Source organism: Devosia lucknowensis (assembly GCF_900177655.1).
GTDB classification, from domain to species: Bacteria; Pseudomonadota; Alphaproteobacteria; order Rhizobiales; family Devosiaceae; genus Devosia; species Devosia lucknowensis.
On sequence record NZ_FXWK01000002.1, the window covers coordinates 1,079,902 to 1,132,836 of the forward strand.

The window sequence follows — 52,935 nt, forward strand, 5'->3', positions numbered from 1 at the left end:
GGGTCGAGAACATGCGCGTCTCGATCGATGCGGTCGCGGCGGAAGGCAAAGTGGCCGAAGGCGCCATTTGCTATACCGGCGACCTCTTCGATCCCGATCGCTCCAAATACGATCTCAAGTATTATGTGGGTTTGGCCAAGGAGCTGGAGGCTGCCGGCGTTCATGTCCTCGGCATCAAGGACATGGCCGGGCTCCTCAAGCCCGCCGCAGCCAGGAAACTGGTCGAGGTGCTCAAGCAGGAAGTGAGCCTGCCCATTCACCTCCACACCCACGACACGTCGGGCGCGTCGGCGGCTACGGTGCTTGCTGCGGTGGCTGCCGGTGTCGATGCGGTCGATGCGGCAATGGATGCGCTGAGCTCTACCACCTCACAGCCGACGCTCGGATCGCTGGTCGCGGCCCTCGAGGGCGATGCCCGAGACCCCGCGCTCGATGCCGCGGCCATCCGGCAGATCTCGTTCTACTGGGAGGCCGTGCGCAACCAGTATGCTGCCTTCGAGAGCAATCTCAAGGGTGGCGCTTCGGAAGTTTATCTGCACGAAATGCCCGGTGGCCAGTTCACCAATCTCAAGGAACAGGCGCGTTCGCTTGGCCTCGAGACACGCTGGCACGAAGTCGCTCAGACCTATGCCGACGTCAACCAGATGTTCGGCGACATCGTCAAGGTGACCCCGTCTTCCAAGGTTGTGGGCGACATGGCGCTGGCCATGGTTTCTGCCGGCATCACCCGTTCGGACGTCGAAAATCCGGACAAGGACATCGCCTTCCCGGACAGCGTCGTCGGCTTCTTCGCCGGCGATCTGGGCCAGCCGCCGGGCGGCTTCCCCGAAAAGCTGCAGAAAAAGGTGCTCAAGGGCCGCACGCCGCTCACCGAGCGTCCTGGCTCCTACCTCAAGCCGACCGACATCGAGGCCGAACGCAAGAAGGTGTCCGATGAGGTCGGCATGGCGATCGACGACTATCGCCTCGCCTCCTATCTCATGTACCCCAAGGTCTATTCCGACTTCGAAAAGACCCAGGACCGATATGGCCCGACCGAAGTGCTGCCAACGCCGGTCTACTTCTATGGTCTCGAGGAAGGCGACGAACTGCTGGTCGATATCGAAAAGGGCAAGACCCTTGTCGTGACCTATCAGGGACGCGCCGAAACCAACGAAAAGGGCGAGGTTCGCGTCTTCTTCGATCTCAACGGCCAGCCACGCACCATCACCGTGCCCGATCGCCTCAAGGCCGGCGAAGTCAAGGTTCGCGCCAAGGCCGCAGCAGGTGATCCAAAGCAGGTGGGTGCCCCGATGCCGGGCGTCATCTCGACCCTTGCCGTCAAGGAAGGCCAGAAGGTCACCGCGGGCGACGTGCTCTGCTCGATCGAAGCGATGAAGATGGAAACCGCCATCCATGCCGAAATCGACGGCACGGTGGCCGAGCTCCTGATCAAGCCGGGCGACCAGATCGACGCCAAGGACCTGCTGGTGAGGCTCGACTGAAAGACCAAGGCCCGGAGCAATCCGGGCCTTTTTGCATGTATCGCGCTACATGCGCCGCGCACGACCATCGACGGTCTTGCCGGACCTGCCCGCATAGGCCGGTTGCGGCACGGGCAGGCGGCTCACGATCCAGCTGACCATCAGCGGCACCAGCACGAGATCGTCGGCCCAGCCCAGGATCGGGATGACATCGGGGATGATGTCGATGGGATTGACCAGATAGAAGGCAGCAAACAGCGTGGCCGCCTTCAGATAGAGCGGGGTGTGCGGCGACCAGAATGCCTTCCAGAGCTGCACAGCTTCCTTGCGGAACAGAACGATGCGGGGGAGGAGCTTGTTGATCATGGATGATAAATGGCCCCGCTCGTCCCCGGTTCAAGGCGGCTCCGATCACGTTTTGGCGCATTGCGTCACGTCATTGTCTGGTTGCCAGCGTTAGTGGGACGTCCTATCTCCTGAAGGCAGCGAATGATCGAGGTTTGAAGATGGCCGGACCGGCAGCACGCAGGCAGTCTGTGGGTGTCAACGTGGGCGGGGTCATGGTGGGCGGCGGCGCTCCCGTGGTCGTCCAGTCCATGACCAATACCGACACGGCCGACATCGACGCGACGGTGAAGCAGGTGATGCAGCTGGCGCGCGCCGGCTCGGAGATCGTGCGTATCACTGTCGACCGCGACGAGAGCGCCGCGGCCGTTCCCATCATCCGCGATCGCCTCGCCTTCATGGGCTATGACGTGCCCTTGGTCGGCGACTTCCACTATATCGGCCACAAGCTTCTCACCGACCATCCCGCCTGCGCCGAGGCGCTCGCCAAGTATCGGATCAATCCGGGCAATGTGGGGTTCAAGGCCAAGCGCGATACCCAGTTCGCGACCCTGATCGAGATTGCAAACCGCTACGACAAGCCGGTGCGGATCGGGGTCAATTGGGGTTCGCTCGACGAGGAACTGCTCACCCGGCTGATGGACGAGAACGCTGGCTCCGCCACCCCAATTTCGGCGGCCGCGGTGCAGCGTGAGGCCATCATCCAGTCGGCGCTGCTGTCCGCTGCCCGCGCCGAGGAACTGGGCATGCGCCGCAACCAGATTTTGCTTTCGACCAAGGTGTCGGATGTTCAGCATCTTATCGCGGTCTATCAGGACCTGGCCGCGCGTTGCGATTATGCGCTGCATCTCGGTTTGACCGAAGCCGGCATGGGCTCAAAGGGCATTGTCGCGTCCTCGGCGGCTTTGGGCATTCTGTTGCAGCAGGGTATTGGCGACACGATCCGCATTTCGCTGACGCCTGAGCCGGGCGGCGATCGGACAACGGAAGTGAAAGTCGCGCAGGAATTGCTGCAGACCATGGGCTTCCGCCAGTTCCTGCCGGTCGTGGCCGCCTGTCCGGGGTGTGGACGCACCACGTCCACCACCTTTCAGACACTGGCCAAGGATATCCAGGATCACCTCAATACCTCGATGCCGGAATGGCGCGAGCGCTATCCCGGGGTCGAAACGCTGTCGGTGGCGGTGATGGGTTGCATCGTCAACGGTCCGGGCGAAAGCAAGCACGCCAATATCGGCATTTCGCTTCCGGGCACGGGGGAAACCCCCGCTGCGCCCGTCTTCGTCGATGGTGAAAAGGTCGCGACGCTGCGTGGCGCCGACGTCGCCGACCAGTTCAAGGTGATGGTGGCCGACTATATCGAGCGCAAGTTCGGCAGCGGCCGGCAGAACGCTGCCGAATGAACGAGCGCAACACGCGACGCCTGTTCTGGCTGGCCATGCTGATCATCGTGCTCGGCGGTCTGAAGCTTATGGGCCAGATTTAGCCCTGTTGCGCCGCGACTGGCGTTACCGTCACCTCGAGCTCGCCGCCGATCTCCACGGCCTTGGTCTTCTTGTCGAAGACGCAGACAATGCTCGCCGTTTCACCCGACACGATGGCAAGGCCGTAGTTTTCGCTGCCGAACGGGTCCACGGTGACGGTGGCATCGGGCAGCATCTCGGCGGTTGCCGCACGGCAGCCTTCTTCCACCTCGGCTGCAAATTCTGCCCAGGCATCGTCGGACGACGCCGTGGCGGCAGAGATGGCGGAGAGGGTGATGACGAGAGCGGCGATGGGCTTGAGCATGGTCTATCCTTTTGGTCTTACCTTTCGATAAGCGCGCAATCAGGCATTTTGTTGCCACTCGGGCAGCGGGAAAACCCGATCATAGGCCCAGTTAAAGACCAGCGCGTAGATCATGTAGAAGAGCGCGAAGGCCAGATCCATGACGAAGGCCTGCCAGAGCGTGATGCCCAGATAAAGGGCGATCAGCGGCATCAGCATCATCAGCAGCCCAAGCTCGAACAGCACGGCATGAAGGATACGGATGGGGCCGGACTTGAGGGTCGTGCCTTTCAGCCGGTTCATCGCCTTGTCGAAGCCGAGGTTATAGACGTAGTTCCAGAGCATCGCGACGGTGGCGCTGCCCACGACGATGACGGCGCTGTCGCCGGCATGCATGTGGAAGGCGAAGGCCGCCAGCGGCGTGGCGATCAGGATGCCGATGAACTCGAAGGAAATGGCGTGGCGGATGCGGTCGGCAGTGGTGCGCATGGAATTCTCCTATGAATTCCGGGCCGTCCCGAACGTTTGCCCAAAGTGGGGGAGGCCGTCCTCGCAGCCAGTCATATAGGTCGGGAGCGATTTCCCGGCAAGGGTCCCGAGACATTGCCGCCATGCCCCGGCCGCAAGGCAAAAACGCCCGCCTTGACGGGCTCTCTGCCGCCCATGTCGGGCACGGCATAGTCGGCGATGGGTTGGAGGTGCTCCCGCGGCAGGTCTCGGCGGTACGGGTCACCCACAAGAACCGGCGTTCCAGCGTCTGCGGTGCGCCGAAGCAGCGGCAGGGTCTGCGCCACGACGTCTGCCGTGTAGAAGACGTCTCCGGCGAGGACGAGGTCGACATCGGGCCAGACCGGCGCATGCCAGAGCGTCACATCGACATGGTTGGCTGCGGCATTGAGGCCGATGGCTACCTGTGCGATCGGGTCGGGCTCGACCGCATAAACCCGTGCCGCGCCTGCCTTGAGTGCGGCGATGGCGACGAGGCCCGAGCCGGCGCCGAAGTCGAGCACGGTCTTGCCTGCCACCGCTTCACGGTGGTCGCGCAGATAAATGGCCAGCGCTGCCCCGCCGCCCCAGGCATAGGCCCAATAGGGCGGCGCGGCATCGAGACCCTCCGCCACCAGCCAGCTGTTGAGCCCGGTCTGCGGGGTGGGTGTGTAGAGCCTGATTTCAGGGCAAAAGGGGAGCGTGCGCAGTTCCATGCGCTCACGGATGAAAGGCGCTGCGCTCTTCAGTCCGGGAGCTGGCACGCATCTACCCAGGTGTTGCCGCAGAGTTCGGCGAGGCGGTCGACGCTCAGTTTCACCGAGGCATGGGTGTCGCCGCCGGCGGGAATGACGAAGTCATAAATCTTCAGCGAGGTGTCGAGATAGATCGGCAGCGGTGCGGGCAGGCCGAAGGGGCAGACGCCGCCCACCTGATGGCTCGTGAGGCGCAGCACATCCTCGGCGCCCAGCATGCGTGGGCGTCCACCGAATGCGCTCTTGGATTTGGCATTGTCCAGCCGCGCATCGCCGCGCGTCACGAGCAGGACTTCCTCGTCGCGCACCCGTATGCAGAGCGTCTTGGCAATCTGGCCGGGCTCAACCCCGTGCACGGCGGCAGCCAGCTGCACAGTGGCGGTGGAGTCATCCGTCACGATGACAGCAAGGTCGGGGGCGCGGGCGTCGAGGTCGGCTTGGACGGAGGCAAGGCTCATGAAGTGGTCCTGGAACGGTCTTTCTCAATATGCACGGTGGCGCCCTCGAGCTCGACCCGAGGGCACCCGCCACCAGCGCATTCCTTGCAGCTGGCCCTCGGATCAAGTCCGAGGGCGGAACTGTGGTTGGGGTCAGTGCGATCACCCCTCAAAACAGATCCGCCAGTCTGGTCTCATATTTGAACCGCGTCTTTTCGCGGATCGGTGTGGTCAGCGCCCGGCGCATGAAGTCGAGCGGGATGTCCTTGGTGACATCGAATGCCATGAGGTCGGATACGGTTATGCGCTCACCCGGATAGGGCGTGACGGCGACCGCATCGCCCGCCGTCACGGCGCCGGGCTGCAGTACGCGGCAATAGGCGCCGGGGCGGTTGGCCTTGTGGAAGCGCTTGACCCAGAACTTGTCGCCCATCTTGGCCGAAAAGGTCATGCAGGGCGTCCGATGATAGGTGACTTCGAGCACTGCATCGCCGATGGAGAACCGATCGCCGATCGCCGTCGAGGCGCTGGCTGCCCCTGAGATCACGAGGTTTTCCCCGAATAGCCCCGGTGCTGGCGTGATGCCTTGGGTGGTCCACCAGTCGTAGTCGTCCTGGAAGTAGACATAGATGGCCTGGTCGCGCCCGCCATGGTGCTTGCGATCGAGGATGGCGTCATTCTCGATGCCCATCGCTCCGATCATCACCGGGCCAGCGACAGGCCGCTTGTTGATCCCGGTCAGCGGCCTGAAGTTGGGCAGGTGTTCGGCCTTGCCCACGCACACGGCGATCAGTTCGCCATTGCTCATTTCTGCCTCGTCGCGAAGTAGCGGGCGGTGGCGCGCAGACCGTCGGCTTTCGGGCCGAAGGTGCGCAGGGCAATCAGAGCTTCGTTGACGATGCCATCGAGCATCTTTCGTGCGCCGTCCACGCCCAGGCGGCTGACGACGGTCTGCTTGCCCAGCGCCGCATCCTTTCCGGTCGCCTTGCCCATGGCTTCGGGCGTGGCCGTCACGTCCAGGATATCGTCGGCCAGCTGGAAGGCGCGACCTGCCGCTTCCGCATAGGCGGTCAGCGCGGACAGCGCCCGCGGCTCGGCTCCGCCCAGAATGGCGCCCATGCGGACGGAGGCGCGAATGAGGGCGCCGGTCTTCATCGCCTGCATCACGGCGATGTCACCCTCGGAAAAGCCCCCCTTTTCGCCTTCGATGTCGCGCATCTGCCCGCCGACCATGCCGCCTGCGCCACTGCCCGCGGCCAGTTCGGCGACGAGACGGATACGCGTCTCTGCCGCGGGGTGGCAGGCGGGGTCGGCCAGCACGGCGAAGGCATGAGTGAGAAGGGCATCGCCGGCGAGGATTGCCGTGGCCTCGTCATAGGCCTTGTGCACGGTGGGGCGGCCGCGCCGCAGATCGTCGTCGTCCATGGCGGGCAGGTCGTCGTGGATCAGCGAGTAGCAATGCACCATTTCCACTGCCAAGCCGGGCTGCAGGCTCGCTTCGCGCGGGACCGAAAAGATGGCTGCCGCCTGCCGCACCAGCAAGGGGCGGAGCCGCTTGCCGCCTTCGAGCGCTCCATGCCGCATGGCCGCAATCACGCGGTCCGCGGCAGGGCCAGGCCCCGATAGCCGGGCGCCGGTCAGATAGTCGGAAAGCCCGGCCTCGACGGATCGGGCACAATCGGCACTGTCGGCGGAAAAATCATACATGGCAATGTTGCTAGCCGGTCGTCCCAACCGGGGCAATACCCCTCACCCGTCTTGGCCTTGGGCCAAGCCATCCTCTCCCACAAAGGACGAGGGGAGGGCCGATGCGTGGTCAGGCACAGAGCCACCTCTTCTCCCCTCGTGGGAGAAGGTGCCCTCAGGGCGGATGAGGGGGTTGCCACGCCGGCCACCGCCCGTCATGAAGTCTCAATGGCGCGACGCAAAACCATCTGGCGATTTTTACGCCTTCCCCTCACCGTGCTGGCCATTCTTGTCGCCATTCCGCTCGTCTTGACGCCGGTTTATCTGGTGGTGCAGCCCGTCTCGGTCCCCATGCTCACCCGCATGCTCACCGGACAGCCCGTGACCCGGACCTGGCGTGACATCGACGCGGTTTCCGATCGCCTGAAGGCTGCGGTCATTCTTTCCGAGGATGGTCAATTCTGCCGCCACTGGGGGATCGACGTTGCCGCGCTGAGGCAGGAGGTCGACAATTACCTTTCCGGACGCGAGGCCAGGGGCGCGTCGACGCTCACCATGCAGGTCGCGCGAAATCTCTTTCTCTGGAATGGCCAGAGCCCGGTGCGCAAGGCACTCGAAGTGCCGCTCGCGGCCTATATCGATCTTGTCATGCCCAAGAAGCGGATCATGGAAATCTACCTCAATATCGCCGAGTGGGGGCCGGACGGGGAGTTCGGCATCGCCGCGGGCAGCGCCCGCGCCTTCGGGCGCGAGCCGCAGAACCTCGATTGGCCGACGGCGAGCCTTCTTGCCGTCACCCTGCCCAATCCCATCGTTCGCAATCCGGCGCGGCCCAATGCCGGGCTGTTGCGCGTTGCCGGCATTGTCGCGGACCGCGCCCGGCAGTACGGTGACCGCGCAGCCTGTGTGGGCAGGGACGGCCGGCTGGCGCTGTAGCGGGGAAACCCGTGCAAAAACCCCTAGCCAAGGCCGTCGTTCTCCTCTATAGACCCCACCAATCCTGACAGAGACATGTCTCTGGCCGCTCCTGGCGGCGCAACGATTTTGATTTTCGGAGTACCGACCATGGCAGTGCCAAAACGCAAGACCTCGCCGATGAAGCGCGGTTTCCGTCGCTCGGCCGACGCGATTGCCAACCCCACCTATGTCGAAGACAAGGATTCGGGTGAGCTGCGTCGTCCGCATCACGTCGATCTCAAGACCGGCATGTATCGCGGTCGCCAGATCCTCGCGGCAAAGAACTAAGCCGAAAGGCTGTTTGGCGCAGATGCGCTTTATCTGATATTCGACGGCCGGCCCCCAAAAGGGTCGGCCGTTTTGTTTTTTCCGCCGCCATGAGAAGCGGCCAAACCGGAGCCAAGGGCATATGAGCACGCGCGTCGAATCGGACACCATGGGGCAGATCGAGGTTCCGAACGATAAGTATTACGGCGCGCAGACCGCCCGCTCCTTGATGAATTTCGATATCGGCGGGGAGAAGATGCCCACCGAGATCATCAGGGCCTTCGGCATTCTCAAGAAGGCCGCGGCGCTGGCCAACCACAAGCTCGGCCTCATGGACGAAGCCACCCGCGACCTCGTGGTATCAGCCGCCGATGAGGTGATCGAAGGCAAGCTCGCCGATCACTTCCCGCTCGTCGTCTGGCAGACCGGCTCGGGCACGCAGTCCAACATGAATGTCAACGAGGTCATTTCCAACCGCGCCATCGAAATGGCCGGCGGCACCATGGGCTCGAAAAAGCCCGTGCATCCCAATGACCACGTCAACATGAGCCAGTCGTCCAACGACACCTATCCCACGGCCATGCACATCGCCGCGGTCGAGGCCGTCGAAGGCTATCTCTACGAACGCGTCGAATTGCTGCGCAACACGCTCCACGCCAAGTCGGAAGAGTACATGGACGTGGTCAAGATCGGCCGTACGCACCTGCAGGACGCGACGCCGCTGACGCTGGGTCAGGAGATCTCGGGCTGGGTGGCGCAGATCGACTATGCGCTCGACGCCATCAAGAAGACCATGCCGCAATTGAAGGAACTGGCGCTGGGCGGTACTGCCGTGGGCACTGGCCTCAATGCGCACCCCGACTATGCCGTGGCCGTGGCCAAGGAAATCGCTGACCTCACCGGTCGCGATTTCGTCACCGGGCCGAACAAGTTCGCGCTGCTGGCAGGGCACGATGCCTTTGTCGGCACTTCGGGCGCGCTGAAACAGCTCGCCGTCGCCTTCATGAAGATCGCCAACGACGTGCGCTGGCTCGCCTCGGGTCCACGCTCGGGCCTGGGTGAAATCACCATTCCGGAGAACGAGCCGGGCTCGTCGATCATGCCGGGCAAGGTCAATCCGACCCAGTCCGAAGCCATGACCATGGTTGTCGCCCAGGTCATGGGCAACGACGCCGCCATCGGCTTTGCCGCATCGCAGGGCAATTTCGAGCTCAACGTCTTCAAGCCCGTCATCGCCTACAATTTCCTGCAAACCGTGCGCCTCCTCGCCGATGCAGCCAAGTCGTTCAACGACAATTGCGCCATTGGCATCGAGCCCGATCGCAAGCGCATCAAGCAGCTGGTCGATCAGTCGCTGATGCTGGTGACCGCGCTCAATCGCAAGATCGGCTACGACAACGCCGCCAAGATCGCCAAGACCGCGCACAAGAACGGCTCGACGCTCAAGGAAACCGCCATCGAGCTCGGTCTTCTCACCGCCGAGGAATTCGATGCCGAAGTGAAGCCCGAGCAGATGGTTGGACCGCTCAAGCTCAAGAAGTGAGAAGCGTCACTCTCCTCCCCCTTCTTCAGGGGGAGGCCAGGTAGGGGTGCCTCTGGCTACCGGCGCCCTTAATCGGCACCCTCGCCACTCGAGCGCAGCTCTCACTTGAACCTCGCCACTGGCGAGGTTCACCCTGCGGGACGCTCAGGAGCCGCGTACCGCCGCTTCGATCTTGGCGACGTCGATCTTTTTCATGCTCATCATGGCTTCGAAGGCGCGCTTGGCCGGCTCGCCGCCCTTCTGCATGGCTTCGCCCAGAACGCGGGGGGTGATCTGCCAGGAAATGCCCCATTTGTCCTTGCACCATCCGCACATGCTTTCCTCGCCGCCATTGCCGACGATGGCGTTCCAGTAGCGGTCGGTTTCTTCCTGGTCTTCGGTGGCGATCTGCATTGAGAAGGCTTCCGAGTGCTTGAACGTCGGGCCGCCATTTAGGCCGATGCAGGGGATGCCCATGACGGTGAATTCCACGGTCAGAACCGCGCCGGCACTGGTCGAGGGATTGTCGCTGGGCGCGCGATAGACGCCGGTCACTTCCGTATCGGGGAAGGTCCGGGCGTAGAAATTGGCCGCTTCCTCCGCTTGCGTGTCATACCAGATGCAGATGGTGTTCTTGGCGAGAGCCATGTTGTGTCTCCTCTGATGTCGCCGTCCTGTTGAACGGTTTCCATCTTTCCGACGTTCGACCCTTCGCCATTTAAACAGCACCCGACATCAATTTCACGCCCTTCCGCATCACGATGGCCTCTGGCATGGTGCGCACACAAACCGGAGACCGGACGACATGACCGAAACCGTTGTGATCCCGACGACCCACGCGACACGCCGGCGCGACAATGGCTTCATCGTCCCGCTGCTGGTCGTGCCGCTGGTGCTCTACAACCTCGTGGTCTTCCTGTTTTTCGGCGGCAATCCGGTCAACTGGGGCGCCGGGCTGTTTTCCATTCCCATGCCATCGGGCATGCCCTGGGCGGTGACGGCAGGCGACCTGCTTCTGGTGCTGGGCATCGTCATGCTCTTCATCGAAGTCCTGAAATCCACAGGTACGGCGCGCAATTCCATCATCGAGCACATGCTCTCCATGGTGGTCTTCGTGGTCTTCCTAGTCGAATTCCTGCTGGTGGGCGCAGCCTCCAGCTCGGTCTTCTTCCTGCTGATGGTGATGAGCCTGATCGATGTGGTCGCCGGCTTCACGGTGTCGATCACCAGCGCCAGTCGCGACGTCTCAATGAACTGAGGTCGCTCAGGCGACCACGGTCTTGCGATAACCCTGCGGCATGCGTTTTTCGCTGAGGCGCGCCGTCTGGCCATAGGCGCCGACGGCGCCTTCCGCCGTGCCGATGCGACGGGCGCGTTGCGTCGGCATCTGCGCCCTTGCGGCAATAAGCTGGCTGACAAAGGCGGCGGTGGGGGCGCTGAAGGCCAGTGACGGACGCGGGGTCGCCGGCTCCTGCCGCACGGGCAGGTCGATCGAAGGTGTTCCGCTTTGCTCCAGATCCGACATCGTGTGTACCATTTCGGGCCGCGCTGTGCCGGAATGGCACAGGATGCGCAGGCTGATACCTCCATAGAGGCAATCGCCATGCCAGACGGTAACACTTTATTAACGAAGTTCGATCCGCAATCGTGATCGGTTCACAGCGTAAGCTGCATCACATGGCGTCGCGTGCCCTCGCGGCCGGCTTCGGAAAACCCGGCTTTGGCGAAGGCGGGCACAAAGCCCATATGCCGATAGGAGGGAGATTGCGGGTCCACCGGATAGGCCTCGAGGAGGCGCGCCTTGCGCTTGCGCGCATAGGCGATGGCGCCTTCGATCAAACGATGGGCCATGCCCTGGCCGCGCCGGGCGCGGGGAACGAACAGGCAGGTTATCGACCAGACGCCGTCCGTCTCCGCGGTCCCTCCGAGCTTGCCGAACGCCGTCTTGGGGGCCATCGATACCCAACCCACCGGCTCTCCTGCCGCATAGGCCAGGATGCCGATGGGAACCTTGCGCGCGACGCGTCCCAGGATTTGCTTCCTGCGCTCGGGGCTCTTGCTGTTGCGGATTTCCTCGGCTGTTGCCCGGAACGCCATGCACCAGCACCAGTTCGGGCCGCCTTTCGCCCCAAACAGTTTTTCGAAATCACCGACATTGCTCGCCGTTACCGGCTTGAATGTCAGTGGGTCGGACATCAGAAGGTGTCCTTGCCCTTGCGGATGGCGGCAAAGACGTCGGCAGGATCGGCGCCCTCCAGCCCGAAGTGACGGGCCAGCTCCGGCGCATCGGCGCGCATGAAGGGATTGGCACGCTTGTCCTCGCCCAGCTCGAACGGAATGGTCGGCCGGCCACCGTTGCGCAGCGCGTCAACGACATCGGCGCGTTGACGCAGGGCCTTGTTGTCGGGATCGATGGAAAGGGCAAAGCGTGCATTGCTTTGCGTATATTCGTGCCCGCAATAGACCAGCGTGTCGTCGGGCAGCGCGCGCAGGCGCTTGATGCCATCCCACATGGGGCCGGGTGTGCCCTCGAACATGCGGCCCACACCCAGCGAAAACAGCGCATCTGCGGAGAACAGGTGCCGCCCGATCGGGTCGTGGTAGACGATGTGACCCAGCGTGTGGCCGGGGGTCGCGATCACGTCGAAGCGGGTTTCGCCCACTTCCACCTGGTCGCCATCGCCCACGAGCACGTCGAGCCCCTCGATCTTGTCGGCTTCGGCGCGCGGGCCGGTCACTCTGACGCCGAACGCGGCCTTGAGTTCGGCGATGGCTTCCACATGGTCGACGTGATGATGGGTGATCAGGATGTCGCTCAGCGTCCAGCCCCGCGCCTCGAGCGCCCTGCGGATCGGTGCTGCCTCAGGCGCATCGATCGCCGCGGTGCGTCCGGTCGCCTCGTCATGGGCGAGATATCCGTAATTGTCGCTGCGGGCGGGAAAGACGTCCACGATCAGGCCCATCTTCGGGTCTCCTTCTAAACACGTGGCTGCAAGCTAGGGAGTGAGGCCAGCAATGACAATGCCGGATTGGACAAGTTCACGAGGCTTTGGCAAGCTTGCCGCATGACCAGCGATGTCGCCCGCCTGATCGAATTCTACAAGTCTCCCCTGGGGCGATTGTCGCGCGCGCTGGTGCGCGAGCAGGTTGTCGACCTGGCCGGCGACGTCAAAGGCCGCCGCGTTCTGGGGCTAGGCTTTGCCACGCCCTATCTGCGGTTCGCGCTGGAGCCGGCCGAACGGGTCCTCGCCTTCATGCCGGAGCGTCAGGGCGCATCGTCATGGCCGCGCGAAGGCCCGTCGCGCACCGTGCTCTGCGACCCCATGGAGATGCCGCTCACCGATGCGGCCATCGATCTGACCATCGCCATCCATGCGCTCGAGCATATCGCCGATGCCGAGGAGCTGATGCGCGAGCTGTGGCGCATCACCGCGCCCAATGGCCATCTTCTGCTGGTCGTGCCGCGGCGGCGAGGCATCTGGGCGCAGCGCGACAACACGCCGTTCGGCCAGGGCAATCCCTATTCCGGCGGGCAGCTCGACAAGCTCCTGCGCGATCATTCCTTCGTGCCCGAAGCCTGGCGCGATGCGCTGTTCCTGCCGCCGTTCCAGACGCGGCTGGTCCTCAGGTATCCGCGCTTTTTCGAGCGTTTCGGTCGCCTGTTCGGTCCGGCGATGAGCGGCGTCATCTGCATCCGTGCCCGCAAGGAAGCGTTTCCGGCCGTTCCCCGCCGCAAGCGCGAGGCGCGCTATGTCCGGGTGCCGGGCATGAGCACGGCTACGGCACGATCCGGCTAATCCAGCGAGAGAGCCTTTGCCTTTGCGGCGCGCTTTGCCTATGGTCCGGCCGGCTTTTCCTGCCTGTCACGAAGTGCGTCATGACTGCTCCCAATCGTCCGCAGCCGCAACCCGGCATCCTCGATATCGCGCCTTACCTCCCCGGAAAGTCCGGCAAGCCGGGCAGCAAGGCAATCAAGCTTTCGGCTAACGAATCTCCCCTGGGCGCAAGCCCCAAGGCTCTGGCGGCCATGGTCGAGGCGGCGTCGCATCTGGAAATCTATCCGGAAGGATCGTCGCGCGTGCTGCGCGAAGCGCTCGGCGAGGTTCACGGTGTCGATCCCGCCCGCATCGTTTGCGGCAATGGCTCGGACGATCTTCTGCACCTTCTGGCACAGACATATCTGGGCGAGGGCGACGAAGCGGTCATGAACCGCTATGGCTTCTCGGTCTATCCGATCATTACCAAGGCGGCCGGCGCCAGCATCGTGATGGTCGATGAGGACGATTACCGCGCCGACGTGGATGCGCTGCTCGGCGCCGTCACCCCGCGCACCAAGGTGGTTTGGCTGGCCAACCCCAATAATCCCACCGGTACCTATCTCACGAGCGCCGAGGTGGCGCGGCTCCATGCCGGGCTGCGGCCCGACATCCTGCTCGTCATCGACAGCGCCTATGCCGAATATGTCACCGCCGCCGACTACTCGGTCGGGCTCGACCTCGTCGGCGCACACGACAATGTCGTCATGGTCCGCACCTTTTCGAAGATGGGCCTTGCGGCGGCGCGCATCGGCTGGATGGTGGGCCCCGATCACGTGGTCGATGCCATCAATCGCATCCGGGGGCCGTTCAACGTCAACCTGCCGGCGCAGATGGCCGGCGCCGCTGCGGCCCGCGACGTGGCTTTCACCGCCGAACTCAGGCGGCACAATGCGCACTGGCGCGAGTGGCTGACGACCGCGCTGTCGGGAAACCGCATGCGGGTCATCCCCAGCCAGGCCAATTTCGTCATGGTGCTGTTCGACAGCCCCGAAACGGCAGCGCGCGCTTTCGAAACCCTGGCGGATGCGGGTTATATTGTGCGCGAAATCGGCCCGTCTTACGGAATTCCTCAGGCATTGCGGATTTCGATCGGCTCGGAAGCGGCCATGCGGGCCGTTGCCGACGTGCTTGGCTCCATGGATCTCGGCAAATGACCGTACACTTCAAGAAGCTCGCCCTTATCGGCATCGGTCTCATCGGCTCTTCCATCGCGCTCGCCGCGCGCCGCCAGGGTTTGGTGGAGGTCATCTCCATCGCCACGCGCCGGCAGGAAACCCTGGATGAAGCCCGCGAATTGGGGCTGGGAGACATTTACACGCTCGACGCCGCCGAAGCGGTGCGCGGCGCAGATCTCGTCATTCTCTGCGCGCCCGTGGGTGCCTATGCCGCGCTGGCGGCATCAATCGCACCGGCGCTGGAGCCCGGCGCGATCCTGTCCGATGTCGGCTCGGTCAAGGAACACGTCGTCAAGGTGGTCGGGACCTATGTCCCGGCTGGCGTCAGCTTCATTCCCGGCCACCCCATTGCCGGCACAGAACATTCCGGTCCGTCCGCCGGGTTCGCCGAGCTCTTTGCCGGCCGCTGGTGCGTGCTGACTCCGGTCGCCGGGGTGCCGCAGTCCGATACCGACAAGCTTGCCGCCTTCTGGCAGGCCATGGGCTCGATGGTGGAATGCATGGATGCAGCCCATCACGACATGGTCCTGGCCATCACCAGCCACATCCCGCATCTGATCGCCTACAATATCGTGGGCACCGTGGCCGACCTCGAAACCGCAACGCAGTCGGAAGTCATCAAGTTTTCCGCCTCGGGCTTCCGCGATTTCACCCGTATTGCCGCCTCCGATCCGGTGATGTGGCGCGACGTCTTTCTCACCAACAAGGAGGCCGTGCTCGAAATGCTCGGCCGCTTCAACGAGGATCTCTCGATGCTGCAGCGCGCCGTGCGCAATGGCGACGGCGCGGCGCTCGAGGCCATGTTCACCCGCACCCGCGCAATCCGCCGCTCGATCATCAATGCTGGTCAGGAAACGGCGGCGCCCGATTTCGGCCGCCCGCACGAAGCGCCCCCGGTGCCGGATGCGGCACCCGTGAGGGATCATGGTGGCGGCGACGATGCCTGAGGGCAAACGTCCCCTCATCCGGCCCTGCGGACCACCTTTCCCCGATGGGGAGAAGAATCAGAACAGCGGCGCCAGCTGGGCGATCGGCACCAGCCCTGACGACAGGGCGCCATTGGCGAAATTGATCTGGTTCTTGTGCCGCCCGTCTTCGCCGGGAACGCCCAGCACCAGAGTGCGCCACGGCTCTTCGATGAACGGGCCGATGCGCTCGGCCACGCCGATGGAATCGATGGCGATGCTGCCCACCGGATAGCCTTGCGGATCGAGAGCCAGGTCTCCGGTCGCCGTCAGGTCGGCGGTGCCGTCGCTGGCGCGAATACCGACGACGCGCAGCGTGCCGCCAGCCTGTTGCCAATCCTGCAGGAAGGGCACGGCGCCCCAGTTCCTGATGTCGTCGGGCAGGGCGCTGATCTCCAGCTCTACCTCGGCATTGGTCGCGGCGACCGCCATGCCGGGGGCCTCGACATCCTGGGCCCGCAGATAGCCGGCAAGCGCCGCACGGCCGGTTTCGGCATTGTGCTGTTCGGGTATGTCGAGCAGGTGCATTTCGATGGCTGGCGATTTTGCGATCAGCGTCTCGCCGAACAGGCGATCGTTCCAGGCAAGGTCGGTGCCCGATACCGAGAGGCGGGCGATGCGCCAGTTGTCGAGCCGCACGCTCGCGTCGAGCAGCGACCAGCTGATTTCCTGCTGCAGGCCGGTAAAGGCGTCGGAAAGGGTGGCGGGGCCGCGCGCCGAGGCCACGACATGGGTCGGGCGCCAGACCATGACGCTGGCCCTGAGGCCGGGCACCTGCACCATCAGGTCGGCCGATACGACAGTGGCGTTCACGCAGTCGATGTCGAAGCGGAACGGAAAGCCCACGACGTTGAGCGTTTCGCACGTGACCTGCGGCGTGGTTTCGCCATCGGCCAGCGCCAGCATTTCGACCTGGCTGCGGACCTGGCCGGCAATGAAGTACCAGCCGGCCGTCCAGGCCAGCACCACAAACAGGACGAGCGTCCCTAGAATGATGATTCGCTTTTTCATGATCCCTTCTTACCCGCGCGAGCGCTTTGCCAGAAGCGGTTTGCAAGGTCGAAGCGCATGCCGCATGCTTGCCGCTGGCGCCCGACGCGGCTACCTTTGTGCATAACGTGTTGTGCTATGGCGAAGGCAAATGGATGTCGCTGCTGCCGATGGCAGGCATTGGGTATTCGGCTACGGTTCGCTGATCTGGAACCCGGGCTTCTCGTTTCTCAGCGCGCAGCTCGGGCTGTTGCGCGGTGCGCACCGCTCGCTTTCCATCATTTCGCATCACCATCGCGGGACGCGCGATACGCCGGGCCTGGTCTTCGGCCTGACGCGAGGCGGCTCGTGCCGCGGCATGGTGTTCGAAGTCGGCCCCGCGGCCTGGGCCGAAACGCGGGCCTATCTCGACGCGCGCGAGCTGGTGACGTCGGTTTATCGCGATGTGTGGCGGCCGGTCACCCTGTCGGACGGCAGGCGGGTGATGGCGCTGACCTACGTGGTGGATGAAAGCCACGAGCAGTTCGCAGGCCAATTGAGCGTGGAGCAGCAGCTGGCCATGATCCGCGCCGGCGTCGGCATTTCCGGGCGCAATGTCGATTACGTGCTCAACACGGCCCGGCATCTGGTGCAGCTGGGCATCCGCGACAAGGCGCTGATGGCCTTGGCGCATCAGCTCGATGCCGAGGGTCAGGCGGCCTGAGCCACGACGACCGGCGCCGGCACGGCCTGTTCGAGATCCCAGATCGTCGCCAGGCGATCCTCGGGTGCATCGAGCCGAAATACCCCGTTCGCACAATCGAGCGCCAGACGGAAACGGCTGCGGCTGATGGGATCGGCCACGAGATCGGCGGTCGAGCCGACCCACAGAACCTGTCGCCCCTTGGCGATGACGTAGAGATCGGCTTCGGTCATGGCGAAGGTGTCGAGCGGTTCGCTGCGCAGCGCATAGTCGCGACCGGACTGGCCCAGCCAGTGCGTGGTCACCATGTGCCGCGTCATCGCCCGCGAAAGAAGTTCCTGATGCGCCATGGTCCCGTTCCCCTGCGTCCCCAGAAGAAGAACAAAAATAGAACAAATTGGTTGTATCGTCAACCTCCTTTTGCAGGAGGTGCTATACCTATGGGTCTGTTCGGGTCTGGCGTCAATATCTAGTGGTTTGCTGTGTTCCGCGCGGCATCGGCACGCGCCCTCAGGGCATCGTCCAGCGGCCGACCGATGCCCTGGTCGATGGCTTCCAGCGTCAGCCGCGTCGATTCGGGTTCGATGGCGTCCTTGAGCCGCTGCATGAAGGTCTCGGCGTCGAGTCCCGGCTCGATTGCGGGCAGAAAACGGCCGCGCGCCGTGCCGGGCCAGATGACGAGGCTGTTGCGGCCCCAGAAGAGCCCCGAATTCAACGCCACCGGCACCACGGGCACGTTGAGCTCGGTATAGAGCCGCACGATGCCCTGCCGGTAATCGGGTGCCCCGAGGACCGGCTTTCGCGTGCCTTCGGGATAGATGACGATGCGGCAGCCGCGATCGATGGCATCGCGGGCCTGCGCGATCATGTTGGGAATGGCCTGCGCGCCCTTGCGCCGGTCGATTTCTATGCAATCGAGCGAATGGGCCGCCCAGCCGAAGAAGGGGATGCGCATCAGCTCCTTCTTGGCGATATAGGCCGGCCGACCGGTATGGGGGAAAATCGCGAAAATGTCCCAGTCCGACTGGTGTTTGGAGGCGATGATGCAGCCGCCGGGCGGGATATGTTCGGCGCCGTCGACCGCGGTGCCCATGCCCGCGATGATCCGCAGATACTGTATGTTTGACCAGCACCAGAAGCGGGCGATGGCCCAGCCGAAGGGTGTGCGCCCTGCGATGACGCCGACAGTACCCGCCAGAATGGCGAGGATCACGGTTTGGCCCAGGAAGACCACGTAGAACACGATCGTGCGGATTGCCTGAACCGCGGCCTTGATCGACATATATCCCCCTCGGATGTTGCGGCCTTTCTCCCGGCGGCCCCGCTCCCCGGCCAAGCCCTTGTTGTTACGAGGCTTCGCTGAGATAGCGCCGTACCGTCACCCTTGATGTGACCGCCGTCAACACGGCAATCACGGGAACCACGGCCAGAACGAAAGCCATGCCGTCCCAGCCGAGCAGGAACTGGCCGAACAGCACGCCGACCTGCGCCGTCGCCTCGCTGGGGAGGACGCTGCCGGCCGCCGTACCGATCAGCAGAAAGAACAGGATCGCCAGCAGTGCGCCGAGAAAACCGCCCTGCAGGCCGATGGACAGGAAGCGGCCCTGGAATTCTCCGGCGATGAATTTGTTGGAAGCGCCGATGAAGTGCAGCACGTCGACGATTTCGCGGTTGGTGGCCATGGCGCCGCGCGTTGCAAAGACAATGGCGAGCACGGTGGCTACCCCGATCAGGCCCAGCACCAGAAGGCCCGAGAGCACGACCGTACCGGCCATGGTATTGAGCTGCTGCCGCCAGGCAGCATGAGTGTCGAGGCTGGCGCCGTTGATGGCCTGGAGGTTGCGCTGCAGCTGGTCGATATCGGCATCGGCCGGGTCGGACAGCTGCACGACGATCAGCCTGGGGATGTCGATGGCGGACAGGTCGAGCCCCGCGCCGAGCCAGGGCTCGAGCAGGGCCTGGCTTTCCTCGATGGTCAGCGCGCGGGCGCCGGCGACGCCCGGCGTCGACTGGGCCAGCGACACGGCGGTGCGCAGATTGCTTTCCATCACCTCGCCCTCGACCGGGCGGATCTGGATGGTGAGTTCGCGGCCCACGTCCGCGGACCAGGCGATGGCCGATTTCTGCACCAGCACGACGCCACCCAGCGTCACGGCCGACAGGAAGGCCATGATGGTGATCAACAAAAGAAGCGTGCGGCCCGCGACGCTTTTTTCCGGAACGATGGGGGCCACCCCGGCGCGGCGGGGCAGGAAGCTCAGCACTTGCCTAAGCATGAACGGTCAGCTCCCCCTTGTTGAGCACCATGCGCGGATAGGGAAAGCGGTCGAGCAGCGGCAGTTCGTGGGTCGCCAGGATGATGGTCATGCCCAGCGTGCGATTGAGCTCGGCGAACAGATGCACCAGACGGCTCGACAGATCGGGGTCGACATTGCCCGTGGGCTCGTCGGCCAGGAGGATCTTGGGCCGGGCAATCACGGCGCGGGCAATGGCGGCGCGCTGCTTCTCGCCGCCCGAGAGCAGCGTGGGCAGGGCGTGCATGCGTTCCCCCAAGCCCACCCATTCAAGCAGTTCGGTCACGTTGGGCCGATATTCGCTCTCGGGCTGGCCAAGCACGCGCAGCGGCAGCGCGACGTTCTCGAAGGTCGTCAGGTGGTCGAGCAGGCGGAATTCCTGGAACACGATCCCGATATGCCGCCGCATCTGCAGCAGGCTGTCCTGGTCGAGATTGCCGACATCCTCTCCGAACATGGTGACCTTGCCCCGGCTCGGACGAACCGAGAGCAGCAGGAGCCGCAGCAGGCTGGTCTTGCCGGCGCCCGATGGCCCGGTCAGGAAGTGAAACGAGCCGGGCTCGATGAAGAAGTTGAGGTCTTTGAGGATTTCGGGGCCATTGCCGTAACGCAGGCCTACATCGGAAAACTCGATCAAAAACGGGTGCTCCCCAGCTCGTCCGTTGGCTTTGGCTGCACAGCGGCGAATCAGCTTGTGCGGCCATCATAGCAGCGTGAGCAAGTCCCCGCGGCATGGGCGGCCCATTGGCCGGGGGAAAGCGGCACAATTTTGGTCATGGACGGGGTTTGAGGAGTTTTAACCCGCAAGGGGATAGGGTCGGGGACCTGTCCGGGATCCCGCGCCGCCTGATGATCATCACCTGTCCGCATTGCCAGACCAAGTACCAAGTGACCTATGAGGCCATCGGGTCTGCCGGTCGCAAGGTGCAGTGCGCGCATTGCCATCAGGCCTGGACCCAGGACCCCAGGCCGCAAAGCGTCAAGCCGCCGCAACCGCCTGCGGCAAGCGCCGCCGATGACGCACTGTTCGATGCCATCGCCGAGGATGCCCTCGATGAAGCGATGGTTGCCGAGGCAGCCGCCGCCGAGCCGCCGAAGCCCGCGCCGACCTCCGAACCTCCTGCCAATGCGGGCAAGCCCATCCCGCCGATCGATGCCGCGACCCTGCGCAAGCAGCAGGTCGAGTTCAACCGGCGCCAGAACGCCATGAGTTCCAGCCTGCCCCTGGCCAAGGTCCGGCGCGCCGCGCGCGTCTCCGGCATCGTCATCCTGGCCGGGATCGTCGCCGTGGCCTGGTTCGGCCGCAGCGCCATCGTCGAGCGCTATCCCGACATGGCCGGATTATACGAGGCCGTCGGACTCGGCGTGAACGTCGTCGGCCTCGAATTTTCCGATCTGGCGACGCTCAAGTCGCTTTCGGGCGGCAATGACGTTCTCAGTGTCTCGGCCCAGATCGTCGGGCTGTCGCCCAATCCGGTGCCGGTGCCGCCCGTTGTCATCAGCCTTCTCGACGAGAGCGGTCACGCGGTCTACGAGTGGAGCGTGCAGCCGCGCGTAAACGACCTGATGGCCGGCGAGCGGGCAACCTTCGACACGCGCCTGTCGTTGCCTCCCAGCGAGGCCGTGCGCGTCAGGCTCAGCTTTGCGGGCAAGGGTGCGACATCAGGCGAGCGAACCGCGGCCGCCGAAAGCGTGACGGCGACAGGCGATGGAGGCGCCGCGCCCAGCCACGCGGCGCCCGTCGATACCCACCAGGATCAGCCGGAGGCGGGGCATGCCGCCCCTGCATCCGAACCTCAAGACCACGCAGCTGAACCGGCCCATGCGCCGGCGCCGGCTGCGGCAGACCACCACTAGGAGCCCTCAATGGCCCGCATCCTCGTCGCTGAAGACGATCCGTCCGTTCGCGCTTTCGTCGTGTCCGCCCTGACCATGAAAGGTCATGAGGTCGTGGCCGAGGAAGACGGAGGCCTTGCTGCCGAAACCATGGATGCCGAAGGCGGGCGTTTCGATCTGCTGCTGACCGATATCAAGATGCCGGTCATGGATGGCATCGCGCTGGCGCTGCAGGTGGGCGCGACCTATCCCGATGTCACCATCCTGATGATGACAGGCTTTGCCGACCAGCGCGAACGCGCCCACGGCCTCGACGCGCTGATCTACGACGTGATCGCCAAGCCCTTCACCCTGGCGGACCTGCTCGCCAAGGTCGACGACGCCCTCAATGGCGTTCCTGTCGAAGTGGTGTCCCTGGCGCGGCGCTCGCTGCAGTAGGAAAGAACCCCCACCCAACCTCCCCCTGAAGAAGGGGGAGGGGTGCTTCCGTGGTTGCCTGGAGACCTGCCCGAAACTCGATCAGTCCCTCCCCCTTCTCCAGGGGGAGGCTAGGTGGGGGTCAGAGACCCTCAAACCCAGTCGGGCACTGAATCCAGCGCCAGCAATTCGTCCAGCGACTTGCGCGGGCGGATTACGTGCCAGCGTGCGCCATCCACCAGGACCTCCGGGATCAGCGGGCGCGAATTGTAGGTCGAGGCCATCACCGCGCCATAGGCGCCGGCGCTCATCACGGCGAGCAGGTCGCCTTCCTTCACCCCGGCTATCGTGCGCCCCTTGGCGAGGTAGTCTCCGGTCTCGCAGACCGGGCCGACAATGTCGCCGGTGATCGGGGGCAGGTTGGATGCGTTGACCGGCTGAATGTCGTGATGCGCCTCGTAGAGCGTGGGGCGAATGAGGTCGTTCATCGCCGCATCGACGATGATGAAATCGGCCTCGCCTTCCTTCACATATTCCACCTTGGTGACGAGGATGCCGGCATTGCCGACAAGCAGGCGACCCGGTTCGATCACCAGCGAGCAACCGAGCTGTCCCACCTTGTCGCGCACCACGGCGGCATAGGCCGTGGGGTGCGGCGGCGCGTCCTCGTCGACATTATAGGGTATGCCGAGGCCACCCCCGATATCGACATGCTCGATCGTGTGCCCGTCGGCGCGCAGGGCGGTCACGAGGTCCGCCATCAAGCCGAAGGCATTGCCGAAAGGCTCGAGGTCGACGATCTGCGAGCCGATATGCATGTCGACGCCGACCGCCTTCACATTGGGCAGCTGCGCGATGCGGGCATAGACTTCGAGCGCGCGCTTGTAGGGAATGCCGAACTTGTTTTCGCTCTTGCCGGTCGAAATCTTGGCATGGGTGCGCGCATCGACGTCGGGATTGATACGGACCGAGACATGGGCCGTCTTGCCCATGCTCGCGGCGACACGCGAGAGCCGCTCGAGCTCGGGTTCGCTTTCGAGATTGAAGCACTTGATGCCGACCTCGAGGCCGCGGCGCATTTCCGCTTCGGTCTTGGCGACACCGGAAAAAACGATCTTTTCGGGAGCAATGCCAGCCGCCAGGGCGCGTTCGAGTTCCCCAAGCGAAACCACGTCGGCGCCGCAGCCTTCGGACGCCATGAGCTTCAGGACCGCCTGGTTGGAATTGGCCTTCATGGCATAGGCCATCAGCATCGGGATGCCGTCGAAGGCTTCGCGCACCACGCGGACATGTCGGCGCAGCGTCGCGCTCGAATAGACGTAGAACGGGGTTCCGACCGTCTCGGCCAGGTCGTTGAGGTCAACGTCCTCGGCAAACAGAACGCCATCGCGATGATTGAAGTGGTGGACCATTTTTATTCCCCGGGTGTACCCACACCCACGGCGTCACCCCGGCGCAGGCCGGGGTCCATGTCCGCTCACCTCCGCCCGTCGAGAGGTTGCAGTTTCGCGCATGGATTCCGGCCTTCGCCGGAATGACGCCGTGGACGTCGAAATGTTTCGCGGCAATCCGTAATTCAGTGGCGCCGAAAACAAAAGCCAGACTTATCGATCAGCCTCATAAGCCGCTTCGATGCGCTCGGCCACGAGGTGTTGCAGGCGCCAGAGGTGAGGATCGTGAATGCCCATCTCCTCCAGATGCCCCACGGTGGCGAACAGATACTCTGCCATCGACCCGCGCGACCCGCTGGCGCGGGCCAGCACGTCGGCGACCTGGTCTTCGCTGAGGCCCGAAACATAGCGGCCCGAATTGCGGTCGATGCAGAAGGTCAGTGCCGTCATCGTATGGTCGCCGCTCCGGACCTTGACCCAGCGCGGCGGGAAGGCCGAGGGGAGCCAGGCCATCTCGCGCTCGAAGAGCTTGATCAGGCTTTCCTCGACACGGTCGGGTGGCAGGCGATAGGCCACGCCCTTGCAGGCACCGCCTCTATCGAGTGCCAGCATGAGGCCGGGATTCTCGTCGCTGCCGCGCCAGCGGTTGTTCCAGCCCAGGCAAAAAGCGCGGTGCCAGCCGCGGATCGTGCCGGTCCGCATCTCGACGAAGTCGCAGGCCGGTTTCCAGATCAGCGAGCCATAGGCGAAAATCCAGATCTCGCCGGGGTCCTCGATGTCGGCCATCAACCGCGCGATGGTCGTGCGGTGATCGTCCTCGGTCGCCGCATGCATGCCTTCGGGCGGCTCGGGCATGTCCTCGGTGACGTCGAGCGGCTGCACATGGGCGACATGGCGGGCCGTGAGACGCATCTTTCGCGAGGAGTGGGCCACCGGTTTCTCCGTTTTTCCTTCTCCCCTTGCGGGAGAAGGTGGATCGCGCCCAGCGCGAGACGGTGAGGGGGTGGAGGCACAGTATACCCCTCACCGCCATTCGGCACCTTCTCCCCCAAGAGGAGAAGAAAGACCGTGTCCTATTCGCCAGTGTCAGGCAATACCACCATCGCCATGGCCGCCGGACTTTTTCTTGCTCAGCGCCCGTGGTTCGTGGGTCTCGCCGGTCAGTAAGCTCTTCCAGCGCGCCGCCTGCGCCACCACATTGGCCGGCGCCGTGCCGCCATAGGAGGCGCGCGCGGCAACCGAGGCTTCCACCGTCAACACCTTGTGGATGCGGCTGTCGATGCGGTGATCGATGAGCTTGAAGTCCTCGATGGTCAGGCCTTCGAGGCCACAGCCCTTCTGTTCGGCCAGCGACACGACCTGGCCGGTAATGTGATGCGCATCGCGGAAGGGAATGTTGAGTTCGCGCACCAGCCAGTCGGCGACGTCGGTAGCGGTCGAGAACCCAGCCGAGGCCGAGGCATGCATGCGCTCGCGATTGGGCATCATGTCCTTGACCATGCCAGTCATGGCAGCCAGCGACAGGCTCAGGGCGTCGAGCGCGTCGAAGGCGACTTCCTTGTCTTCCTGCATGTCCTTGGAATAGGCCAGCGGCAGGCCCTTCATCACCACGAGGAGGGAATTGAGCGCGCCCAGGATGCGCCCGATCTTGGCCCGCACCAGCTCGGCCGCGTCGGGATTGCGCTTTTGCGGCATGATCGAGGAGCCGGTGGTGAACTTGTCCGAGAGCTTGATGAACCCGAACTGCGCGCTCGACCAGATCACCATTTCCTCGGCAAACCGGCTGAGGTGCATGGCGCAGATCGAGGCCGCCGCCAGCGTCTCCAGGATGAAGTCGCGGTCGCTGACGGCATCGAGCGAATTGGCGGTTGGACGATCGAAGCCCAGCGCCGCTGCGGTCATGTCGCGATCGATCGGGTAGGGGGTGCCCGCCAGGGCGGCAGAGCCCAGCGGGTTTTCGTTGAGGCGCTTGCGTGCGTCCTCGAGCCGCCCGGCATCGCGGCCGAGCATTTCGACATAGGCAAGGAGGTGGTGGCCGAAAGTCACCGGCTGGGCGTTCTGCAGGTGGGTGAAGCCGGGCAGGATGGTCTCGGCCTCGTCCTCGGCGCGGGTCACCAGCGCCAGCTGCAGCCCGCGGATCTGGCCAACCAGCGTGTCGATATAGTCGCGCACATAGAGCCGGAAATCGGTGGCGACCTGGTCATTGCGGGAGCGCGCTGTATGCAGACGCCCGGCGGCATCGCCGATCTTCTCGCGCAGGCGCGACTCGACGTTCATATGGATGTCTTCGAGCGCCCGCGAGAATTTGAACTGCCCGCCCTCGATTTCGGCGAGCACCTCGTCTAGACCCGCCAGGATGGCGTCGCGATCGGTCTGCGTCAGAATGCCCGTGGCCGCGAGCATTGTGGCATGGGCCTTCGATCCGGCAATATCCTGGCGGTAGAGGCGCTGGTCGAAGCCGATGGAGGCGTTGATCTCCTCCATGATGGCATCGGGCGCTTCGGCGAACCGGCCGCCCCACATCTTGTTGCTCAGAGCCTTGTCCGACGGAGACACCATGGAAAATACCCGCTCAAAAGGTCCCCAGGCTTTGAAGTGGGCCTTGCCCGTCGCCGCAGGGGTGGTCGTTGCTGGTGGGTCTATAGCGGCATGGCTGATGCTGGGCAATGCCGGCACGGCCAATGAGTGTCCGGTCCAGCAGGTCCAGGCGCAGATCGTCGATGCGGCCGCCACCGGAGAACTGGCGGCGCTCAGCGGGACCGGCGAGGGCCGCGGCTATGCGGACATGGCGTTCAACCACGCCAGCGGCGCCCCGATGACGGTGGCCGATTTCGCCGGCAAGGCGCTGCTGGTCAATTTCTGGGCCAGCTGGTGCGTGCCGTGCCGCGAGGAAATGCCGGCGCTCGACGCCATCGCCACCGAATACAATTCGGACAAGTTCATGGTCCTGCCGATCAATCTCGATATCGGCGCGGGAGGCCTCGACAAGGCGCAGGCCTTCCTCGACGAGGGCCAGTTCCAGAACCTGCCGCTTTATGCCGACAACACCTTCGCCGCCTTCGAGCGCCTCAAGCGCGAAGCCGTGGCGATCGGCCTGCCGGCGACGCTGCTGCTCGATCCGGAAGGGTGCGAGCTCGCGGTGCTGCAGGGCCCGGCCGAATGGCACAGCAAGGACGGAAAGGCCGTCATCGACGCACTGATCGGCCTGCGGGGCTAGACCAGCAAATCAACTTCCGCGCCGTTGAGCGGCGCTTCGGCCGGCTTCGTCGTCGGCACGGGCGAGGCGGCATTCTCGGCCTGGGCCTGCATCATCTCGCCGCGCAGTCGCGCCACTTCGAGCAGATGCCCGCCTTGCGGCACGCCCTTTTCATGGACGATGCGGTTGATCATGACGGATGGGGCGATGCCAATGCCGGTGCCCATCGCCGGTCCTCAGGCCTGCTTGTCGACCAGCGTGCCCTGGCCCGGAGGCGGTGGGCTGAGCGCGGTCTGCATGAGGGAATTGACGAGTTCCATTTCCATCTCATGGCTCTTCTTGACCACGGCAATCTGCACGGCGTTCTGCGTCGTCGCCATGCGCGCGGTCAGCAGGTTGGTGGCAAGATCTGTGTTCACGACACGGGTCCGGGATGGGTGGCTATGGCCCATACTAGTTAAGCCGGGTTAACGCTTGTTTGCTCGAAAGCGACGACTTGTCGCAAACCCCCGATCAGCGGCCGCCCCAGAGCGGCACGGCGCGCCGTTTCATCAGCGGAGCGAGGACAACGCCCGCGGCAAACCCACCCAGATGCGCCCACCACGCCACGGGCTCGTCCGAGCCGATCACGACGTAGAACAGCTGCGTCGCGATCCAGAACCCCAGCATCCAGAAGGCCGGTACGGGCAGGGGGATGGGAATGACGATGCGCGCCAGAACGAATACCCGGGCATGTGGGAATAGCACGATATAGGCGCCCATGACGCCCGCAACCGCGCCAGAGGCGCCCAACAGCGGACCATTGCCTTCGAGATTGAAGCCGAGGTGCGCCAGCGCCGCCAGCACGGCGCAGGCCAGGTAGAATACGAGATATTTCGCGTGCCCCAGCGCATCCTCGATATTGTCGCCGAAGACCCACAGGAACAGCATATTGGTCAGGAGGTGCAGCCAATCGGCATGCAGGAAGGCATAGGTGACCAGGTTCGCCCAATCCGGCAGCCACGGCACGGGCTGCGGATAGAGGTCGCGCACCACGATCGGGATCATGCCGAAATTGATGGCGGCCTGGTCGAAGGCGGCCGGCGGCAACATGGCCTGCACGGCAAAGACCGCGATGGTCACCGCGATCAGTCCGTAATTGACGAAAGGAAAGGGGATGTGCCGACGCGGATTGCTGTCGTGGAGGGGCAGAAACATTATTGGTCCTTCATCGCCAGCGTGCTCTTGCTTTCGTCCTCTTCTCCCACAGGAGAAAAGGGGTGAGCGCAATCAATCCCCTTTCTTCACATCTCCATAATTGCCCGGCACCCACAGGATGTCCCTGGTGCCATTGCTGTTGGCCACGCGACCCAGCACGAACAGCAGGTCCGAGAGGCGGTTGAGGTATTTCAGCGTTTCGGGGCTGGTGTCGGGCTCGGCCTCCACCAGCGCCGCGGCCAGCCGTTCGGCGCGACGGGTCACGGTGCGGGCGATATGGAGCGCTGCGGACAGGGGCGTGCCACCGGGCAGGATGAAGCTCGTCAGCGGCGCCAGGTCGGCATTGAAATGGTCGATCTGCTTTTCCAGCCAGTCGGTCTGCACCGGACGGACCCGCAGGCTCGGATATTCGGCATCGGGGTCGTCGGCGCCGGGGGTTGCAAGATCGGAACCGACATCGAACAGGTCGTTCTGGATGCGCGCCAGCACCGTGTCGATGCGCGGCTGCGCGGTGGTCGACAGGCGGGCCTGGCCGACAAAGGCATTGGCTTCTTCCACCGTGCCATAGGCCTCGATGCGCAGGTCGTGCTTGGCGCGCCGCGGGCCGCGGACCAGGCCGGTGGTGCCGCCGTCGCCGGTGCGCGTGTAGATCTTGTTGATCTTGACCATAGCGGTCAGCCGCCGCGGCCGAACAGGAACAGGGCGCCGAGCAGCAGGACGAGCGCGATGGCCTGGCCGATGACGCGCAGGCGCATCAGCCGCTGGCTGGTATTGCCGGGGCCGCCCTTGAGCATGTTCCACAGGCCCATGCCCAGCACGATGACTACAAAGAGCAGCGCCAGGGCGATGGCGATATTGAAGAGCGTTTCCATGAGTGCCTTAACGGGGTGAGACGGGCGCAGTTGCGCCACTGATATAGGCATCGAGGCCGTCTGCCACTGCGTCATAAATGGCACGAATCCGATGCGAGGTGAACAATTCCCTGTGTGTGGTCAGCCAGACCGGCATGGGCGGCACGCCTAGCTCGACCGGCACGACCACGAGGCCCGGCGTCCGACGCGTCAGGTGCAATTGCCCGAAGCCGATACCGAGGCCCGCCTTGACCAGCTCCCACAGATGCGTCTGGTTGTCCGAGCGCAGCAGGAAATGCTCGCGGCTGAGCTCGTAGCCGAGCGCACGGGCATGAAGGATGATGGCGTCCGACCGGTCGAACCCGAGAATGTCGTGATCCCACAGGTCGTCGAGACTTCTCGGCGTGCCGCGGCGGGCGAGGTAGCTTTCATGCGCCACCGGCACCAGCGGAATATCGCCCAGGTGCCGCGTCACCAGTTCGAGCTGCGTCGGACGGAACATGCGGATGGCGATGTCGGCTTCGCGCATCAGCAGGTTCTCGGGCGAGTCCGACGGGACGATCTCGATGGCGATCCGCGGATGCAGCTGGCGCACCGTTCTGAGGATTTCCGGCAGCACATAGTTCGAAATCAAGGTGCTCGCCGTCAGGCGGACCGTGCCGCCGCTCTCGTCCTGCGCTCCGGCCGCCAGGATTGCCGCCTCCGCCAGCGAGGATTGCGCGGCGCGGACCGGTTCGTAGAGCCGCAGCGCGGTCGGGTTGGGCTTGAGACCCGTCAGGCTCCGCTCGAAGAGGCTTATCCCCAGATCGGCCTCCAGCGTCTCGATATGGCGCCCGATCGTCGGCTGGCTGAGGCCGAGGCTTCGCGCCGCGCCGGAAAGCGAACCTTCGGCGATCACCGCTGCAAAGCTGCGCCAGAGCGCCCAGTCCGGCTCCCTATTCATTTTCGAATGTCATATCCAGATTTTCATGTAATCGATATTCATCAGTGTATCGATCATCTTGGTCTCCAGCAACAGCAGGAGACTTCCATGTCAAAAGGCAAAGTGACGGTTCTGGGCAGCAACGGGCATCTCGGCAATGCCGCCATCGTGGCCTTCCGCGATGCGGGTTGGGCGGTCGCAGGGTTCGGCAGGGCCAATCGCCGGCCGGTGGCAGGCACGCGTTTCATCAAGGGCGACGCCAATGATCCAGTGGCCGTCAAGACGGCGGTCGCCGATGCCGACGTCGTGGTCCATGGCCTTCATCTGCGTTACGACCAGTGGGGCGACGGGCGGGCCGAGCAGCAGCTGCAGGTCGTGCTCGATGCATTGGCCGGCACTGGCAAGACACTGCTTTTCCCCGGGACCATCTACAATTATCGCGCCGGCGACCGCACAGTCTCGCCCGGGCTGCGCCAGAGTGGCGAAAAGCCCCGCGGCGACATTCGCATCCGGCTCGAAGACATGCTGCGCGAGGCCTCGGCAAAGCAGGGCTTCCGGGTGATCATCATCAGGGCGGGCGATTTCTACGGCGCCGGCAATCTTGGCGACTGGTTCGACGCGGGCATGCTGATGGACCTGCCCAAGGGCAAGCTCTATCACCTCGGCGCGCTGTCGCAGCGGCACAGCTGGGCCTACCTGCCCGATCTTGGGCGCGCCTTTGCCGCCGTGGCCGAGAAGCGCGGCAGTCTGGCGGCTTTCGAGAATTTCCATTTTGCCGGCCACTGGGTGTCGCATGGCCAGGTCATGGCTGCGATCCAGTCCGCCCATGGGCAAAAGCTGGCGGTTTCGCCCTTTCCCTGGTGGATCCTGCGCGCCATCGGCCTCGTCAATCCGGTGATGCGCGATCTCTTCCGCATGCGCTATCTCTGGCAGAACGAGATGGAACTGGTCGATCCGCGCCTCGACGCGCTCCTGGGAACCGGTTTTCCTACGCCTTTCGAAACGGCCGTCGCCACGTCCATGGACGATCTCAAGGCCGTGAAATCCCGTCTCCTTCAGGCCGCCTGAATGTCCAAGGATACCAAAATGCCGTCTACAGTCGTCTGGCAGCGCGTCGAAGGCGCGCTGATCTTCGTTGCCGGGCTTGCGCTCTTTGGCGTTTCCGGCTCGGGCCTTCCGTGGTGGGCAGCCCTGGCGCTGTTCTTCCTGCCCGACCTCAGCTTCGCGGCCTATTTTCTCGGTCCGAAAATCGGGGCGCGGATCTACAATTTCGTCCACGTCTATGCCCTGGGAGCAGTGCTGATGGCGCTGGGAAGTCTCCTCGACAACTCGCTCCTCGTCGGCCTCGGCGCCCTATTGCTCAGCCATTCCGGGTTCGATCGCATGTTCGGCTACGGCCTCAAGGCCGAAACCAGCTTTGAGGACACCCATCTGGGCCGCATCGGAAAGCGAGGCTAGTTCGCCCCACAACCATCGCGCCCCCCTCGGAGCGGGGCGGGAGCGATCAAAACCCCACCGCCCGCCTGACATCGTCAGGCGTCCACCCTTGGGCGCGCAAGTCCCTCAGACTTTGCGACCCCTTCGACTTCGCCAGCTTGCCACCGTCATCGCCCAGCAGCAGCCGGTGGAAATGGTAGATCGGGGTCGGGAGACCCAGAAGCATCTGCAAGAGCACATGGATGTCGGTCGCGGCCTCGAGGTCGCGGCCGCGCGTCAGATGGGTCACGCCTTGTGCCGCGTCATCGACCACGACACTGAGGTGATAGCTGGTCGGCGTGTCCTTGCGTTGCAGCACCACGTCGCCCCAGCGTTCCGGTCGGGCGTACCGGATCTGCGGCCGGTCATTGAGCGTCGGTCCGATGACCGAATAGGTCAGCATTCCCGTTCGGTCCCGCGCCTTCCCGGTATCGAGCCGGAACTGCACCGGGTCGCCGCGCTCGAGCCGCTCGATGCGCTCGGCATTGCTCAGGTGCCGGCAGGTTCCGGGATAAAGCGGCGCGCCATCAGGGTCGCTGCCTTGGGCAGCTGCAGCGATCTCAGCGCGCGAACAGAAGCACGGATAGAGCAGGTCGGCCTGGCGCAGGCGATTGGCGGCCTCGGCATAGATGTCGAAGCGTTCCGATTGCAGCAGCACCGGCTCGGCCCAGGAAAGCCCCAGCCATTCCAGGTCTTCGACAATGGCCTGGGTAAATTCGGGTTTACAGCGCTGGATGTCGATGTCTTCGATGCGCAGATAAACCGTGCCATCCAGCATTGCCGTGGCCTTCCATGTCACCAGCGCCGAAAGGGCGTGGCCCAGGTGCAGGTAGCCATTAGGGCTGGGAGCGAAGCGGAGGATGGGTCGGGACATGACCCATCATTACTGCATACCGTCCGTGTCGCGAAAGCGGGAAGCCCCTCGCGATGCCATCATTTGGAAGAGCTGACCTTGACCGAGACCGCCCCGCAGACGCCCACCATCGACACGCCCGAGGGCGTCGCCTGGCACCTCGGGCACCTTACCGGCCGCGATCCGCGGCTGCTGCCCATGCTCGAGGCCGTGGGTGCGGTGATGCCGCGTGTCAATCCCAAGGGCTTTGCCGGCATGGCCAAGGTCATCTGCGGGCAGCAGATTTCAGTGCAAAGCGCCGCGGCCATCTGGGGGCGGTTCAGTGTCATCGAGGGGGCGCTTGATCCGGCGCGCTATCTCGACCTCACGGAGGAGACCGTGCGCGGCTCGGGTTTTTCGCGCGGGAAGTTCCTGACATTGCGCGCCGTCGCGGAGGCGGTCGCGGCGGGCGAGCTTGATCTCGAGCATATCGACGCGCTGCCCGGGGAGGAGGCCGTGGCCCGGCTGGTCGCCCTCAAGGGTATCGGGCCGTGGACGGCGGAGGTGTATCTCCTGTTCTGCGCGGCGCATCCCGACATCTTTCCGGCCGGCGACCTGGCCTTGCTCAAGGCGGCCCATCACGGCCTCGGCCTTGACGCTCGCCCGACGATCAAGGAAATGATCGGTCTCGCGCGGGAGTGGTCGCCGCATCGCTCGGCCGCTGCCCTGCTGTTCTGGCGCTATTTCGCGGCGCTCAAGCAAAGGGAATCGAGCCTTTTATGACCAAGCTTTCCGGCCCCATGCTCGCGCCCGCCAACGGACAGGCCCCTGACGCAGCCGTGGTCTTGCTGCATGGCTATGGCAGCGATGGCAACGACCTCATCGCCATGGCGCCGCACTTCCAGCACCTGCTGCCCGGTGCGCTCTTCGTCTCGCCCCATGCGCCGACCCCGCTCGGCATGGGGGGCTATCAATGGTTTCCCATAGACTGGTCCGGTGATCGTCTCGCCAGCCGCCAGACCGGCGTCATCGGCGCCCGCCCCGTCATTGTCGGTTTCCTCGAAGACCTCTGGAGCCAGACCGGCATCCCGCCCGAGCGCACCATTCTCGCCGGGTTCAGCCAGGGCGCAATGATGGCGCTGCATGTGGGCCTGTCGCTGCCCGCCCAGAAAACCCTGATGGGGGTGGTCGGCATTTCCGGTGCCTTCCTCCCGCCCGAGGGTTTCGGATCCGACGCGCTCGCCCATCCGCCTGTCTGTATCGTCCATGGCGACATGGATGATGTTGTCGATCCCAACCACAGCGCAGATGCTAACAGTCTGCTAACGAATTCGGGCTTTGCGGTGGATTATCACGTCAGCCGCGGGGTTGGTCACGGCGTCGCCCCCGATGGCATGGATGCCATTGCCCGGTTCATCGAAAGCCTCGCAAAATAAGGGTCTCGCCCCCGCTTCACACGCCCGACACAAAGGGCTTAGTATAAAGGGGCTATGGACTTACGCGATTCCCGTTTCGGGAGACTCAAGTGACTATCCATGTGTCGCCTGAGGCTTGTCCCGCTCTTGTTCTGAACGCCGACTTCCGGCCGCTCAGTTACTATCCGTTGTCGCTATGGTCTTGGCAGGACGCGATAAAAGCGGTGTGCCTGGATCGCGTGAACATCGTTTCGCACTACGATACGGTCATCCATTCGCCCAGTTTCGAGATGCGGCTGCCGAGCGTCGTCTCGTTGCGCGAATACGTCAAGCCGGCCCGTCACCCGGCCTTCACCCGGTTCAACGTCTTTCTGCGCGATCGCTTCCAGTGCCAGTATTGCGGCTCGACGCATGATCTGACGTTCGATCACGTGATCCCGCGCTCCAAAGGCGGTCTTACCACCTGGGAGAACGTGGTGGCGGCCTGCGCGCCGTGCAATCTGAAAAAGGCCAACAGATTGCCCAGCGAAATCAAGATGTTCCCGCATCAGACGCCGTATGCGCCGACGGTGCACGACCTGCATAACAATGGGAGGGCGTTTCCGCCCAACCACTTGCACCAGAGCTGGCTCGACTATCTCTATTGGGATATCGAGCTCGAGCCCTAGGCTTTGTTGCGGCGATACTGGAACACGATCGCGCTCAGCAGCAGCACGACGATGGCAGCCGAGATCAGGGCGTTGTAGCCGGCCAGCGAGATACCGAGGAAACGGAACTGCACGGCTTCGCAGCTGATGACCGGTTGCAGATTGGTCAGCGAATCCAGCGAGATGCTGTCGCCCGAGCCTGTGCCCGAACAGGTCGTGGGGCCGGGCCAGAAACCCCATTCGACGCCGGAATGGTAGATGCCGAGATAGGTGCCCCAGGCGAAGAGCGCGGTCACGATGCCCATGCCTGCGTACCAGGCGGGCAGCGGCAGGCGGTTCGACAGCACCAGGATCAGCGCGAGGAGCGGCAGACCGACGTAGTAGGGCATGCGCTGCTCAAGGCAAAGCTCGCACGGGTAAAGGCCGCCCAGATATTGCGAGCCGAGGGCGCCGAGAATGGTGGCAAGTCCAAGAATGAAGGCAAGACCGGAGGCGATCTTGTCGAGGGGGCGAACGGAGGTCATGGGAAGGAAACTCAGGTGACGCTTGGTGAGCAACGGCATTAGGCCCAGCTTACGGCAAAATCCAGACGGTAAACACGTCCGTGATCAATCGCCCGGCAGCGCGATGCCCAGAGCCTTGCGCAGGGCAATGGCATTTGACGGGGCATGCAGTTTGTCCTCGTGGACGAAATAAGCGTAGACGTCCTTGCCGCCGTCACGCCAGGTGCCGATGGTGTGCGCCCAGTCGTCGATATCGGCGTCGCCATAGCCTTCTGCCCCGGGGCGCGACGGTCCCTGAAGCCGGAGGTAGGCAAAATCCGCGGTCAGGTCGCGGGAGGGGAATTCCTCGGTATCGGCGATGACGCGAGCGACGTTGTGTTGCCGGAGCAAGGCGTCGGCTTCCGCCGATTTGAAGCTTGGGTGCCGCGGCTCGATTGCGTGGCGAATGGTCTGAACGCCGGTCGGGTCGAGGAACGGCTCCTGCCGCGTTCGGTCGGCCTTGTCTGCCAGCGCCACATAGTCGTCGACGGTTTTGGGGAGAAGCTCGAGAAACGCAGCAAGACTTTGCGGGTCGAAGGCCAGGTTGGGCGGGAGCTGCCACACAAAGGGCCCTAGTCTGTCGCCAAGGGCCAAGGGTCCCGAGGCAAAGAAGTTCGCCAGGGGTTCGGCGCCGCCTTTCAAGCGCTTGATATGGGTGACGAGCTGCGGTCCCTTGACGGAAAATTGAAAGCCTTCCGTGGTCTCGCTTGCCCAACGCTGAAAGCTGGCCGGCTTTTGATTGGCGCGAAACGTCGCGTTGATTTCGATGCTGGTCAGGCGGCTCGCCGCGTAGGAGAGTTCCTTTTTCTGAACCAGTCCTTCCGGGAAAAACGTCCCGCGCCACGGCTCGTAGACCCATCCGGCAGTGCCCGTTCTGACGATTCCCGCGCGACCCATGTCATGTCCTCCCGACCTGCCGAGCTTGGCCGCATGCCGGCGGCTTGGCAATGGAAAGTCCGAGGCATGCTGGTAATCTTTTTTTGCCTCATTTGGGTGCATGGTGAACAAGTTGTTTCAAAGGGTCGACCGCGTGCGCCGCTCCACCATCGCCACCGTTACCGCCGCCATGCTGGTGGGTCTGGAGCCAGCCGCTGCGCAGGCCTGCGCGGAACTGCGCCTGGTGCCCGGTGGGGTGGTAACCCAGGTCACCGACGGCGATACCGTCGTTCTTGATTCGGGTCTGGTGGTGCGGCTGATCGGAACCCAGGCCCCGAAACTGCCGCTCGGGCGCGAAGGCTTCCCGACCTGGCCGCTGGCCCCGGAGGCGCAAAAGGCTCTCGAAGACCTGGCCCTCAACCGTCCCGTTACCCTTGGCTATGGTGGCGAGGAAGTCGATCGCTACGATCGTGCGCTGGCCCATGTCTTTGTGGCAACAGAAGAAAACACCACAGTCTGGGCTCAGCACCATATGGTCAGGCAGGGTCTGGCGCGCGTCTACTCGTTTCCCGACAATCGGCACTGCCTCGAGCAGCTGTTTGCCGCCGAAGCTACGGCGCGCACCGAACGGCTTGGCATCTGGACTGATCCCTATTACAGCGTGCGGGCGGCGGATCGACCAGCGGAAATTCTGAAGCGGATAGGCCAGTACGAACTGGTCGAAGGCCGGGTTCTTCTGGCAGACCGCAGCGGTTCGCGGGTCTTTCTCAATTTCGGCCGGCACTGGAAGGAAGACTTCACCGCCGTCATCGAGGCGCCGGCGCTGCGGATTTTTGCCGATGCGGGCTTGGATCCGCTGACATTGGATGGCGCCCTCGTGCGGGTGCGCGGCTGGGTGGACGATCGGGATGGTCCACGCATCGAAGTAACCCATCCCGAGCAGATTGAGGTTCTCGCGAGGCCATGACGGCGCGTTCAGGCAAAAAGCTATTGCGGATCGGATTGCTGGGCATCAGCCTTCTGGCGCTGTCGGCCTGTACCTCGCTGGTCGGGACAGGCGTGAACGTGGCACGCACGGGCGACAATCCCGCTCCCACGGTCATACCGGAGGGGACCGACCCGGATGATGCCGTGCTCGGCCTGCGCGAGCATCCGCGGATCGTGGCCGCCTATGGTGGCGTCTACGAGGATCGTCCCGCCGAAATCATGGTGGCGCGGATCGTCGGGCGGCTTCTCGCCGCCGCCAACCAGCCCAATGCGAAATTCCAGGTGACGATCCTCGATACGTCCGAGGTCAACGCCTTTGCCCTCCCCGGCGGCTATATCTACGTGACCCGCGGCATCCTCGCGCTGGCATCTGATACCAGCGAACTGGCCGCGGTGCTCGCGCACGAGATCGCGCACGTCACCTTGCGGCACGCACGGGCGCGGACCGACCGGACGCGTCAGACGCAAATCGTCGACCGCGTGATCACCGGCATTTTCGGCGGCGACACCTCGACCGATGCAACGGCAAACCGCACGCGCGAGCAGCTTGCCGCCTTCAGCCAGAACCAGGAACTCGATGCCGACAAGGAAGGCATCAAGTTTGCCGGAAAGGCCGGCTTTGACCCGCAGGCCGCCGCACGGTTTCTCGGCGTCATGAGCCGCTTCGCGGCCTTCTCCGCCGGCGCGGCCGCGGGCAATGAAGGTTTCCTGTCGTCGCATCCGTCGACGCCGGCGCGTATCGAGACCGCGCTGTCGACAGCGCGCAGCATGTTCGGATCGGCGCAGGCCGGCGAGTCGGACCGCGAGGCCTATCTGTCCGCCATTTCCGGCCTCAGTTTCGGCGACAGCCCGGCCCAGGGCTCCGTGGTCGGCCAGCGCTTCATCCACCCGGCCAACAAGTTCACCTTCACCGTGCCGCAGGGCTATTCCCTGCAGACCTCGCAAAGTGCGGTCGTCGGTGTCGCCGGAGACGGCGAGGCGGTGCGCTTCGACAGCGCCCAGGTGCAGCCCAACATGTCGCTGACCGACTATCTTAAGTCGGGCTGGATCGCGGGCCTCAAGGCCGAGACGGTCACGGCGGCGCAGTATAACGGCCTCGAAATGGCGTCCGGTCTCGCGCAGACGGACCAGTGGTTCTTCCGCGTCGCGGTGATGCGTCTTGACGGGGAAGTCTATCGCTTCATTTTCGCTGCCAAGAGCGACAGTGCGCGGTTCCAGCAAGGTGCCGATGCGACCATCCAGAGCTTCCGGCGCACCACGCAGGCCGACCTGTCGCAGATTCGTCAGCTCGCAATCCGACTGGTGACGGCGCGCGCGGGCGACAGCGCTGATCGCCTGGCGGCCCAGATGGCCGATATTTCGGGTGCGCGCGACCTGTTCTACATCCTCAACAACCTCTACCCCGGCGACCCTGTGGTGCCGGGACAACGTTACAAGATTGTCGGTCGCCCCTGATGCGGGATGCGGCTAGAGCCGGCCGACGGCGTTGTCCAGGGTTGCCTGGGCGCCGTCGTCGCCGCCGCTGAACAGGTTGGCCACGCCGTCGCCGAGAAGGGCGAAGGTGCCAACGAGTGCAATGGCGATGATGGTGCCCAATAGGGCATATTCGATGGCCGTCGTGCCGTTTTCATCGGCGGAAAAGCGCTGCAACATCTGCGCCAGCATGGTGGCTCCGTGCTTCCTGGCCTTCTGGCCAAACACCCGTCGTCGTCTAGAGCAGATCGCAGAGTGCCGCGATCAGCGGTTCGTCCGCGGGTGGCATGGGATAATCGCGCAGCGCTTGCGGCCTGACCCATTTGAGGGCGGCATGCTCGCGCGCTTGTGGTGTCCCCTGCCATTTGCGGCAGACGTAAAGTGGCATCAACAGATGAATGCTTTCGTAAGCGTGGCTGGCAAATGAAAGCGGGGCCAGGCAGGCTTCCTTTGTCTCGATGCCGAGCTCCTCGTCGAGCTCGCGGATCAGCGCCGCCTCCGGCGTTTCACCCGCTTCCAGCTTGCCGCCGGGAAATTCCCATAGGCCGGCCAGGGATTTGCTCTCCGGCCGCTGGGCAATGAGGACGCGCCTGTCGGCGTCGACGAGCGCGCAGGCGACCACGAGCAGCAGCGGTTTATCGGTCACTTCGGCGCTCCGGGTACGCGGTACGAGTAGTCATACTGATAGGTGTAGCCGAGGGAGGCATAGAGCGCCTTGCCCGCCTCATTGTCGGCCTGCACGTTGAGCGCCGCGAAGCGCGCGCCTTCGCCCCTGGCCCAGCTCAATCCTGATCGCATCATCGCCGCGCCCAGGCCCTGCCGCCTGCGTGCGGGCTCGGTGACCACATTGCCTGTTATGACGATACCGTCGGCGACAGCCATGATCGACGAGGCCACCGCCTCACCCTCGCGGGTCAGCACCACCCCGGTGGCCGGCACCTTGAAGGCGGCGAGCAGCTTGCCCATGGCGGCCATGGCAGCATCGTCATAGCCTTGCAGCCTCTGGGCCGCGGCCAGGAATTTCGGATCCAGCACCGGCAGGAACTGTGCCTCAGGGTCGGCTTTGTGCTCGTCCAGCTCCATGGCCAGCAACTGGCTGGGGTCGATGGCCTGCCAGCCGGATTCATCGAGCGTCGCGTTGAGTTCCGGGCTCGACAGGGGTGTGATGCGGAAGACCGGCTTGATCTTGCGGATCACCATCCAGCTGCTGGCCGAGATGACCCTGAGATCGGCATCTTCGTGGTCATCGGGACTGAAGCACTGGGTCGAATTGGCGCGTTTGGTGTAGCCGCCCGCGGCGCGGCGCACCCACTGGCCATCCCAATGTTCCTCGATACCGGGCCAGGCCTTGAGGCCGGCCCGTTCGAACGCTTCGACGCTGGGCAGGGTCACATCAGCTCCGATAGTCGCCGTTGATGGTGATGTAGCCATGCGTCAGATCGCAGGTATAGACCGTCGCCTTGCCCGCGCCGAGGCCGAGGCTGACCGTCAGCTCCAGGTCCTCGCCCTTCATGTAGGCGCTGGTCGCGGCCTCGTCGTAGCCGTGCGCGCGTTCGCCGTCCTTTGCCACCAGCAGGTCGCCGAAGCGGATGGAGAGCTTGTCGCGATCGGCCGGTTCGCCGGCCTTGCCGACGGCCATGACCACGCGGCCCCAATTGGCGTCTTCGCCGGCGATGGCGGTCTTCACGAGCGGGCTATCGGCGATGGCCTTGGCAATGCGGAAGGCGGAGGCGTCAGTGGTCGCGCCCTCGACATGCACCGAGACCTGCTTGGTCGCCCCCTCGCCGTCGCGGACGGTGAGAATGGCGAGCTCGAACAATACGTCGAACAGCGCCTGCCCGAAGATTTCGGCGCGCGGATCGTCGAGGCTGGTGATCGGGTCAACCTGTGCCTTGCCGGTGGCGAAAGCCAGGAGTGTGTCGGACGTCGAGGTGTCGCTGTCGACGGTGATCGCATTGAAGCTTTTCTGAACGTGCTTCGAGAGCAGCGCCTGCAGCACGTTGGCTGCGATCGGCATGTCGGTGACGACGAAGGACAGCATGGTCGCCATGTCAGGGGCGATCATGCCGCTGCCCTTGGCGATGCCGTTGATCTTGATCTCGACCCCGTCGATGTCCAGCACGGCGCCGGACAGCTTGGGAAAGGTGTCGGTGGTCATGATCGCCTTGGCCGGCTCGATCCAGGGCGCATCGACGAGGCGCGTTGCGGCCTCCTCGAGCTTGCCGTCGAACTTGCTCGCATCGATCAGTTCGCCGATGACGCCGGTCTGGGCGATAAAGACTTCCGAGGGCGCGCAGCCGAGCGCTTCGGCCGCCACCTTGGTGATGTAGCGAACGTTTTCGCGACCCTTCTGGCCGGTAAAGGCATTGGAATTGCCCGAATTGACCACGAGCCCGCGCGCGAGGCCGCCCGGCAGGTTTTCGCGGCAGAGCTCGACGGCGGCCGACGACGTAGCCGACGTGGTCAGCACGCCGGCAACGCTTGTGCCTTCCTCGAACGTCATCAGCAGCACGTCGGTGCGGTTCTTGTACTTGATGCCCGCTTCGGCGGTCGCAAAGCGCACGCCGTCAATGGCCGGCAGGTCCGGGTAGGTTTTCGGTGCGAGGGGGGAAACCGGATGGGCAGCCATGAGCAAGAACCTTCTGGGCGGCGAATACTGGCCTTGGTGTGCCCCAAAGGTGTGACGGACGCAAGGCGGCGTCCTTAAGTGCCCCCACCATGCTCCGGCGCCCCCTGGAGGATCTGCACTTCAGGAGTCTTGACCAGGCGAAGATAGCGTTCGAACTGCATCAGCACATCGGCGATGATCTGGTCCCGCCCCATGCCCATGATGTCGTAGCCCCGGTTGCCGCTCGAAAAATAGCTGCGCGCCTCGTAGCCCTGTTCCGGCTTGGTTGACGCACGGGGTGAGAGAACCGGAAGGGGGTGGCTTGCCAGCGCAACGCCATAGACGAAGTCGCGCACGCCTTCCGCCGGTGCTCTTAGGGCGATCGCCCCGTTCTCGCCATCCTCGACGTCTGCCTGCCGCCCGCGTGCCGAGAGTTCGCTGGCGACCTGCTTGAGGGCCGGCCGCACTTCACTTTCGATAAAGCGCTCGACCTCGGCCTTGCGCGGCGCGCGCAGCATCAGGGCGAGGCGCCGCTGCCAGGTGTCCCCGGCTGCGGGCTGCGCCGGGACCGAGCCGACACCCGCGCGATGCGCTTCAAGCTGGGCAAGGTCGGCCCGCATGCCGGCTAGAAGCGACCACATCAGAGCCAGAATGACGAGGACGAAGGGCAGGGCGCTGGCAATGGTTGCCGATTGCAACGCGCCCAGCCCACCGGCCAGCAGCAGTCCTGCGGCCACCGAGCCCGACATGGCGCACCAGAACACGCGCTGCAAGGTGGTCGTTTCCGTCTCGCCGCCGGCGGCGATGGCATCGACTACGAGCGAACCGGAATCGGCCGAGGTCACGAAGAAGATCGCCACCAGGATGACGGCCAGGGTCGAGGTGAGCATCGGGAAGGGAAGGTAGTTGAAGAATTCGAACAGGCCCACCGAAAGGTCGCGCGCAATGGCATCGCCCAGCGCTCCGGCTGCGACCGTGGTGTCGATGAAGATCGCGGTGTTGCCGAAGACGGTCATCCAGATGAAGGTGAAGCCGGCAGGGATGAACAGAACGGCGGTGATGAATTCGCGCACCGTGCGGCCACGCGAAATGCGGGCGATGAACATCCCCACGAACGGCGACCACGAAATCCACCAGGCCCAATAGAACAGCGTCCAGGCATCGATCCAGGGTGTTGGCTCATATGCGTAGATGTTGAACGTGCGCAGCACCAGGCCATCGAGATAGAGACCGATATTCTGCACCAGGTCGCGGAAGAGTTCGCCCGTCGGTCCCACGACCAGCACAAAGAGCATCAACAGGATTGCGACTGCCAGATTGAGTTCCGACAGAATGCGGACGCCCTTGTCGAGGCCGGAGACGACCGAGAGGGTGGCGGCGAAGGTGATGCCGGCGATCAACGGCAACTGGATCTGCGGCCCCACCGGGATGCCGAGCAGGTAATTGAGGCCCGAATTGATCTGGCTGACGCCGACGCCCATCGATGTCGCCAGGCCGAATACGGTTCCCCCGATGGCGAAGATGTCGACCGCGTGCCCGATCGGGCCATTGATGCGATCCTTGAGCAGTGGGTAGAGGCCCGAGCGTATCGTCAGGGGCAGGTTGTAGCGGTAGCCAAAATAGGCCAGCGACAGACCGACAATGGCGTAGATGGCCCAGGCATGAATGCCCCAGTGGAAGAAGGTGACCGCCATCGCCTCGCGTACTGCCGCCACCGAGCGAGGCTCGGCCGTGGGCGGCAGCATGTAGTGGGTCATGGGTTCGCCCACGCCGTAGAACATGAGGCCGATGCCCATGCCGGCCGCAAACAGCATAGCGATCCACGACAGGAAGCCGAAATCGGGCGTTGCGTCGTCGGGCCCCAGCTTGAGCTGCCCATAGCGGCTGATACAGATCAGCAGGACGCCGATGACAACGACGGCTACCGCGAGGAGGTAGAGCCAGCCGAAACTTTGCAGGATGCCGGCCTGCAGACCGCCAAAGATCTCGTCTGCCTGATGCGGGAATACGACTCCGACCGCAAGAAACAGACCGATGATCGCGAGGGATCCGAAGAATACGGGGCGGTTGATAACGAATGGCTTGAGCACGCTGGACCTGGTGACGCTGATAGTTCGTCACCAAAACAGGACGGTGTGGGCTCCGGTTCCATCGTCAGCCGCATCAGGAGGCCTTGCGGCCGGCGATGAACGCACCGAAGCGGGCGGTGATGAAGGGCACGATGAAGAAGACGATGGTGGTTGCCATCAACGGCACGATGATGAAGCTGCGCTGCCAGAATTCCCAGCCGGGTGTCATCGCACTGACGATCGATGCGTAGACGACCACGACCGGATAGACCGCGAACGTCATGAGGAAAGCCATGCGGGCTCGAGCGGAGTAGGACATGTTGCACCTATTGAAACGGGACGTAACGATACATAACGAAACGATCCGTTTCGTTCAAGTCTTTTCTTTGCATTTGTTTTCGCCGATAGTGCAGCCATGACCCAGGACACAGAAGACACTGTCCGGCGCTCCATCGGCGCGCGGCGCAATCCGGCGAGCCAGGAAGCAATTCTTGACGCCGCCGAGGCGGTGTTGCGCGAACTGGGGATCGCCGGATTTTCGATCGAAGCCGTCGCTCGCCGGGCCAAGGCCGGCAAGCCCACGATCTATCGCTGGTGGCCGCATCGCACCGGCCTCATGCTCGATGTCTATAAGCGCTTCAAGACGGCGCGGGCGTTTCCGGATACGGGCAGCCTGCGGGGGGACCTGATCGGCTTTCTCGACAACCAATTGGTGGGCTTCTGGAAGAACAGCCTTTGCGGCACCGTTTATCGCGCCGTCATCGCCGAGGCGCAGACCGACGCTGGTGCTGCGGAGGCGCTTCAGGCCTATCAGGCCGAGCGCAAGGCGGTCGCCAGGCAGATGGTCGAGCGGGCCAGGGCGCGTGGCGAAGTGCCGGAAGATGCGGATGCGACGCTGATCATCGACCTCGTCGTCTCCTACGCCTGGCATCAGCTGTTGCTGGGCCATCTTGAAGAAGCCTCCACCAAGACCGAGGCGGTGGTCGATACTGTCCTCAGGGGCGTGCCCGGCTATCGGGCGTGAAAAAGCCCGGCGCGGCGGCCGGGCTTTCCGTGATCGGATATTGAGCGCTACTGCTCGGTCGCCGCTTCGCCTGCGGCCGCGGCTTCTTCAGCGGCTTCCTGGGCGTCGAACTTGGCCTTGAGCTCGGGGTCGGTGATTTCCACGGTAGTGCCGCTCATCAGCTCGTCGACCTTCTGGGTGAAGTTGGTCATCAGCAGCTGGTTCTGGATCTGGGCGGCCACCTGTTCGAAAGTTGGCGGTTGGGACTGGCGCTTTTCCTCGAGCTTGATGATGTGCCAGCCGAACTGGGACTGAACCGGGGCCGAGATGTCGCCCGGCTCGGCCAGCGCGAAGGCTGCTTCCTCGAAGGGCGCGACCATCATGCCCTTGCCGAAAAAGCCGAGATCGCCGCCATTGGCTGCACCCGGATCGATGGAATGTTCCTTGGCCAGGGTGGCGAAATCGGCGCCGCCGTCGAGCTGGGCCTTGAGGTCGTTGGCTTCTTCTTCGGTCTCGACCAGGATGTGGCTGGCGCGCACTTCGTCGGCGGGCACGAAGTCGGCAACGAACTTTTCGTACTCGGCGCGAACCGCTTCTTCGGTGATCGATGCCGCAATGGCGTCGGCGAAATAGGCCCGGCGCAGGGCGCGTTCCTCGAGATACTTCTGGCGCTGGGCGAAGATCGGGGTCTGGTCCATGCCGGCATCACGCGCGGCCTTGGACATGACCTTCATGTCGATGAGGATCCGCACGAGGAAGGCGCGGCGCTCTTCGGGCGGCATCTGTGCCAGATCCTGTGCCATATCCTCGGCGGCAAAAGCGAGATCGCCTTCGGTGATGGTCTCATCGCCGACGGTGGCCACGACGGTCGCCGGGTCCACGGCTGCAGCTTCCGGTGCCGCGGTGGCCGCATCCGCTGCAGGCGCGGCGGCGTCCTGCGCGAAGCTCGATACCGCCGGGGCGGCGAGCAGGAGGGCGGCGAGGCTGGCGGCGCGCAGAAGGCGCTGGGTCGGGTAGAACATGAGAAAGACGTGCTCCTTGGCCGGCCCGAGGGAATGGAGCCGGCATGGTCTGATTTGCTCTTGCACCCGCTCGCATGGCAACGGGGCCAAAATGTGCCGGCCGGGTCGACGATCATCCGCTTGTGAAGCGGGCTGAAACGATGCTTGCGCCTGAAGTGCGCAAAGGTGTGGCCGATTTCGGATACGTTGACAAGCCAGACCCCCACTCTTACATCTCAGCCGCTTTTCAATTGGCATGGGGAAGCTGTGCGCTCCAAAGGTGCATCGCGACCATGCAATACTTCCGCGCTCGGGAACCGAGAAGGATTCCCCAAGTTGTGACGAGGCGAAACGGGGCCCGCCAGCGCCCGCATCTGCAGGCCGCCCGCTCCACCAGCCCCGCCGCTCACAAACAAAGGACCACAAAACATGGCACTTGCGTCGCTTGCCCGGAAAATTTTCGGGTCGCCGTCCGACAGGCAAGTCAAGCGGTATCAGGGCAAGGTGGCAGCGATCAACGCGCTGGAGCCCGAGCTGGTCAAGCTTAGCGACGATGAATTGCGCGCCCGTACCGCGCAGTTCAAGGCGCAGCTCGAGCAGGGCGCTTCGCTCGACGATCTCATCGTGCCCGCTTTCGCCACCGTGCGCGAAGCCGGCAAGCGCGTGCTGGGCATGCGGCATTTTGACGTGCAGATGATCGGCGGCATGGTCATGAACGACCGCGCCATCGCCGAAATGCGCACCGGTGAAGGCAAGACGCTGGTGGCGACGCTGCCGATGTACCTCAATGCGCTGACCGGCAAGGGCGCGCACCTGGTCACCGTCAACGACTACCTCGTGCGGCGCGACGCGGCCTGGATGGGCCAGATCTACAACTTCCTCGGTCTGAGCTGGGGCGTCATCGTGCACGGCCTCACCGATGCCGAGCGCAAGGCTGCCTACAATTCCGACATCACCTACGGCACCAATAACGAGCTCGGTTTCGATTACCTGCGCGACAACATGAAGTACACGCGCGCCCAGATGGTGCAGCGTGGGCATGAGTTTGCGATCGTCGACGAAGTGGACTCGATCCTGGTCGACGAGGCGCGCACGCCGCTCATCATTTCGGGGCCGTCCGAGGATCGTTCGGAGCTCTACATCAAGATCGACGGCATGATGCCTGTCATCGTCGAAGGCGATTACGAGGTCGACGAGAAGCATCGTTCCGCGACCTTTACCGACCAGGGCGTCGAAAAGCTCGAGGCGGCGCTGGCCGATGCGGGCCTGCTCAAGGGCGGCTCGATGTACGACGTGGAAAACGTCGCCCTCGTGCACCACGCCAATTCCGCCCTGCGCGCGCACAAGCTGTTCCGTCGCGACAAGGACTATATCGTCCGCAACGACGAAGTGGTCATCATCGACGAGTTCTCGGGCCGCATGATGCCCGGCCGCCGCTACTCGGAAGGCCTGCACCAGGCCCTCGAGGCCAAGGAACAAGTCAAGATCCAGGCCGAAAACCAGACGCTGGCCTCGATCACCTTCCAGAACTATTTCCGCCTCTACAAGAAGCTGGCCGGCATGACCGGTACCGCCGCGACAGAGGCCGAGGAATTCGCCGACATATATAGCCTGGGCGTCACCACGGTGCCGACCAACCTGCCGGTGCAGCGCATCGACGAGGACGACGCCATCTTCCGCACTGCGGAAGAAAAGTTCGACGCCATCGCCGACCTCATCAAGGATTGCCAGGATCGCGGGCAGCCGGTGCTGGTGGGCACGACCTCGATCGAGAAGAGCGAAATGCTCGCCGATATCCTGCGCAAGAAGAACGTCGGGCACATGAACGTGCTCAATGCGCGTCACCACGAGCAGGAAGCCTTCATCGTCGCCGATGCCGGCCTTCCGGGCGCCATCACGATCGCCACCAACATGGCCGGTCGCGGCACCGACATTCAGCTGGGCGGTAATCTCGAAATGCGCATCGAGCGCGAGGCCGGTGAGCTCGAAGGCGAAGCGCGCGAGCAGAAGATTGCCCAGATCAAGGCGAAGATCGCCGAGGACAAGGCCAAGGCCCTCGCTGCCGGTGGCCTGATGGTGATCGGCACCGAACGCCACGAGTCGCGCCGCATCGACAATCAATTGCGCGGTCGCTCCGGCCGTCAGGGCGATCCGGGTCATTCCAAGTTCTACCTGTCGTTGCAGGACGACCTGATGCGCATCTTCCCGGTGGAATCGATGGATTCCATGCTGGGCAAGCTCGGGCTCGAACAGGGCGAAAGCATCACCCATCCGTGGGTCACCAAGGCCATCGAGCGCGCGCAGGGCAAGGTCGAGGCGCGCAACTTCGATATCCGCAAGAACATCCTCAAGTACGACGACGTGATGAACGATCAGCGCAAGGTGATCTTCGAACAGCGTCTCGAATTCATGGACGCGACCGACGTCAGCGAAACCATCACCGAGATGCGCCACGACGTCGTCGCCAACATCGTCGCCAAGGCCATCCCGGCCCGGTCCTTCCCGGAACAGTGGAATACCGAACAGCTCGCCGCCGCAGCCAAGACCTATCTCAACATCGACATTCCCGCTGCCGAATGGGCGCAGGAAGAGGGCATCGATGGCGAGACGGTGGAAGAGCGTATCCGCGAGCAGGCGGATGCCCTTGTGGGTGCGAAGGCGGAAAAATACTCGCCCGAAGTCATGCGCCAGGTCGAAAAGTCCATCCTGCTGCAGTCGGTCGATGGCTTGTGGCGCGAGCACCTCGTGATGCTCGATCACCTGAGCAAGGTCGTGGGCTGGCGCGGCATCGCCCAGCGTGACCCGCTCAACGAATACAAGCAGGAAGCCTACGAGCTGTTCCAGGCCATGCTGGCCAACCTGCGCGAGCTCGTCACCACCCAGATCAGCCATGTCGAGTTGCAGATCCGCCAGCCGGAACCCCCGCGCTCGCCTGATCCGGCCCAGTTGACCGAAACCCATATCGATCCGCTGACCGGCGAGAACGATGCAGCCGGCGACGACGTGGCGAGCCTTGATGGCCTGCCGCCGGTCGATCCGAAGCTGCTCGAAGGGGTGTCGCGCAATGCGCCCTGTCCCTGTGGGTCGGGCAAGAAGTTCAAGCACTGCCACGGCGCGTTCGCCTGAGGCAGAACCGAACAGGGCGACCCCGGGGTCGCCCTTGTTTTTTAGGGGTCAGCAGGTCACGCGGATTTCGGCATAACCGGTCAGGCCCTCGTCGCCGCCCGATGTCACCGCGATGGTGCAGGCCGGGTTGCCCGGCAGCGGGGATGTGCCGCCCGAGGCAACCGACGTCCCGTCGCCCAGCGTGATATAGCCATTGTCGACGACGCTGACCGCCACTTCGGCATTGTGCTCGCAAATGGGGTAGCGGTCGCCCGACGCCACGAGGAGCCGCATGCCCACGGGCAGGCAATCGGCATCGGCATCGGCGCTGGCCGTCGCGGCCGGTGCCGGCGGCGGAGCGACGCCTTCCGCAACTGCCGCGGTGGCAGGCATCGGCACGCCTGACCCGAGAGCACCCTGCTCCAGCGCGCTGAGGCGCGTGTCGATCGTCGTCAGATCATCTGCCGAGGTGGCCGTCCGGGCATAAAGGTCGAGGCTGACCCGCAGCTGCGCCAGTTCGGTCGACAGGCGCAGGATTTCCCGCTGACCTTCCATATGGACATAGGAGGCGGCGCCGATCGCGGCCACGCCAAGGACGAGCCCGCTTGCGGCAAGGATCAGCGGCCATCGATTGCCGCGCTGGCGTCGCACCCCGCGCGATGCGGGGGCTTCGTCCGCAACCGGACGCTGATCCGGGGACAGCGTGATCGAGGCAGCGTCCGGCTTGGGTGCGCTTTCAGGCTGATCCACAATCCACTCTCCGGTTATGCCGCATTGCCCTCCCACCCAAGTGGGGCGGAAGCAGGGCAGGGGCAAAGCCCTGCCGCAAGGCAGTCGCTCCGGCCGCCGCTTAGGGCCGCTGCGCGACCGGCGTGGGCAGCGTCGCAGGCTTGCCGGAGATCACGGGCGCAACATTGGGACTCTGCCCGGGATTGCCGCCGAACATGGTGCCAAAGCCCGAGAAGAAGCCGCTGACGGCGGCCCCGCGCTCCTTGATGGCCAGTTCCTCGGCCGCCTTGCGCTCGGCTGCGGTCTGGGCGGCGGCGGCCTTGTTGGCGAAGTCCGCTTCGTCGGCCTGCAGCTTGGCGCTGAGGGCCGGGTTCTGCACCGAGGGCGGGCAGGGGCCGGCCGCGTCCAGTGCGCCCGAGGAGGCCGGGTTGAAGATGTACTGCTTTTCGCAGACGTCCCACACCGGAGGGGTCTTGGTCAGCTCGAAATAGTCGTGGCCTTCCTTGATGTCCTTCCAGAAGTCCATGTGCGGGCTTGTGGCATGGCGAGCCATGTTGGCCGTGTTCATGCGGAAGGGGAAAATCTGCAGCTGGAAGCTGGTATTGCCACCCTTGAAGGTCTCGCGGGCCAGCGCATAGATTTCGGCGATGCCTTCGTCGGTCATGGCGTAGCAGCCGCGCGACGAACAATCGCCGTGCACCATAAGGTCGGAGCCGGTACGGCCGTGGACACGGTCGAACTTGTTCGGAAAGCCGGTGTTGAACGAGAGATAGTAGCTCGAGCGCGGGTTCATCAGGCCGGGCGTGATCGTATAGAAGCCCTCGGGGCTCTGACGGTCGCCTTCCTTGAATTTTGGTCCGAGGTCGCCCGAATAGGCGCAGATTTCGTAGGACTTGAAGTGCTTGTAGGTGCCGGTGGCGGTCTTTTTCCAGACTTCGAGAACCGACTCCTCCTTGAAGATGCGGATTACCATGCCTTCGGATGGGGATGATCCCATGCTGCGCAGGCCCTGCACTACGCCACCGGACAGGGGCTGGTTGTGGCGGTTGTCGCCGCCCTTGACGAAATTGGAGCAGGCGGCCAGGCCCACGGCCAGCCAACACAGGATGATGATCGCGCCAAGGCGATGAAAGAAGTTCGCAGTCAAGACAATCCAGCCCGTCACTGAAGCGCGCCCGCATGGGGCAATAGGTTAGCGCAATATGAGCCCATGCAGTGAACGAAGCCTTTACCACGCCGCCGACAGGGCCGGAAGCGGGGGCAGTTCACGCGCATGTGTAGGGAAAGGATGGCCGGGCAAATGCCCGGCGCCTTGGGGCAGAACTAGAGATTGGTGCCGATGGCGAGGAATTTTTCGCGACGGTGTTCGCGCGTTTCGAGGCGCGACTTGCCGGCGAAATCCTTCAGGAAGGTATCGAGGGCGCCACGGGTGGCATCCATCACGGCCGCCTGATGGCGATGGGCGCCGCCGGCCGGCTCGTGGATGATGCCGTCGATGACGCCGAAGCCGAGAAGGTCCTGCGCCGTGATCTTCTGGGCGGTTGCCATGTCCTGCGCGCGGGCCGCGTCGCGGAACAGGATCGAGGCGCCGGCTTCGGGCGAAATCACCGAATAGATCGCGTTTTCCAGCATCAGCACGCGGTTCGCCGTGGCGATGGCGATGGCACCGCCCGATCCGCCTTCGCCGATGATGATGGCGATGTTGGGAACGCCAAGTTCCAGGCCTTTTTCGGTCGAGCGGGCGATGGCCTCGGCCTGGCCGCGTTCTTCCGCGCCGATGCCGGGATAGGCGCCGGCCGTATCGACAAACGATATGACCGGAATCGAGAAGCGGTCAGCCATGTCCATGATGCGGACGGCCTTGCGATAGCCCTCGGGATTGGCCATGCCGAAATTATGCTTGAGACGGGTCTCGGTCGAGTTGCCCTTCTCCTGTCCGAGCACGGCAACCGGCATGCCGTTGAAGCGGCCGAAGCCTGCCTGCAGGGCTGCGTCTTCGCCGTACTTGCGATCGCCGGCCAGCGGCGTCCATTCCGTGATCAGCGAGCGCACATAGTCCGAAAAATGCGGGCGCTGCGGGTGGCGCGCGACCTGCGTCTTCTGCCAGGGCGTGAGCTTGCGATAAATCTCGACCAGCGCCTCGTCGGCGCGGGCGGACAGCCGGTTGACCTCTTCGTCGATGGACACGGCCTGGTCGGTCTGTGCCAGCGATTTCAGTTCAACGATCTTGGCTTCAAGATCGGCGACCGGCTTTTCAAAATCGAGATAAGACTGCATCCCACCGCCCGTAAGGGTCATTGTTCCGGCAAGGCCATGCGGCCCATGCGTGATGGCCGCTGCTCTTGCCCTTTAAAGTGGCCGGAAAGTGGCGACGGAGCAATGGCAAGTCAAGCTCTGGGCGCGAAATGGTTGGTATTTCGTTCGCCCGGGTCAGCCTTCGGCCAGCGGATGGTGGCTTTCCACGAGGCTGCGCAGCTTTTCGTCCAGAACGTGGGTGTAGATCTGGGTTGTGGAAATATCGGCGTGTCCGAGCAGCATCTGTACGACGCGAAGGTCGGCGCCGCCGGACAGCAGATGACTGGCAAAGGCATGGCGAAGCACATGCGGGGCCACGCGTGACGACGAAATTCCGGCACGGCCGGCCAGTCCCTTGAGGTCCCGTGCGAAGACCTGGCGCGACAAATGTCCGTCTTCGCCCTTGGCCGGGAACAGGTAGGGGCCCGGCTCCAGCTTGGCCACCCAATGACGCACAGCGTCCCTGGCGCGGTCGTTCACGGGCACCACGCGATCCTTGTTGCCCTTGCCTGTCACAGTCAGGAAGGCGCCTTCCCGCATCACGGCGGCGCGCTTGAGGCCAACCAGCTCCGACACGCGCAGGCCCGATGCGTAAAGCAGTTCGAGCAACACATAGAGCCGTTGCGCGGCCATTTGTTTGGCAGGGTCGGCGTCGGCATTGGCTTCCGCTTCGGCCAGGGTCAGCAGGCGATCGACTTCGGCAACCGACAGAATTTTGGGAAGGGCGCGCCGCGCCTTGGGACTGGCGACGATGCGCGTCGGGTCGTCGCTGCGCAGGCTGTCGGCACAGAGAAACTTGTGGAATTGCCGGACTGCCGACAGGTGGCGCGCCGTCGACGAGGCCGAGAGGCCTTCGTTGTCCAGGTCCTCGAGCCAGGCGGTTACGGTATCCCGATCGGCAGTCAGCAGGGTCTTGCCCTTGTGCGCGACGAAATCGGCGTAGTGGGTCAGGTCGCGGCGATAGGCTTCAATCGTATTGGCCGCGGCGCCGCGTTCGGCGCTCATCATTTCGAGAAAGCTCGATACCAGGTGTCCGCTCATTGCCCGGTGCTGGGCTGGGATGTGACATTGGGCTGCGGAAGGTTGTTGGCGCCGGGCCGCGCCGCCTCCGTCTCGCCAAGCAATTCGCGGGTCGGAATGCGCTGATTGACTTCCTTGGGCGTCGGCTCGACGAAGGTCACGAGTGCAAACATGCCCGCGTAAACCAGACCGCCTAGAAAGAGCAGGGTGATGAGAAGGCGGATGAGCGAGGGCATGGCAAATTCCCGGCGTGTCTTGAAAGGCAAAACCTAGCGGCAAATGGTTGCCGTTCTGTTGTGCCCAGTGTCGCCCAATGCCTTGCACGGGATCAACCACCGCGCTCCAAGCTTGACAGCTTGGGCCGCGCCCGGTTGATAGCGGCCAAGAGCGGAGGGCGCGGCAGGTGAGCAAGACCGATGGCGGTGGACGGCAGGGCCGGGCCAAGGCGCTGGCCAACCGGCTGGGCGGTCGGCCGCTCGTTCTCGTCGGCATGATGGGGGCCGGTAAGACCACAGTCGGGCGCCGGCTGGCGGCGCGCCTCGGACGCCAGTTCATCGACAGCGACGAGGAAATCGAGCGCGCAGCGCAGATGAGCATTCCCGAAATCTTCGAGCAGCGCGGCGAGGGCGAGTTTCGCGCCGGCGAGATGCGGGTCATTGCCCGGCTGCTCAAGGAACAGGACATCGTGCTGGCCACCGGTGGCGGTGCCTTCGTCAACCTGGATACCCGCGCCCTGGTCAAGGCCGAGGCGATTTCGGTCTGGCTCAAGGCCGATCTCGACGTGCTGTTCGAGCGCGTGTCGCGGCGATCGAACCGGCCCCTGCTCAAGACTGCCGACCCCAGGGGCACGCTCGAAAAGCTGATCGAGGATCGCTATCCCATCTACGCCGAAGCCGACGTCACCGTCCTCAGCCGTGACGTGCCGCAGGACAATGTCGCTGCCGACGTCATCGGCGCGCTGCTCGACCACCTCAAGACCCGATAGGCAAGTTCATGGCCCAGATCGACCACACAGTCCACGTTGCCCTGGGCGAGCGCGCCTACGACATCCTGATCGGGCCCAGGCTGATCGACGAGGCCGGGGCGATCCTGGCTGAAAAGTTTCCCGGACGCCGCTATGGCATCGTCACCGACGAGACCGTGGCCGAGGCGCAATTGCCGCGGCTCGTGGCTGGTCTCGAGGCCGCCGGTCTCTCCTATGGCACCATAGTGCTGCCAGCGGGGGAGGCGACCAAGTCCTATGCCATGCTCGAGCGCGTGGTCGAAGGCCTCCTCGCGGCCAGGCTCGAACGCGGTGACCTCGTCATCGCTCTGGGGGGCGGGGTCATCGGCGATCTTGCCGGCTTTGCCGCGTCGATCACCCGCCGCGGCATGGATTTCGTGCAGATTCCCACCTCGCTGCTGGCCCAGGTGGACTCGTCGGTGGGCGGCAAGACCG

Annotated in this window: 64 protein-coding genes (2 of these 64 cut by a window edge); 24 read left to right on the plus strand and 40 right to left on the minus strand. The window is 64.2% G+C overall.

Annotated features, from left to right (window positions below):
* A protein-coding gene (gene pyc / locus CCK88_RS17635) for a pyruvate carboxylase (protein ID WP_086471851.1) crosses the window boundary here: on the plus strand, positions 1-1,484 show its end. 1,957 nt of this gene lie to the left of the window's left edge; 1,484 of the gene's 3,441 nt are visible here — the last part of the coding sequence; its start codon lies beyond the left edge, outside the window; the stop codon is at positions 1,482-1,484.
* A 45-nt stretch (positions 1,485-1,529) separates the two neighbouring features.
* On the opposite strand, the gene CCK88_RS17640 is transcribed toward pyc, so the two are convergent.
* Positions 1,530-1,829: a DUF1232 domain-containing protein gene (locus tag CCK88_RS17640; RefSeq protein WP_086471852.1), complete on the minus strand. Its 300-nt coding sequence runs from the start codon at positions 1,827-1,829 to the stop codon at positions 1,530-1,532.
* 140 nt (positions 1,830-1,969) lie between these two features.
* Between CCK88_RS17640 and ispG the strand changes: the two genes are divergently transcribed.
* Positions 1,970-3,211, plus strand: a complete 1,242-nt coding sequence (ispG, locus tag CCK88_RS17645) for a flavodoxin-dependent (E)-4-hydroxy-3-methylbut-2-enyl-diphosphate synthase (RefSeq protein WP_086471853.1) — start codon at positions 1,970-1,972, stop codon at positions 3,209-3,211.
* Positions 3,212-3,290: 79 nt separating this feature from the next.
* Here the strand turns inward: ispG and CCK88_RS17650 are convergent, their stop codons facing one another.
* The 6 genes from CCK88_RS17650 to CCK88_RS17675 all read right to left on the minus strand — a co-directional run bounded on the left by CCK88_RS17650 (position 3,291) and on the right by CCK88_RS17675 (position 6,960).
* Positions 3,291-3,596: a hypothetical protein gene (locus tag CCK88_RS17650; protein WP_086471854.1), complete on the minus strand. Its 306-nt coding sequence runs from the start codon at positions 3,594-3,596 to the stop codon at positions 3,291-3,293.
* A 39-nt stretch (positions 3,597-3,635) separates the two neighbouring features.
* The gene (locus CCK88_RS17655; protein ID WP_086471855.1) at positions 3,636-4,064 is read right to left on the minus strand and encodes a PACE efflux transporter; all 429 of its coding nucleotides are present in this window, start codon (positions 4,062-4,064) and stop codon (positions 3,636-3,638) included.
* Between the two features lie 71 nt (positions 4,065-4,135).
* Positions 4,136-4,825: a class I SAM-dependent methyltransferase gene (locus CCK88_RS17660; protein WP_244557577.1), complete on the minus strand. Its 690-nt coding sequence runs from the start codon at positions 4,823-4,825 to the stop codon at positions 4,136-4,138.
* Positions 4,807-5,274, minus strand: a complete 468-nt coding sequence (locus CCK88_RS17665; RefSeq protein WP_086471857.1) for a YbaK/EbsC family protein — start codon at positions 5,272-5,274, stop codon at positions 4,807-4,809. The genes CCK88_RS17660 and CCK88_RS17665 overlap by 19 nt, the downstream gene beginning before the upstream one ends.
* Before the next feature lie 148 nt (positions 5,275-5,422).
* Positions 5,423-6,061 (minus strand): MOSC domain-containing protein, encoded by a 639-nt coding sequence (locus CCK88_RS17670; RefSeq protein ID WP_086471858.1) that lies wholly within the window; start codon positions 6,059-6,061, stop codon positions 5,423-5,425.
* Positions 6,058-6,960, minus strand: a complete 903-nt coding sequence (locus tag CCK88_RS17675) for a polyprenyl synthetase family protein (protein WP_086471859.1) — start codon at positions 6,958-6,960, stop codon at positions 6,058-6,060. Before CCK88_RS17675 ends, CCK88_RS17670 begins: the two co-directional genes overlap by 4 nt.
* A 207-nt stretch (positions 6,961-7,167) precedes the next feature.
* Here CCK88_RS17675 and CCK88_RS17680 point away from each other — a divergent pair, with 207 nt between their 5' ends.
* The 3 genes from CCK88_RS17680 to fumC all read left to right on the plus strand — a co-directional run bounded on the left by CCK88_RS17680 (position 7,168) and on the right by fumC (position 9,706).
* Entirely contained in the window at positions 7,168-7,875 is a 708-nt protein-coding gene (locus tag CCK88_RS17680; protein WP_086471860.1) for a biosynthetic peptidoglycan transglycosylase, read from the plus strand.
* Between the two features lie 129 nt (positions 7,876-8,004).
* Positions 8,005-8,184: a 50S ribosomal protein L32 gene (gene rpmF, locus CCK88_RS17685; protein WP_086471861.1), complete on the plus strand. Its 180-nt coding sequence runs from the start codon at positions 8,005-8,007 to the stop codon at positions 8,182-8,184.
* 121 nt (positions 8,185-8,305) lie between these two features.
* On the plus strand, positions 8,306-9,706 hold the full coding sequence (fumC, locus tag CCK88_RS17690; protein ID WP_086471862.1) for a class II fumarate hydratase: 1,401 nt from the start codon (positions 8,306-8,308) through the stop codon (positions 9,704-9,706).
* 144 nt (positions 9,707-9,850) lie between these two features.
* Here fumC and CCK88_RS17695 read toward each other — a convergent pair whose 3' ends face one another.
* The gene (locus tag CCK88_RS17695) at positions 9,851-10,333 is read right to left on the minus strand and encodes a VOC family protein (protein WP_086471863.1); all 483 of its coding nucleotides are present in this window, start codon (positions 10,331-10,333) and stop codon (positions 9,851-9,853) included.
* 157 nt (positions 10,334-10,490) lie between these two features.
* On the opposite strand from CCK88_RS17695, the gene CCK88_RS17700 reads away from it, so the two are divergent.
* On the plus strand, positions 10,491-10,943 hold the full coding sequence (locus CCK88_RS17700) for a hypothetical protein (RefSeq protein ID WP_244557578.1): 453 nt from the start codon (positions 10,491-10,493) through the stop codon (positions 10,941-10,943).
* 6 nt (positions 10,944-10,949) lie between these two features.
* On the opposite strand, the gene CCK88_RS17705 is transcribed toward CCK88_RS17700, so the two are convergent.
* From CCK88_RS17705 to gloB, 3 genes are all read right to left on the minus strand, one after another.
* On the minus strand, positions 10,950-11,210 hold the full coding sequence (locus CCK88_RS17705; protein ID WP_086471864.1) for a hypothetical protein: 261 nt from the start codon (positions 11,208-11,210) through the stop codon (positions 10,950-10,952).
* Positions 11,211-11,341: 131 nt separating this feature from the next.
* The gene (locus CCK88_RS17710) at positions 11,342-11,881 is read right to left on the minus strand and encodes a GNAT family N-acetyltransferase (RefSeq protein WP_086471865.1); all 540 of its coding nucleotides are present in this window, start codon (positions 11,879-11,881) and stop codon (positions 11,342-11,344) included.
* Positions 11,881-12,648: a hydroxyacylglutathione hydrolase gene (gene gloB / locus CCK88_RS17715; RefSeq protein ID WP_086471866.1), complete on the minus strand. Its 768-nt coding sequence runs from the start codon at positions 12,646-12,648 to the stop codon at positions 11,881-11,883. Before gloB ends, CCK88_RS17710 begins: the two co-directional genes overlap by 1 nt.
* Positions 12,649-12,750: 102 nt before the next feature.
* Here gloB and CCK88_RS17720 point away from each other — a divergent pair, with 102 nt between their 5' ends.
* The 3 genes from CCK88_RS17720 (at position 12,751) to CCK88_RS17730 (ending at position 15,625) form a co-directional block, all read left to right on the plus strand.
* Positions 12,751-13,482 (plus strand): class I SAM-dependent methyltransferase, encoded by a 732-nt coding sequence (locus tag CCK88_RS17720; RefSeq protein WP_086471867.1) that lies wholly within the window; start codon positions 12,751-12,753, stop codon positions 13,480-13,482.
* A gap of 80 nt (positions 13,483-13,562) precedes the next feature.
* On the plus strand, positions 13,563-14,657 hold the full coding sequence (hisC, locus tag CCK88_RS17725) for a histidinol-phosphate transaminase (protein WP_086471868.1): 1,095 nt from the start codon (positions 13,563-13,565) through the stop codon (positions 14,655-14,657).
* Positions 14,654-15,625, plus strand: a complete 972-nt coding sequence (locus CCK88_RS17730) for a prephenate/arogenate dehydrogenase family protein (protein WP_086471869.1) — start codon at positions 14,654-14,656, stop codon at positions 15,623-15,625. The genes hisC and CCK88_RS17730 overlap by 4 nt, the downstream gene beginning before the upstream one ends.
* A gap of 57 nt (positions 15,626-15,682) precedes the next feature.
* Here CCK88_RS17730 and CCK88_RS17735 read toward each other — a convergent pair whose 3' ends face one another.
* On the minus strand, positions 15,683-16,654 hold the full coding sequence (locus CCK88_RS17735) for a DUF2125 domain-containing protein (RefSeq protein WP_086471870.1): 972 nt from the start codon (positions 16,652-16,654) through the stop codon (positions 15,683-15,685).
* A 130-nt stretch (positions 16,655-16,784) separates the two neighbouring features.
* Here CCK88_RS17735 and CCK88_RS17740 point away from each other — a divergent pair, with 130 nt between their 5' ends.
* The gene (locus CCK88_RS17740; protein WP_086471871.1) at positions 16,785-17,336 is read left to right on the plus strand and encodes a gamma-glutamylcyclotransferase; all 552 of its coding nucleotides are present in this window, start codon (positions 16,785-16,787) and stop codon (positions 17,334-17,336) included.
* Here CCK88_RS17740 and CCK88_RS17745 read toward each other — a convergent pair.
* The 4 genes from CCK88_RS17745 to CCK88_RS17760 all read right to left on the minus strand — a co-directional run bounded on the left by CCK88_RS17745 (position 17,324) and on the right by CCK88_RS17760 (position 20,246).
* The gene (locus CCK88_RS17745) at positions 17,324-17,665 is read right to left on the minus strand and encodes a hypothetical protein (protein ID WP_086471872.1); all 342 of its coding nucleotides are present in this window, start codon (positions 17,663-17,665) and stop codon (positions 17,324-17,326) included. The two genes, CCK88_RS17740 and CCK88_RS17745, sit on opposite strands and share 13 nt — an antisense overlap.
* 119 nt (positions 17,666-17,784) lie before the next feature.
* Positions 17,785-18,597, minus strand: a complete 813-nt coding sequence (locus CCK88_RS17750; RefSeq protein ID WP_086471873.1) for a lysophospholipid acyltransferase family protein — start codon at positions 18,595-18,597, stop codon at positions 17,785-17,787.
* A gap of 64 nt (positions 18,598-18,661) precedes the next feature.
* Positions 18,662-19,591: a cell division protein FtsX gene (locus CCK88_RS17755; protein ID WP_086471874.1), complete on the minus strand. Its 930-nt coding sequence runs from the start codon at positions 19,589-19,591 to the stop codon at positions 18,662-18,664.
* Complete coding sequence (locus tag CCK88_RS17760; protein ID WP_086471875.1) at positions 19,584-20,246, minus strand: cell division ATP-binding protein FtsE; 663 nt, start codon at positions 20,244-20,246, stop codon at positions 19,584-19,586. The genes CCK88_RS17755 and CCK88_RS17760 overlap by 8 nt, the downstream gene beginning before the upstream one ends.
* A 212-nt stretch (positions 20,247-20,458) precedes the next feature.
* Here CCK88_RS17760 and CCK88_RS17765 point away from each other — a divergent pair, with 212 nt between their 5' ends.
* On the plus strand, positions 20,459-21,466 hold the full coding sequence (locus tag CCK88_RS17765) for a zinc-ribbon domain-containing protein (protein ID WP_170926544.1): 1,008 nt from the start codon (positions 20,459-20,461) through the stop codon (positions 21,464-21,466).
* A gap of 9 nt (positions 21,467-21,475) precedes the next feature.
* Positions 21,476-21,883, plus strand: coding sequence for a response regulator (locus tag CCK88_RS17770; protein ID WP_086471877.1), 408 nt, complete (start codon positions 21,476-21,478; stop codon positions 21,881-21,883).
* A 131-nt stretch (positions 21,884-22,014) separates the two neighbouring features.
* Here CCK88_RS17770 and lysA read toward each other — a convergent pair whose 3' ends face one another.
* From lysA to argH, 3 genes are all read right to left on the minus strand, one after another.
* Entirely contained in the window at positions 22,015-23,274 is a 1,260-nt protein-coding gene (lysA, locus tag CCK88_RS17775; protein WP_086471878.1) for a diaminopimelate decarboxylase, read from the minus strand.
* 192 nt (positions 23,275-23,466) lie between these two features.
* Positions 23,467-24,186, minus strand: coding sequence for a gamma-glutamylcyclotransferase (locus tag CCK88_RS17780; protein WP_140049041.1), 720 nt, complete (start codon positions 24,184-24,186; stop codon positions 23,467-23,469).
* Positions 24,187-24,339: 153 nt separating this feature from the next.
* On the minus strand, positions 24,340-25,788 hold the full coding sequence (gene argH / locus CCK88_RS17785) for an argininosuccinate lyase (protein WP_086472031.1): 1,449 nt from the start codon (positions 25,786-25,788) through the stop codon (positions 24,340-24,342).
* A 22-nt stretch (positions 25,789-25,810) separates the two neighbouring features.
* Between argH and CCK88_RS17790 the strand changes: the two genes are divergently transcribed.
* Entirely contained in the window at positions 25,811-26,470 is a 660-nt protein-coding gene (locus CCK88_RS17790) for a TlpA family protein disulfide reductase (protein WP_086471880.1), read from the plus strand.
* Here the strand turns inward: CCK88_RS17790 and CCK88_RS17795 are convergent.
* The 6 genes from CCK88_RS17795 to CCK88_RS17820 form a co-directional block, all read right to left on the minus strand.
* The gene (locus CCK88_RS17795; protein ID WP_086471881.1) at positions 26,467-26,676 is read right to left on the minus strand and encodes a hypothetical protein; all 210 of its coding nucleotides are present in this window, start codon (positions 26,674-26,676) and stop codon (positions 26,467-26,469) included. The two genes, CCK88_RS17790 and CCK88_RS17795, sit on opposite strands and share 4 nt — an antisense overlap.
* Before the next feature lie 9 nt (positions 26,677-26,685).
* Complete coding sequence (locus CCK88_RS17800; protein WP_086471882.1) at positions 26,686-26,868, minus strand: putative motility protein; 183 nt, start codon at positions 26,866-26,868, stop codon at positions 26,686-26,688.
* A 94-nt stretch (positions 26,869-26,962) separates the two neighbouring features.
* Positions 26,963-27,646, minus strand: coding sequence for a rhomboid family intramembrane serine protease (locus tag CCK88_RS17805; RefSeq protein ID WP_086471883.1), 684 nt, complete (start codon positions 27,644-27,646; stop codon positions 26,963-26,965).
* Between the two features lie 72 nt (positions 27,647-27,718).
* The gene (locus tag CCK88_RS17810; protein WP_086471884.1) at positions 27,719-28,315 is read right to left on the minus strand and encodes a cob(I)yrinic acid a,c-diamide adenosyltransferase; all 597 of its coding nucleotides are present in this window, start codon (positions 28,313-28,315) and stop codon (positions 27,719-27,721) included.
* A 5-nt stretch (positions 28,316-28,320) separates the two neighbouring features.
* On the minus strand, positions 28,321-28,518 hold the full coding sequence (locus tag CCK88_RS17815) for a twin transmembrane helix small protein (RefSeq protein ID WP_086471885.1): 198 nt from the start codon (positions 28,516-28,518) through the stop codon (positions 28,321-28,323).
* 7 nt (positions 28,519-28,525) lie between these two features.
* Entirely contained in the window at positions 28,526-29,440 is a 915-nt protein-coding gene (locus CCK88_RS17820) for a LysR family transcriptional regulator (protein WP_086471886.1), read from the minus strand.
* Between the two features lie 87 nt (positions 29,441-29,527).
* Between CCK88_RS17820 and CCK88_RS17825 the strand changes: the two genes are divergently transcribed.
* Entirely contained in the window at positions 29,528-30,487 is a 960-nt protein-coding gene (locus tag CCK88_RS17825; protein ID WP_170926545.1) for an NAD-dependent epimerase/dehydratase family protein, read from the plus strand.
* 18 nt (positions 30,488-30,505) lie between these two features.
* Positions 30,506-30,877: a DUF4260 domain-containing protein gene (locus CCK88_RS17830; protein ID WP_086472032.1), complete on the plus strand. Its 372-nt coding sequence runs from the start codon at positions 30,506-30,508 to the stop codon at positions 30,875-30,877.
* Positions 30,878-30,923: 46 nt separating this feature from the next.
* On the opposite strand, the gene gluQRS is transcribed toward CCK88_RS17830, so the two are convergent.
* Positions 30,924-31,769: a tRNA glutamyl-Q(34) synthetase GluQRS gene (gene gluQRS, locus CCK88_RS17835; protein WP_086471888.1), complete on the minus strand. Its 846-nt coding sequence runs from the start codon at positions 31,767-31,769 to the stop codon at positions 30,924-30,926.
* A gap of 78 nt (positions 31,770-31,847) precedes the next feature.
* On the opposite strand from gluQRS, the gene CCK88_RS17840 reads away from it, so the two are divergent.
* The 3 genes from CCK88_RS17840 to CCK88_RS17850 all read left to right on the plus strand — a co-directional run bounded on the left by CCK88_RS17840 (position 31,848) and on the right by CCK88_RS17850 (position 33,810).
* Positions 31,848-32,510 carry a DNA-3-methyladenine glycosylase family protein gene (locus CCK88_RS17840; protein ID WP_244557579.1) on the plus strand — a complete coding sequence of 221 codons (663 nt, stop codon included), beginning with the start codon at positions 31,848-31,850 and terminating at the stop codon, positions 32,508-32,510.
* Positions 32,507-33,163 carry an alpha/beta hydrolase gene (locus CCK88_RS17845; protein ID WP_086471889.1) on the plus strand — a complete coding sequence of 219 codons (657 nt, stop codon included), beginning with the start codon at positions 32,507-32,509 and terminating at the stop codon, positions 33,161-33,163. The genes CCK88_RS17840 and CCK88_RS17845 overlap by 4 nt, the downstream gene beginning before the upstream one ends.
* A gap of 89 nt (positions 33,164-33,252) precedes the next feature.
* Complete coding sequence (locus CCK88_RS17850) at positions 33,253-33,810, plus strand: HNH endonuclease (RefSeq protein ID WP_086471890.1); 558 nt, start codon at positions 33,253-33,255, stop codon at positions 33,808-33,810.
* Here CCK88_RS17850 and CCK88_RS17855 read toward each other — a convergent pair.
* Positions 33,807-34,313 carry a disulfide bond formation protein B gene (locus CCK88_RS17855; RefSeq protein WP_086472034.1) on the minus strand — a complete coding sequence of 169 codons (507 nt, stop codon included), beginning with the start codon at positions 34,311-34,313 and terminating at the stop codon, positions 33,807-33,809. The genes CCK88_RS17850 and CCK88_RS17855 overlap by 4 nt on opposite strands.
* Before the next feature lie 84 nt (positions 34,314-34,397).
* Positions 34,398-35,228, minus strand: a complete 831-nt coding sequence (locus CCK88_RS17860; RefSeq protein WP_086471891.1) for a DUF72 domain-containing protein — start codon at positions 35,226-35,228, stop codon at positions 34,398-34,400.
* A gap of 133 nt (positions 35,229-35,361) precedes the next feature.
* Here CCK88_RS17860 and CCK88_RS17865 point away from each other — a divergent pair, with 133 nt between their 5' ends.
* Positions 35,362-36,174, plus strand: coding sequence for a thermonuclease family protein (locus CCK88_RS17865; protein WP_244557580.1), 813 nt, complete (start codon positions 35,362-35,364; stop codon positions 36,172-36,174).
* Positions 36,171-37,649, plus strand: coding sequence for a M48 family metalloprotease (locus CCK88_RS17870; RefSeq protein WP_086471892.1), 1,479 nt, complete (start codon positions 36,171-36,173; stop codon positions 37,647-37,649). The genes CCK88_RS17865 and CCK88_RS17870 overlap by 4 nt, the downstream gene beginning before the upstream one ends.
* 12 nt (positions 37,650-37,661) lie before the next feature.
* On the opposite strand, the gene CCK88_RS17875 is transcribed toward CCK88_RS17870, so the two are convergent.
* From CCK88_RS17875 to CCK88_RS17900, 6 genes are all read right to left on the minus strand, one after another.
* Entirely contained in the window at positions 37,662-37,859 is a 198-nt protein-coding gene (locus tag CCK88_RS17875; protein WP_086471893.1) for a Flp family type IVb pilin, read from the minus strand.
* A 46-nt stretch (positions 37,860-37,905) separates the two neighbouring features.
* A complete protein-coding gene (locus CCK88_RS17880) occupies positions 37,906-38,313 on the minus strand; it encodes a (deoxy)nucleoside triphosphate pyrophosphohydrolase (RefSeq protein WP_086471894.1) in 408 nt (135 codons plus the stop codon).
* Complete coding sequence (locus CCK88_RS17885) at positions 38,310-39,059, minus strand: GNAT family N-acetyltransferase (RefSeq protein WP_170926546.1); 750 nt, start codon at positions 39,057-39,059, stop codon at positions 38,310-38,312. The genes CCK88_RS17880 and CCK88_RS17885 overlap by 4 nt, the downstream gene beginning before the upstream one ends.
* 1 nt (position 39,060) lies before the next feature.
* Positions 39,061-40,296, minus strand: coding sequence for a bifunctional glutamate N-acetyltransferase/amino-acid acetyltransferase ArgJ (gene argJ / locus CCK88_RS17890; RefSeq protein ID WP_086471896.1), 1,236 nt, complete (start codon positions 40,294-40,296; stop codon positions 39,061-39,063).
* Between the two features lie 74 nt (positions 40,297-40,370).
* Positions 40,371-42,365 carry a BCCT family transporter gene (locus CCK88_RS17895; RefSeq protein ID WP_086471897.1) on the minus strand — a complete coding sequence of 665 codons (1,995 nt, stop codon included), beginning with the start codon at positions 42,363-42,365 and terminating at the stop codon, positions 40,371-40,373.
* A 73-nt stretch (positions 42,366-42,438) separates the two neighbouring features.
* A complete protein-coding gene (locus tag CCK88_RS17900) occupies positions 42,439-42,639 on the minus strand; it encodes a hypothetical protein (protein WP_086471898.1) in 201 nt (66 codons plus the stop codon).
* Positions 42,640-42,759: 120 nt separating this feature from the next.
* Between CCK88_RS17900 and CCK88_RS17905 the strand changes: the two genes are divergently transcribed.
* The gene (locus tag CCK88_RS17905; protein WP_086471899.1) at positions 42,760-43,368 is read left to right on the plus strand and encodes a TetR/AcrR family transcriptional regulator; all 609 of its coding nucleotides are present in this window, start codon (positions 42,760-42,762) and stop codon (positions 43,366-43,368) included.
* 47 nt (positions 43,369-43,415) lie between these two features.
* On the opposite strand, the gene CCK88_RS17910 is transcribed toward CCK88_RS17905, so the two are convergent.
* Positions 43,416-44,369 carry a peptidylprolyl isomerase gene (locus CCK88_RS17910; RefSeq protein ID WP_140049043.1) on the minus strand — a complete coding sequence of 318 codons (954 nt, stop codon included), beginning with the start codon at positions 44,367-44,369 and terminating at the stop codon, positions 43,416-43,418.
* A 408-nt stretch (positions 44,370-44,777) separates the two neighbouring features.
* On the opposite strand from CCK88_RS17910, the gene secA reads away from it, so the two are divergent.
* Entirely contained in the window at positions 44,778-47,474 is a 2,697-nt protein-coding gene (secA, locus tag CCK88_RS17915; protein ID WP_086471901.1) for a preprotein translocase subunit SecA, read from the plus strand.
* A 48-nt stretch (positions 47,475-47,522) separates the two neighbouring features.
* On the opposite strand, the gene CCK88_RS17920 is transcribed toward secA, so the two are convergent.
* From CCK88_RS17920 to CCK88_RS18855, 5 genes are all read right to left on the minus strand, one after another.
* Complete coding sequence (locus CCK88_RS17920) at positions 47,523-48,203, minus strand: hypothetical protein (protein ID WP_086471902.1); 681 nt, start codon at positions 48,201-48,203, stop codon at positions 47,523-47,525.
* A gap of 100 nt (positions 48,204-48,303) precedes the next feature.
* Positions 48,304-49,329 carry a L,D-transpeptidase family protein gene (locus CCK88_RS18580; RefSeq protein ID WP_210189964.1) on the minus strand — a complete coding sequence of 342 codons (1,026 nt, stop codon included), beginning with the start codon at positions 49,327-49,329 and terminating at the stop codon, positions 48,304-48,306.
* Between the two features lie 176 nt (positions 49,330-49,505).
* A complete protein-coding gene (locus CCK88_RS17930; protein WP_086471903.1) occupies positions 49,506-50,459 on the minus strand; it encodes an acetyl-CoA carboxylase carboxyltransferase subunit alpha in 954 nt (317 codons plus the stop codon).
* A 153-nt stretch (positions 50,460-50,612) separates the two neighbouring features.
* Positions 50,613-51,518 carry a site-specific tyrosine recombinase XerD gene (locus CCK88_RS17935; RefSeq protein WP_086471904.1) on the minus strand — a complete coding sequence of 302 codons (906 nt, stop codon included), beginning with the start codon at positions 51,516-51,518 and terminating at the stop codon, positions 50,613-50,615.
* On the minus strand, positions 51,515-51,733 hold the full coding sequence (locus CCK88_RS18855; RefSeq protein WP_342068318.1) for a hypothetical protein: 219 nt from the start codon (positions 51,731-51,733) through the stop codon (positions 51,515-51,517). The genes CCK88_RS17935 and CCK88_RS18855 overlap by 4 nt, the downstream gene beginning before the upstream one ends.
* A gap of 167 nt (positions 51,734-51,900) precedes the next feature.
* On the opposite strand from CCK88_RS18855, the gene CCK88_RS17945 reads away from it, so the two are divergent.
* Positions 51,901-52,482: a shikimate kinase gene (locus CCK88_RS17945; protein ID WP_086471905.1), complete on the plus strand. Its 582-nt coding sequence runs from the start codon at positions 51,901-51,903 to the stop codon at positions 52,480-52,482.
* A gap of 8 nt (positions 52,483-52,490) precedes the next feature.
* On the plus strand, positions 52,491-52,935 hold the 5' end (the start) of the coding sequence (aroB, locus tag CCK88_RS17950) for a 3-dehydroquinate synthase (protein WP_086471906.1). Its footprint extends 671 nt past the window's final position; only the first 445 of its 1,116 coding nucleotides appear in the window; its start codon is at positions 52,491-52,493; the stop codon falls past the right edge of the window.

Excerpts from the sequence above, each read along its gene's own strand:
- CCK88_RS17640 (WP_086471852.1), bottom strand. The coding sequence starts at position 1,829 with ATGATCAACAAGCTCCTCCCCCGCATCGTTCTGTTCCGCAAGGAAGCT.
- ispG (WP_086471853.1), top strand. The coding sequence starts at position 1,970 with ATGGCCGGACCGGCAGCACGCAGGCAGTCTGTGGGTGTCAACGTGGGC.
- CCK88_RS17650 (WP_086471854.1), bottom strand. The coding sequence starts at position 3,596 with ATGCTCAAGCCCATCGCCGCTCTCGTCATCACCCTCTCCGCCATCTCT.
- CCK88_RS17655 (WP_086471855.1), bottom strand. The coding sequence starts at position 4,064 with ATGCGCACCACTGCCGACCGCATCCGCCACGCCATTTCCTTCGAGTTC.
- CCK88_RS17665 (WP_086471857.1), bottom strand. The coding sequence starts at position 5,274 with ATGAGCCTTGCCTCCGTCCAAGCCGACCTCGACGCCCGCGCCCCCGAC.
- CCK88_RS17670 (WP_086471858.1), bottom strand. The coding sequence starts at position 6,061 with ATGAGCAATGGCGAACTGATCGCCGTGTGCGTGGGCAAGGCCGAACAC.
- CCK88_RS17675 (WP_086471859.1), bottom strand. The coding sequence starts at position 6,960 with ATGTATGATTTTTCCGCCGACAGTGCCGATTGTGCCCGATCCGTCGAG.
- CCK88_RS17680 (WP_086471860.1), top strand. The coding sequence starts at position 7,168 with ATGGCGCGACGCAAAACCATCTGGCGATTTTTACGCCTTCCCCTCACC.
- rpmF (WP_086471861.1), top strand. The coding sequence starts at position 8,005 with ATGGCAGTGCCAAAACGCAAGACCTCGCCGATGAAGCGCGGTTTCCGT.
- fumC (WP_086471862.1), top strand. The coding sequence starts at position 8,306 with ATGAGCACGCGCGTCGAATCGGACACCATGGGGCAGATCGAGGTTCCG.
- CCK88_RS17695 (WP_086471863.1), bottom strand. The coding sequence starts at position 10,333 with ATGGCTCTCGCCAAGAACACCATCTGCATCTGGTATGACACGCAAGCG.
- CCK88_RS17700 (WP_244557578.1), top strand. The coding sequence starts at position 10,491 with ATGACCGAAACCGTTGTGATCCCGACGACCCACGCGACACGCCGGCGC.
- CCK88_RS17705 (WP_086471864.1), bottom strand. The coding sequence starts at position 11,210 with ATGTCGGATCTGGAGCAAAGCGGAACACCTTCGATCGACCTGCCCGTG.
- CCK88_RS17710 (WP_086471865.1), bottom strand. The coding sequence starts at position 11,881 with ATGTCCGACCCACTGACATTCAAGCCGGTAACGGCGAGCAATGTCGGT.
- gloB (WP_086471866.1), bottom strand. The coding sequence starts at position 12,648 with ATGGGCCTGATCGTGGACGTCTTTCCCGCCCGCAGCGACAATTACGGA.
- CCK88_RS17720 (WP_086471867.1), top strand. The coding sequence starts at position 12,751 with ATGACCAGCGATGTCGCCCGCCTGATCGAATTCTACAAGTCTCCCCTG.
- hisC (WP_086471868.1), top strand. The coding sequence starts at position 13,563 with ATGACTGCTCCCAATCGTCCGCAGCCGCAACCCGGCATCCTCGATATC.
- CCK88_RS17730 (WP_086471869.1), top strand. The coding sequence starts at position 14,654 with ATGACCGTACACTTCAAGAAGCTCGCCCTTATCGGCATCGGTCTCATC.
- CCK88_RS17735 (WP_086471870.1), bottom strand. The coding sequence starts at position 16,654 with ATGAAAAAGCGAATCATCATTCTAGGGACGCTCGTCCTGTTTGTGGTG.
- CCK88_RS17740 (WP_086471871.1), top strand. The coding sequence starts at position 16,785 with ATGGATGTCGCTGCTGCCGATGGCAGGCATTGGGTATTCGGCTACGGT.
- CCK88_RS17745 (WP_086471872.1), bottom strand. The coding sequence starts at position 17,665 with ATGGCGCATCAGGAACTTCTTTCGCGGGCGATGACGCGGCACATGGTG.
- CCK88_RS17750 (WP_086471873.1), bottom strand. The coding sequence starts at position 18,597 with ATGTCGATCAAGGCCGCGGTTCAGGCAATCCGCACGATCGTGTTCTAC.
- CCK88_RS17755 (WP_086471874.1), bottom strand. The coding sequence starts at position 19,591 with ATGCTTAGGCAAGTGCTGAGCTTCCTGCCCCGCCGCGCCGGGGTGGCC.
- CCK88_RS17765 (WP_170926544.1), top strand. The coding sequence starts at position 20,459 with ATGATCATCACCTGTCCGCATTGCCAGACCAAGTACCAAGTGACCTAT.
- CCK88_RS17770 (WP_086471877.1), top strand. The coding sequence starts at position 21,476 with ATGGCCCGCATCCTCGTCGCTGAAGACGATCCGTCCGTTCGCGCTTTC.
- lysA (WP_086471878.1), bottom strand. The coding sequence starts at position 23,274 with ATGGTCCACCACTTCAATCATCGCGATGGCGTTCTGTTTGCCGAGGAC.
- CCK88_RS17790 (WP_086471880.1), top strand. The coding sequence starts at position 25,811 with ATGGAAAATACCCGCTCAAAAGGTCCCCAGGCTTTGAAGTGGGCCTTG.
- CCK88_RS17795 (WP_086471881.1), bottom strand. The coding sequence starts at position 26,676 with ATGGGCACCGGCATTGGCATCGCCCCATCCGTCATGATCAACCGCATC.
- CCK88_RS17805 (WP_086471883.1), bottom strand. The coding sequence starts at position 27,646 with ATGTTTCTGCCCCTCCACGACAGCAATCCGCGTCGGCACATCCCCTTT.
- CCK88_RS17810 (WP_086471884.1), bottom strand. The coding sequence starts at position 28,315 with ATGGTCAAGATCAACAAGATCTACACGCGCACCGGCGACGGCGGCACC.
- CCK88_RS17815 (WP_086471885.1), bottom strand. The coding sequence starts at position 28,518 with ATGGAAACGCTCTTCAATATCGCCATCGCCCTGGCGCTGCTCTTTGTA.
- CCK88_RS17820 (WP_086471886.1), bottom strand. The coding sequence starts at position 29,440 with ATGAATAGGGAGCCGGACTGGGCGCTCTGGCGCAGCTTTGCAGCGGTG.
- CCK88_RS17825 (WP_170926545.1), top strand. The coding sequence starts at position 29,528 with ATGTCAAAAGGCAAAGTGACGGTTCTGGGCAGCAACGGGCATCTCGGC.
- CCK88_RS17830 (WP_086472032.1), top strand. The coding sequence starts at position 30,506 with ATGCCGTCTACAGTCGTCTGGCAGCGCGTCGAAGGCGCGCTGATCTTC.
- gluQRS (WP_086471888.1), bottom strand. The coding sequence starts at position 31,769 with ATGTCCCGACCCATCCTCCGCTTCGCTCCCAGCCCTAATGGCTACCTG.
- CCK88_RS17845 (WP_086471889.1), top strand. The coding sequence starts at position 32,507 with ATGACCAAGCTTTCCGGCCCCATGCTCGCGCCCGCCAACGGACAGGCC.
- CCK88_RS17855 (WP_086472034.1), bottom strand. The coding sequence starts at position 34,313 with ATGACCTCCGTTCGCCCCCTCGACAAGATCGCCTCCGGTCTTGCCTTC.
- CCK88_RS17860 (WP_086471891.1), bottom strand. The coding sequence starts at position 35,228 with ATGGGTCGCGCGGGAATCGTCAGAACGGGCACTGCCGGATGGGTCTAC.
- CCK88_RS17870 (WP_086471892.1), top strand. The coding sequence starts at position 36,171 with ATGACGGCGCGTTCAGGCAAAAAGCTATTGCGGATCGGATTGCTGGGC.
- CCK88_RS17875 (WP_086471893.1), bottom strand. The coding sequence starts at position 37,859 with ATGCTGGCGCAGATGTTGCAGCGCTTTTCCGCCGATGAAAACGGCACG.
- argJ (WP_086471896.1), bottom strand. The coding sequence starts at position 40,296 with ATGGCTGCCCATCCGGTTTCCCCCCTCGCACCGAAAACCTACCCGGAC.
- CCK88_RS17900 (WP_086471898.1), bottom strand. The coding sequence starts at position 42,639 with ATGGCTTTCCTCATGACGTTCGCGGTCTATCCGGTCGTGGTCGTCTAC.
- CCK88_RS17905 (WP_086471899.1), top strand. The coding sequence starts at position 42,760 with ATGACCCAGGACACAGAAGACACTGTCCGGCGCTCCATCGGCGCGCGG.
- CCK88_RS17910 (WP_140049043.1), bottom strand. The coding sequence starts at position 44,369 with ATGTTCTACCCGACCCAGCGCCTTCTGCGCGCCGCCAGCCTCGCCGCC.
- secA (WP_086471901.1), top strand. The coding sequence starts at position 44,778 with ATGGCACTTGCGTCGCTTGCCCGGAAAATTTTCGGGTCGCCGTCCGAC.
- CCK88_RS17930 (WP_086471903.1), bottom strand. The coding sequence starts at position 50,459 with ATGCAGTCTTATCTCGATTTTGAAAAGCCGGTCGCCGATCTTGAAGCC.
- CCK88_RS17935 (WP_086471904.1), bottom strand. The coding sequence starts at position 51,518 with ATGAGCGGACACCTGGTATCGAGCTTTCTCGAAATGATGAGCGCCGAA.
- CCK88_RS18855 (WP_342068318.1), bottom strand. The coding sequence starts at position 51,733 with ATGCCCTCGCTCATCCGCCTTCTCATCACCCTGCTCTTTCTAGGCGGT.